This window comes from Tatumella morbirosei (assembly GCF_000757425.2).
Classification (GTDB): domain Bacteria; phylum Pseudomonadota; class Gammaproteobacteria; order Enterobacterales; family Enterobacteriaceae; genus Tatumella; species Tatumella morbirosei.
The window spans coordinates 1,786,961-1,844,631 of record NZ_JPKR02000003.1 but is presented as its reverse complement, the minus strand read 5'-3'; the positions used below and the strand labels follow the sequence as shown (position 1 = coordinate 1,844,631).

The window sequence follows — 57,671 nt, the reverse complement described above, 5'->3', positions numbered from 1 at the left end:
TGCGTATTGTGCCAGGCCTCGGAAAAATTATCTGGCCAGAACAGGACAGCAATCTGCGTCAGGTGATTCAGATGGGGTGCTGGAGTGAGCAGGAAACGCTCGGCGAAAACGGACACTGGCGGGCGCAAAAGCGCAATGCAGATGCTTCTCACTGGGAAGTGCTGTTCGATGGACAGCCGGTGGCTGAGGTGAACTGGTCGCTGGTGGGTGAGCATAATATGCATAATGGGCTGATGGCCATGGCTGCCGCGCGGCATGTGGGTGTCACTCCCCGGGATGCCGCCGCTGCCCTCAATAATTTTATTAATGCCCGTCGTCGTCTGGAATGGCGCGGTAAGTTCAATGACGTTGATGTGTATGATGATTTTGCTCATCACCCGACAGCCATTCTGGCGACATTGTCGGCATTACGCAGCAAACTGGGAGGCAAAGCCCGGATTCTGGCCGTGCTTGAGCCCCGGTCAAACACCATGAAACTGGGCATCAGTAAAAATGATCTGGCACCATCACTGGCCAGGGCGGATCAGGTCTTCCTGTTCCAGCCGCCCCACATTTCATGGCAGGTGTCTGAAGTGGCTGAAGCCTGCATGCAACCGGCACACTGGAGTGCCGATATCGATACTCTGGTTGAAATGATTGCCCGGGAAGCGCAGCCAGGCGATACCATACTGGTGATGAGTAACGGCGGCTTTGAAGGTATTCATCAAAAACTACAACAGCGGCTGGAAAAACTCAGCTGATCCGCCGGCAGGGCGATACTTTCGCCCTGCCGGAACCATTATCAGGCTTCTGCCAGTTCACGCAGGTACTGAAAAATCAGTCGTGCGGATTTTGGTGGCTTATTAGCGGATTTCTCTTTCTGAGCATTACGGATAAAGCTACGCAACTGCTGACGATCAGCCTCCGGATAAAGATTAATGACTTCGGCGATGGCATCATCACCCTGCTCAATTAAACGGTCACGGATGGCTTCCAGTTTATGGAACAGTGCTACCTGCTGGTTATGGCGGTTTTTAAGCTTATCTAACGCCTGACGTAACGGTTCGACGTCACGTGAACGTAATAATTTACCGATGAGTTGTAACTGACGGCGACGGGCTTCTTTTTTGATACGTTGTGCCAGTTCAATAGCATCACGCAATTGCTCATCCAGCGGAATGCGTTCCAGCTCGTTTTTGCTCAGGTCAATCAGTTCGGCACCGAGGCGTTTAAGCTCTTCGGCATCGCGTTTTATCTCACTTTTACTGACCCAGATAATCTCATCATCTTCATCTTCCTGCGGGTCTGGCTCGTTGTCGAGCCACTCTTCTGGCTGTCTGGTCATTATTGGGCTCCTGAAAAAAGAGGCTAATGCTAACAGGTTACAGGGCGACTGCGAAATTGTTCTCTGACTCTGATAGACTGAATATCTTCATACATAAGAGTAGACGGCGGATCGATGAACGTATCAACTCAGGTTGCAGAACAACGTAAACAGCTGGAACAGGCAGTGTCTCATGCACTGGAACTGGCCAAAACCAGTGCGGATGGTGCAGAGGTCGCGGTAAGCAAAACCACCGGCATCAGTGTCAGTACCCGTTATGGCGAAGTGGAAAATGTTGAATTCAACAGTGATGGTGCATTAGGTATCACCGTCTATCTGCAACAGCGTAAAGGCAGTGCCTCTTCAACTGACCTGAGTCCGGAGGCTATCCAGCGTACAGTTCAGGCAGCAGTAGATATTGCCCGCTATACCTCGCCGGACCCTTATGCCGGGGTTGCCGAAAAAGATTTACTGGCCTGGGATGCACCGGAGTTAGATCTTTTCCACCCGCTGGATATCGAAGTCGATCGTGCCATCGAGCTGGCGGCTGAAGCCGAACAGTTTGCCCTGCAGGCAGACAAACGAATTGTAAATACCGAAGGCGGTAGCCTGAACAGCCACGCCAGTATCCGGGTGTTTGGTAACAGTCACGGCCTGCTAAACAGCTATTGCAGCAGTCGGCATGGTATCTCTGCCAGCGTGATTGCTGAGCAGGATGGCCATATGGAACGTAACTACGCTTATACGGCTTCCCGTGATTTTGCTGATCTGCAGTCTGCACAGTGGGTGGGTGAAGAGTGCGCGCGTCGCACACTGGCACGGCTGGCACCGAGAAAGCTTTCCACGAGGGAAGCGCCGGTGATTTTTGCCTCTGAAGTGGCGACCGGACTGTTTGGCCATCTGGTCGGAGCGATCAGTGGCGGAAATGTTTATCGCAAGTCTACTTTTCTGCTGGATTCCCTGGGTAAACAAATTTTTCCTGACTGGCTGACCATTGAAGAGCGGCCGCATCTGCTGAAAGGTGTGGCGTCTACACCGTTCGACAGTGAAGGGGTGCGTACCCTTGACCGGACGATTATCGATCGCGGTGTATTACAGGACTGGTTACTGACCAGTTATTCGGCCCGTAAACTCGGTTTACACAGCACCGGGCATGCCGGGGGTATTCATAACTGGCGGATTGCCGGTCAGGGCAGTTCTTTCAGTGAATTGATGAAACAGATGGGCACCGGACTGGTGGTCACGGAACTGATGGGCCAGGGTGTCAGCGCGATTACCGGTGATTATTCACGCGGAGCGTCAGGGTTCTGGGTCGAAAATGGAGAGATCCAGTATCCGGTCAGCGAGATTACTATCGCCGGGAACCTGAAAGATATGTGGCAGAACATGGTCACTGTCGGGGATGACATCGAAACCCGCAGTAATATTCAGTGCGGTTCGGTGTTGTTATCCGGGATGAAAATTGCCGGCCAGTAGCGCGGTGATACCCTGAGGGCTCCGGTGACAATCATAATTATGCCGGGCCTTGAATATTCACATTAAGGAGTGAGCAATGCATAAATCGTTGAAAACAGCACTCTCTGCTGCGTTACTGCTTTCCTGCGCCACAGCCTATGCCTTACCGCTGGAACAGGATATGGACATTTTAGGTACCGAACTGGCGACGGTACAGAGCACCGGGAGTGCCGCAGAGATGCAACAGGCTTTGCAGAAGATGCACGATGCTGCGGAAGATGCAAAGAAATCGACCCCCTATAAACTGCAGGGTCAGGCCGCTGACAGTGAGGGGATAAAAGAATACCACGCCGGGTTGGATCAGCTGATTGCCCAGATAGCGGTGGTGGATAAACTGGCTGCTGCCAATAAATTACCGGAAGCCAAAGCAGAAGCCAAAAAGCTGGGTGATATCCGTAATCAGAATCACAAAAAGTTTCGCTAGATAATATCCGCCAGCACTATCCTGTCGGGACGGTGCTGGCAGTTATCAGCGCAATTCCGGATCGGGCAGAGAACGGAGTAATGCCTGCCAGTGTTTACGGGTAATCGGGTCGTTACCGTCACGGAAACGGGACGATTGCTGACGAACCTTATCAATCGCGTCCTGCGGCGCCAGTAAAATATTTTCCCGTCCACCGGCCAGGGCGGCTATCTGAATATTACAGGCCCGTTCCAGCATATGTAGATGGCGAAATGCCTGAGCAATGTTTGTACCCGCCGCCAGTAAACCATGATTACGCAGGATCATCACATCACTGTCTCCTAAATCACGGACCAACCGTTGTTGTTCGTCCAGATCGAGAGCAATACCTTCATATTCGTGGTAGGTGATGCGTGAGTAAAAACCCAGCGCATGTTGTGAAATGGGCAGTAAGCCTTCGCGCTGTGCCGATACGGCGACCCCATCGCGGGTATGGGTATGCAGAATGGCTTTCAGATCAGGACGGGCTTCATGAATAGCGCCATGAATAACATAACCCGCTTCATTAATTCCGAGCCCTGTCGGGTCATCGATAATATTGCCGCGCACATCGATTTTAATCAGACTTTCCGGGGTAATCTCTTCAAATAACAGACCGTAGGGGTTAATCAGGAAATGTTCTTCCTTCCCCGGTACCCGCGCCGAAAAGTGGGTGTAAATATGGTCGGTGAGCTTCAGTTGTGCGGCCAGCCGGTAGGCGCGGGATAAATCCAGCCGCACGGCATATTCTTCAGCAGACCAGGGATGTGCCGCAAGGGTGCTGTGACGAGCTAAAGTGTCTGTACTCATAAGGATTCCTGTCGATAAGTTACCAGTCGGTCCCCTGGCCCAGCAGGGCCAGAATTTCCTGACGTTGTTTCACCAGCAAAGGAGCATCACGATGGCGCGGGAAAGGCGCCGGATTATGAAATTCCGCGAGAATACGGGCAGGACGTGGTGAAAACACCACCACCCGATGACTGAGCAGCAAAGCTTCTTCAATATCGTGGGTGACCAGCACGCTGGTATACCCCTGGCTTTGCCACAGGGTGATCAATTCGCTTTGCATCCGGATTCGTGTCAGTGAATCCAGTTTGCCCAGCGGTTCATCCAGTAGCAGCAACCGCGGTTCATTTAGTAAGGCTCTGGCCAGCGCAGCACGCTGTGCCATGCCTCCGGAAAGTTGTGCCGGCCAGGCATGAGCAAACTCCTGTAATCCGATACGGGAAATCAGTTGATCGGCTTTTGGCTGCTGGTCTTTAAGTTTTCTGGCCTGCGGGCCAAGCAGAACGTTCTGTCGGACTGTCAGCCACGGGTAAAGCGTCGGATCCTGAAATACCAGAATCCGGTCAGGGCCTGGCGCGGTCACCGGCTGGTTATCTGCCAGCAACTGTCCTTGTTGTAGTGGTTCCAGGCCAGCCAGCAGGCGTAGCAGGGTAGATTTACCACAGCCTGAAGGACCGAGCAGCGCGACACTCTCGCCTGGTTCAATGTGCAGACTGACATTATCCAGCACCGGCAGTTGTTTATCTTTCAGGGTAAAGCGATGACTGATATTTTGCAGGCGAATACTCAGCCCACGGGAATCGTCTGTTGCCAGTGCGGTATTTACCATTTCATGGTTCCTTTTTGCCAGCGTAACACCCGGTTTCTGACGGCAAACAGCAGGCTAATCAGACCTGAACACAGCAGAGCCATCAGTATTAAGGCCGCATACATATTGGAATAGGCTGCCCAGCCTTGCGCCCATTGCAGATAGAAGCCGATTCCCGATTTCACACCGACCATTTCGGCCACGATTAATACCGAGAACGAGGCACCCAGACCCATAAACAAACCAACAAACACACTGGGTAAGGCCGCAGGAATAGCAACCCGTAAGATCAGAAAGCGCGAGTTTCCGCCCAGGGTACGTGCCACGTCGTACCACGCCTGATCGATACTGGCGACGCCGGACCAGGTGAGTACTGTGACCGGAAACCACGTTGCGAGAGCGATTAAAAACACGCTGGCCTCGTGGCTGGTCGGAAACAGGAAAAAACAGAGTGGCAGCAGGGCTGTTGCCGGCAGAGGCCCCAGTACCCTGAGCAACGGATGCATCCAGTAGCCGACCCGCGGCGACCAGCCGATCGAAAGTCCGGCAATAAAGCCAAATAATGTCCCCAACAGCACCCCACTGAGCAGCAAGGACAGTGAGTGATACAGGCTGTCCAGCAGGCGTGGCCAGTCATCGTGGAACACTTGCAACAATGCCTGAGGTGGTGCGAAAAACGGCACCGGCAGTACCAGCAGTTTAGCGGTCAGGATCTGCCAGCTACTGAGTAGTACCGGCAAGGCTATCAGCCATGCTGCGGCAGTCTTCAGGCGTGGCAGATGGTTGACCCAGTGTCGGAAAGTCAGGGTCAGCACCAGCAAAAACAGGGCGATAGCGGTGTTGATTTCTGCCCACAACTGCGAGTAAGGCCAGTCTCTGGCGCCGTCAGGCCAGTAAAGGGTAATAGCGGCCGAAACCAGCCAGAACAGAGCGGCAATTCCGCCTTTGGTCCAGAGCCTGGATATCCCCGGGCGGGCGGGCGAAGCCAGGTTATCAGGCGAATACATTTGCATAAATACTCTCCGAGAACTGGTGAGGATTTACTGAAGCACTAATGACCTGCACCCGTTGTAAATCGGTTACATAGCGGGTCAGCTCGTTAACAAAGACCTCACCGACCGCGTGATGGTCATGGGATTCACTCATCAGAATGGCTGAAACTTCCTGTGGCGTGGTATTCAGTGCATGAGCCATGAATTCGGTGCCTACTTTTTGCGGGTTTTTTGCCGCAAAGCTGTGGGCATCCAGCAGAGACTGGGTGAGGGCTGCGGCTGCGGCTTTATGCTTACGTGCCAGGGTGCCACTGACTCCGATAACGCAGCAACTGAGGTTGGCATATTCACCGGTCATATTGCTGGCCAGGAGTTTGTATTTACCGGTGTCCAGCATCCGGGTACTGAAGGGTTCACTGCCGCTGATGGCGGCAATTTCACCATTATCCAGCGCCCGGGTCATCAGGTCTGCCGGATAGACCTTCCACTGGACATCGGCAATGGGATCGACGCCATGATTCTTCAGCAGAATGGCAAAAAAGTTCTTATCGGGACCGGCCATGTCCGTGACGCCAATCGACTGGCCTTTCAGGCTGCTCAGTGAAGTAAAGGTTGAATTTGCGGTGGTCAGCAGACTCAGGCATCCTCCATGGGTTCCCGCCGTCAGTTTGACATCGAACCCCTGCTCAAGGGCTTTTAACCAGCGCAGCGCCATCCCGATACCGGCATCGGCTTTGCCGGTAGCAATAGCCTGTAACAGTACATCGGTCGAGTTTCCGAAGTTGACGAACTCGACATCCAGGTTGTACTTGCTGAACAGATTCTGTTGCTGTGCTACTGTGACCGGCGCAATACAGATAGCATTTTGATTAATGGCCAGTTTTAATTTAAATGGCTCCGGTAAACGTAGCGAAGAAGTATCCGCAACCCCGCCTTTGGTATTGTCAGCCGTCTCGATCATTCCTGCCATCCCGGCCATTGAATTGCTGGAGGGCTGTGCAGCCCACAATGATGAAGAAAATCCTCCCAGTAACGGTGTGGCAGCCAACCCGGAACTTAGCGCCAGAAAGCGCCTGCGGGACAATACAGAAGAGCGCATAGAATAATTCCTTGTCATCAGTTCCCTGTGGCGGGAAGAAAGTTATTGCCGGGCGGTATCACCCTAAGCTGAGTCGTGGCACGGAGGTGATTATTCCGTGACCGGTGATATTGTTGTTTTGGTGCTGGTCAACCGCTGGCGGCCTGCCAGAGTCCAGGCACTGTCCCGCTGAGGTGTGTGTACCCTGCCACACAACACATTGCGGTAATGACGTTCCAGGGGGTTCTGGCGGGTCAGACCATGGTTTCCCGACAGTTGCAGGGCCAGATCGACCGCCGCGATGGCATTGTCAGTAATGGTCGCCTTTGCCAGCCCTGCGTCGGACTGACTGAAAGCTTCCCGGGCGGCCAAATCCAGCAGACTACGGTTAGTCAGTAACAGAGCTTCAATCTGTCCGAACTGTTCCTGAACCCTGGGCAGTGAGGCCAGCGGTTTACCTAGTCCGGACGGAATTCGTTGCTGTAGCCAACCGGCTAACCAGTCAATAGCTGTGCGGGCAATGGCGTCATAAATCGCTGCCAGCAGAGCGGTATTCGCGTTAGCAAACCGGGTCAACGCCTCATTATCGGGTGTGACAATCCCGGTAAACGGGGTGACATCGGCGGCATAATTTAACGGGACGGTGACGTTGTTCAGGATGACTTCATGGCTGCCGGTACCGCGCATGCCAAGATGATCCCAGCTTTTGATAATGCTGATCCCCGGGGCTGATTTAGGCACCAGCCAGCTTCCGACCAGCGGCGTCGGGTCATCGCTACGCGCCCAGACCGCCAGCCAGTGCAGGCCTTCAATACCGGTGGTATAAAGCTTGTGGCCATTCAGTACCCAACCAGTCGCCGTACGTTTGGCGACCGTTTGCGGTAAACCACCACGGGCAGGTGAGCCCAGTTCCGGTTCTACCCGCAGGCTGTTAATTAACCCACCTTCACTGACCGCAGATTCTGATACACGACGGAGAAGCTCTGCCGGCCAGCGATTAGGCTGACGGAGACGAAGGTGATGCAGGTAGTGCATGCAGGTTATCAGCGCGGTTGAGGGCTCTCCCCCGGCAATAGCGGCTATTACCTGTTGCAGTGTGGCTAATGAAGCACCATTGCCACCATATTGTTGGGCCGTTGCCAGAGACAGCAGCTGATTTTGCCGCAGCCATTCCAGATTCTGATGTGGGAAATCGCCAGACTGGTCGATCTGTTGCGCGCTTTCTGCCATTTTATGGCGGATATCAGTAAACTGCGGGCCGGCAGGCCAGGGGGATGAACGGTTTTCAGCCTGGATCATTAAAGGTTCCTCTACAGGTATCAGGCGCGTTTGCGTTCAGCCTGCTCACGGGCAGCGACTTTTTCACGGGTGAGTGGCAGTAAGGCTTTGCCATAGTCCACCGCATCATTCAGCGGATCAAAACCACGAATCAGGAAGTTCCGGACGCCGAGGTCGTAATAATCCAGCAGTGCATCAGCCACTTGTTCCGGAGTGCCCACCAGAGAGGTGGAGTTTTGACCACCCCCTACCAGCCGTGCGATACCTGTCCACAGGCGTTTATCAACCACGTCCCCCAGAGCGGCGGTTTCGCGCAGCCTTCTGGCACCGACACTTTGTGGTTTATTGTCTGGTTTCAGCGGTCCTGAGGTTTGTTGACGATGAGTGGCTGTGGCGAGAATCTGCTCCGCTTTTTGCCAGGCGGCCTCTTCGGTGTCTGCAATAATTGGCCGGAAAGAAACACTGAATTCAACTTCGCGGCCATGACGGGCAGCTTCAGCCCTGACGCGCTCAATGGTTTCTTTGGTCTGGGCCAGGGACTCTCCCCACAGCGCATAAACATCAGCATGTTTACCGGCAACACGAATTGCAGCGTCTGAAGAACCACCAAAGAATACCGGGATTGGCTGCTCTGCCGTGGGACGAATCGCGGACACTGCCTGCTCCGCCCGATAGTAGGTGTTACTGAAATCGAACGGTTTGTCCCGGGTCCAGACATCACGCACCACATCGAGGAATGCTTCACTTCTGGCGTAACGTTCATCGTGGCTGAGAAAGTCGCCATCTTTCCGCTGCTCCGCATCACTGCCACCGCTGATGATATGGACCGCCAGGCGGTTATCCAGCAACTGATGCAACGTGGCAAATTTGCGGGCCGCCAGGGTAGGTGAGACAAAACCCGGGCGATGGGCGAGTAAAAACTTAATTTTTTCGGTAGAAAGCCCGGCTAGCGCTGTGACCAGGAAACCGTCAGGCTGGTCAGATGCATGGGCGACCAGCAGGCGGTCAAAGCCGGCATCTTCATGGGCGCGGGCGATACGGGTAATGTAATCTTTATCAAAAACAGGGCCGGAGGCCGCGATGGTTTCTGAACTCAGGCGGTGGCTGATCATACCGATAAACTGAATGCTCATAGTCTTTTCCTGTATACCTAACGGGTTACCGGGGACCTCCGGAGGCCGGAGGAGATTTTTTATACTCTAGGCTGATTGTTAATATGATCAAAATTCATTTTTAAGATTAGTTATTATGCATATCAGATATAACTTCCCTGAGGGAAGATGGCTGCTGCGATGGCGGGCAACCCCCGGTTACAGGAATCCTTTGATGGCATGATCGTTAACGTTAATTTTGTCGGGCAGGATGCCGTAGTGATAAAAGCGGTCTGCGGTTGATTGCAAACTGGTCAGGTCTTCGGTAGTGACACTGCGTGAATCGGTGGCGGCGCGTGAGGTGATCAGTTTTGCGGTGGCCGGTGGCAGATGGCTCAGTTTCGCGTAACTTTCAGCATATTGCTGTGGATGGCTGAGTGCCCATAGCCTGGCCTGACGAACTCTGACGGCAAAATCTTTAATTGCCTGCTGTTTTGCCGGATCAGCCAATGATTGAGTGGTGGCAGTCAGAAATGAGAATGATGAGGTGAGCTTGCTGGCATCGGTGATCAGTCGGCCGCCGTTTTGCTGAGCCACTGCCAGGTAAGGATCAAATACCGCCCACGCCTTAATCTGACCACTGTTGAAGGCCGCGCTGGCATCGACCGGCAGCACAAACCGTATCTTTGCATCCTGACGAGATAGACCCGCCTTTTCCAGTGCCAGATAGAGCAGATTTTGCGAAATACTACCGGCGGCGGAGGATACTACGACTTGTTGTCCGCGCAGATCATTCACGCTGTTAATCGGACTGTTGGCCGGTACTACGATCCCATTCCCTTTTCCGCTGCTGACTTCGGTCAATATAATTTTCAGATTAACCCCGCCTGCCAGGGCCTGTAACACCGGTAAATCCCCCGCATAAGAGGTATCGATCGCGTCTGCTCTCTGGGCTTCAAATAACGGTGCGGCCCCCTGAAAATTAGCCCAGCGGATTTGGTAGGGAATCCCCTGCAACACTCCGGAGGCTTCAAGCAGGCTGCGTAAAATACGTGCCTGATCGCCGATCACCAGAGTGGTCTGGGCCGCACTGGCATTGATCGATGTTCCCAGAATTAACCACAAGCTCAACACTCCGGCGATCATGCGTGTGAAATGACGACCTGCTAAGGAAAAACGCATAAATAATTCCTGGCTGAAATGAAATGTGTTATTACGTTAGCAAAGGGATTTTTATTCCTAAAATGCAATTTTAAGCTAAGCTAATATGCAATAAGTTCATAAGAGAAAAGCATGCGAATAGACGACATTGATGCACTGCTGGCAGTGGTGCAGTTTTCTTCTCTGAGCCAGGCGGCCGAGCATCTGGGGATCACGCAGTCGGCGATTACCCGCCGGCTACAAAGTCTGGAGCAGTCATTAGGGACTCAGTTGCTGGACAGGCAGACTAAACCTTTGCGGCTGACCACGGTCGGTCAGCGGGTGTACCAGCAGTGTCTGACCCTGAAAAGAGAAGCCAGACGGTTGTATGCATTGGCGGATGAAGAAGGGCAGGCGCGTGGCCCACTGCGGCTGGGTCTGCCACAGAGCCTGAGTGAAATCAGCCTGACACAGACGCTGGAGAAATTGCGTGGACAATTTGAGCATGCCGGCGTGACTATCAGTTGCGGGTGGGGAGGACAGTTGCTGAAAAGGCTGGAAAATCTCGATCTGGACGCGATGCTGGCAATCGGTCCGGCGAACCTGGCAGTACCGGAAAATATTCAGTCTGTGAATCTTAAGCCACTGGCTGTGGCTATCATTGCCCGTAAAGGGATATATCCGGAGGATATTCCGCTATGTGAAGCAGCACGGCAGGGATGGGTCCTGAATCCGGAAGGGTGTGGTCTGCGGGCCGGGGTTATCCGTTATCTTGAACAGCAAGGCAGCCGGTTAAAAGTAAATGTGGAAAGTGCTGGCGCACATTTGCAGATGGAGCTGGTGGCCAACGGCGTGGGTATTGGCATCGTGCCACTGGCCGTGCTGGAGATCTGCCCGCTACGGGATCAATTGCAAATAATTGCCGCCAGGGAATACCAGCCGGAAAACTTCCTGTGGCTGTTATCCCCGCCGGAACAGGGCAATCTGATGCCAGCTATCCAGGCTTTTGCCCGTCAGGTGGCTGATCAGTTACCGTAAGCCGGTCATTGGCAGGGGCTGTGAGCTGACAGCAGAAAACAGACCGCAAAAAAACCGCCGCAGCGGGTTTTCACAGAAAAGTTAAAAGCTATAGCGATAATCGATGATCTGGATAACCACCGCTGCTGGCATTGTATTGCTGGTCATCACCGAAACGTTTATCTGAGGCTGATTATTGGTCCAGCAGGTACTGTCGCACATCCCCCCTCGTTGATATCCGCGATCTGTCAGCCAGGCGTCAATTTTGTCTGTATCTGAAGTGCCCTCAAATGTCAGCTTATATATCTGGATGTTGGGGCCTTCAATATTGAAGTATGAAAAACGGTAATTATTAGTGATTTTCGGCATGTGCTTCAGCAGGTCAGGCGTGTAGTAAGCATATTCAGGCCAGTCCTGTTCAGTGTAATGTGCACTCTCTGCGAATGACATTTTGATGAACTGGCCGGCTAAATAAATACTCACGGCACATATCACCGAAACCGCTATCGTTATCTTACGGGATGTTTTCATAATGGCTTAATACCTCTGCCAAACATGATAAACCCGCGATCGCGATCGACAATCCCGACATCTCCGGAGTTCCGGTTATTGTAAGGAGAAACACGCATCATGAAGCCCGGGAGTTGCCCGAGGTAAGGGCTGGCATGAGGATGGTGAGTTGGGTCGGGAAAAAGTAATGGCAGGAATGTCTCATTTTTCCACGAACCTATTTTGCCGTAATGATCCCACCGTTTTAACGCTTCGTCCAGGCTAACCGGCTTTAAAAGGCTGACCGCATTATTCATGCAAAACATTACCCGGTAAAACCCCAACAGATCTGAGACCAGATCTTCTCCACTGAAACCGCTGTCTGTGATCCAGCTAAACGGGAAGGAGCTTTGTAAATGTTCAAACCTTCGGGCCACGGTTATCATCATTGACAGAACAATGCTTTGTTTTTGATAAAAGGGAAGCCCTTTTCTTAGGCGCCAGGTAAGTTGTTTACCTACCTTCAAACGACTACTGAGACCACCCATACCTTGTCTGTATGTGACATCATAGGTGGGGCCGTTACGGGATTCCCCCCTCAGCATTTGCAACCATACGTCTTTTATGTCATCGCCCCGTGCATGACCCAGGTCTATCCAGCCTGCTAATTCCGTATATACCAGCCCTGATCTGGCGGTATCTCCCCCGGAACCGTCAATAATATCGCTCCGTTTACTCATCCCTGATCTCCCTGTATTTACTGCAGTCCTTGATTTGCTAAATGTTCCCTTATACGTCTTAGCAATGGCGGGTATTTTTTCATCAGGTCGGCGTTTAAACAGTGATTTGTGATAAGAAAAGTTAACAATTCTTCGGCTTACTTAACCGGTAAGCCGCGTTCTGTGGGTGAACAGCGTCGTGGACCCGTCCACGACAGGGCAGCGATAGCTATTTTTCAGGGAGCAGAAAGCAAAAAACCCGCCGAAGCGGGTTTTGTACAGAAAAGTTGAAGCTGAGCGGTAAGCCGCGTTCTGTGAGTGAACAGCGTCGTGGACCCGTCCACGACAGGGCAGCGATAGCTATTTTTCAGGGAGCAGAAAGCAAAAAACCCGCCGAAGCGGGTTTTGTACAGAAAAGTTGAAGCTGACCGGTAAGCCGGGTTCTGTCGTGGACAGTCATTCGTCTAGGCCAGCAATCGCTCACTGGCTCAAGCAGCCTACCCGGGTTCAGTACGGGCCGTACCATGTGAACCCCTATTTGGCCTTGCTCCGGGTGGAGTTTACCGTGCCACGAACTGTTGCCAGCCGCGCGGTGCGCTCTTACCGCACCCTTTCACCCTTACCTGATCCCGTAAACGGGCCATCGGCGGTTTGCTCTCTGTTGCACTGGTCGTAGGCTTGCGCCTCCCAGGCGTTACCTGGCACCCTGCCCTGTGGAGCCCGGACTTTCCTCCCCTCCGCCCGTCTCCCCGAAGGGACGACGACGAAGCGGCGACTGTCTGGTCAGCTTCGGCGGCGGATAATAGGGTATTCGGCGCCATTTGTCACGCGTCTTGCTCATTTTCCTGTTGATCTAATGCGTAACGGTACAGTGCATTTTTCTTCACGCCATGAATCTCTGCTGCCAACGCTGCGGCTTTTTTTAGCGGCAATTCCCGTTGTAACAGGCTCAGGGTACGCAAGGCTTCCGGGGGCAGGGCTTCCTCTTCTGCTCGGTAGCCTTCCACAATCAGCACCATTTCGCCCTTACGCCGGTTTTCATCTTCTTTAACCCAACGGAGTAATTCAGCCACCGGAGCGCCATGAATACTCTCCCAGGTTTTGGTGATTTCCCGGGCCAGTACCACATAGCGGGCTTCTCCCAGTTCCTGCACCATATCCTGCAGACAATCCAGCAGGCGATGGGTAGACTCATAAAATATCAGGGTACGAGGCTCAGTGACCAGGGAGCGTAAGGTATCGCAGCGCCCCTTGTTTTTGGCGGGCAGAAACCCTTCGTAACAGAATCGATCTGACGGTAATCCCGAGGCGCTTAATGCTGTTATTGCTGCACAGGCTCCGGGTAATGGCACCACCCGAACCCCTGCCTGACGGCATTTGGTGACCAGATGATAGCCCGGGTCATTAATCAGCGGAGTACCGGCATCAGAAACCAGCGCTATACTTTCACCTGCCTGTAACCGTGTTATCAGTAGATCAGCTTTTTGCTGCTCATTGTGGTCGTGTAGTGCGAACAGGCGCGCATTGATTGCGAAATGTTGTAGTAACATGCCGGTGTGGCGTGTATCTTCTGCGGCAATCAAGTCTGCGTTTGACAGGACATCCAGAGCACGTTGTGTGATATCGCCCAGATTACCTATCGGGGTTGGGACGATGTACAAGGTGCCCGCAGAAATCTCTGTCTGATCGTTTTGTTTCATTGTTTCATCCGAGTTGCCGAATTATTATTAGGCGTTCTGAAAAAAACATAACCGGAAACCGTATGCTTCTTTCAAATGTGAATCGTCGTAAAGCAGGGCGTTTTGTTCCTGTCGTTCTCGCCGGACTTATTCTGGCTGCTTGCTCCACTCAGGGGCCACAGACACCTGCGGTCAATGTGCAGGCTCCGGCCACCGGCACCTCTGCTTATTATCTGCAACAAATGCAGCAAAGCAGTGATGATAGCAAGACCGACTGGCAATTACTCGCCATCCGCGCGTTAATGGCTGAAGGAAAATACCCTGATGCCGGCAAACAGTTGCAGACACTGCCACAAAAAATCACCGCGACACAACAGCAGGAGCTGAATTTACTGAAAGCACAGTATGCGGTTGCCACCCATAATTCTGCCGCGGCCTTACCTTTGCTGAAGTATACTGATGTTTCCGGTTTATCCGCCGATCAGAAAACTCGCTATTATGCGACCACGATTGCTGCGACCAGCAACCAGCCGACGTTGGAAACGGTGCGTGCTTATATTGCCTTACAGCCGTTATTACAGGGCGATGCCGCTCAGAAAAATATTGATGCCACCTGGCAGACACTGCGTAAATTCCCTCAGCAACAGACCAATAACTTCGTGTTCAATGCTAACGAAAATATTTTGCAGGGCTGGCTGGATTTACTGGGTGTCTACTACCACAGCAACGGCGATCAGAATGCACTGAAAGCCGGGGTGAAAGACTGGCAGACCCGCTATCCGGACAATCCGGCGTCGAAACAGCTTCCTGCCGGGTTACTGCAAAGCATGAATATGACGCCGGCTTCAACCAGTACCATTGCCTTGCTGCTGCCATTAACCGGGCCAGCGGCAGTATTTTCTCAGGCAATAGAGAAAGGTTTTGAAGATGCACGTAACGGGGTCATTAATCAGGTGACGACTGCTGCTACGACTGCACCGGCACAATCCGGTAGTACCACGCAGGCTGTCGGGACAGCGTCTGCTAATGGTGCTCAGGGGGCAGTAACTCCGCCAGCGACCACCACTGTGACCGGTAGTGCTAACGCACCGATCAGTGCGACATCGCCGGCAGACCCTAATGTGGTGGTGAGCCCGTCGGCCACATCCGTCCCGGGCAGTACAACCGGGGTGACAGCTGACAGCGCAACACCGGCAACGTCTGCGGCACCAGCACCGGTGCAGGCAGAAACAGCCCAGGCCAGCAGTAACGCACAGATTAAAGTGTATGACACCAATGCTCAGCCGGTGGCACAACTGATTCAGCAGGCTCAGAATGACGGCGCAACGCTGGTGGTTGGGCCTTTGCTGAAAGAAGATGTCAGTACCGTGGCCGGTTTATCTACCCCGCTGAATATTCTGGCACTGAATGAGCCAGGCAGCCTGCAGAACCACCCAAATATGTGTTATTTCGCATTATCACCTGAAAATGAAGCTCGCGATGCGGCTCGTCATATCTGGGAACAAAACAAGCGGATGCCTTTGTTACTGGTCCCGTCGAATAACTACGGAACCCGGGTGGCGAATGCCTTTACTCTGGAGTGGCAAAAACTGGGGGGCTCGGTGGTTGAAGAGCAGACCTTTGGCTCAGTCGCGGACCTGAAGCAACGAATTAACAGTAGTTCTGGTATACCGATGTCCGGAACCCCTGTAGTAGTTCAGGCACCTTCCACCGGGGCATCTGATGCAATATCGGTAGCAGGTCTGACCTTCAATGCGCCACAACAGCCAGCCCCGGTCACCGACACACCGGCATCCGGAAAGGTAGATTCGGTATATATCGTGGCAAGCCAGGCCGAACTGTCACTGATTAAACCGATGATTACTATGAGTACTGGCTCCCGTAGCAATATTGCACTGTATGCGAGTTCACGTAGCTCTCAGGCCGGATCCGGACCTGATTTCCGCCTGGAAATGGATGGATTGCAGTTTAGTGATATTCCGTTACTGTCAGGGGCTAATCCGGCGTTAATGCAGCAGGCAGTGAAAAACTTTAACAATGATTACTCGCTGACACGTCTGTATGCCATGGGTATAGATGCATGGACGCTGGCTAACCATTTTAGTCAGCTCCGCCAGCAACCCGGCTACCAGGTTAACGGTGATACCGGTATTCTGAGTGCCAGCCAGAATTGCGTGATAAACAGGACGTTATCATGGAATCAATATTCTCAGGGACAAATCGTACCGGTGCATTAAGCCGGATTTTCAGCGGAAAGTTACAGGAGCGGCGTGCGCGCCGTTTTCTGCAACGCGCCGGTCTGAAATGGGTGGCGAGTAATGTCAGTTATCGCTCAGGTGAGATTGACCTTATTATGCGCGATGCTCATCAATGGGTATTTGTCGAAGTCCGTTACCGGAAGACGGATAACTATGGCGGCGCGCTGGCCAGTATCACCCGGCAAAAACGACAGCGAATCCTGAAGGCTGCCGCCATATGGCTGGCAGCCAGGCAGCAGAGTTTTGCCACCACAGACTGTCGTTTTGACATCATTGCCGTGACCGGAAGCCGGTGGCAGTGGTTAACAAACGCTTTTAATACCGAAATGTAATCACCAGGTGGTCTTGTGCAGGAAAGAATTAAAGCTTGTTTTACCGAAAGTATCCAGACACAAATAGCAGCGGCTGAAGCCTTACCGGATGCTATCTCACGGGCAGCAATGACTCTGGTTCAGTCATTGCTTAACGGGCATAAAATTCTGAGTTGTGGTAACGGAGCCTCAGCAGCGAATGCGCAGCATTTTACCGCCACCATGATAAATCACTTCGAAAATGAACGTCCCAGCCTGCCCGCAGTCTCATTAAGTGCAGATAATATTATGCTGACGGCTATCGGTAATGACAGGCAGCATGATGAAGTTTATGCCAAACAAGTCAGAGCACTGGGCCAGGCAGGCGATGTGTTACTGGCTATTTCTACCCATGGTAACAGCCGTGATATCGTCAGGGCGGTCGAAGCTGCGGTGACCCGCGATATGACCATTGTGGCTCTGACGGGGTTTGACGGTGGAGAACTGGCCGGCTTGCTCGGGCCTCATGATGTTGAAATTCGCATCCCTTCGCATCGTAATGCGAGGATTCAGGAAATGCATATGCTGACGGTGAATTGTCTGTGTGAACTGATTGATAACACTTTATTTCCCCATCAGGAATAATTGAAGGAGCATTAATGAAACAATTTTCGGTGTTAGCGATTCTGATCTCTGCCCTGATGCTACAGGGTTGTGCCGCCGTGGTGATCGGCAGCGCTGCCGTGGCAACGAAATCGGCAACGGATCCGCGTACCGTCGGCACTCAGGTCGATGATGGTACGTTAGAACTGCGGGTAGCCAATGCCCTGGCAACCGACAAGCAGATTAAAGCTGAAACCCACATTAATGCCACGGCATATCAGGGCAAAGTACTGCTGACCGGTGAGGCACCGTCACAGGAACTGGCTGACCGGGCCAAACAGATAACCGCCGGTGTGGATGGTGCAACGGATGTCTATAATGAGATCCGTATCGGGCCGAACGCTACACTCGGTACCTCTTCCAGTGATACCTGGATTACCACTAAAGTCCGCTCCCAGTTACTGGCCAGTGATAAAGTTAAATCTTCGAATGTGAAGGTGACCACAGAACAGGGAGAAGTATTCTTGTTGGGACTGGTGACTGCGCAGGAAGGGCAGGCAGCCGCAGAGATTGCCAGCCGTGTCAGCGGGGTAAAACACGTGACTACCGCCTTTACTATGCTGAAGTAATCCTCACTTCAGGCAGCCATTCAGGCTGCCTGAAGACTCTCTTTCGAGTCAATAATCAGTAGTTTCCCGTCTGTTGCTGCCGTGATCTGAATTTCTGATTCATCTCTTATCAATGCACCGTCACCACAGGTAAGTGCCAGCGCATCCTCTTTTCCCGCCAGCGTTAACTCTCCGTGGACTGATTGCAGATAGCACCTGCTGCCTTTCAGACGAAACGGCAGTGACTGCCCTTCACGGCAATTAATCTGATACACCCAGACCTGCTGGCGAAGCTGCAGACTACCATTTTCCCCTTCCGGGGAAGCAATCAGAACACATTGTTCATCGCAGGGGAGTGTCCGGTGCTGCATGGCCGGTGCGCTTTGTTGCGGGCAGGCATTCAGCCATAGTTGCAGACGGACTAACGGGCGCATTTTGCAGGGGTTGGATTCCTGACAGATACTGTTGTCACTCGCCGATAACAACAGCGCTTCTCCTTCAGTGGCGCGCGAAATTTGTCCGTCATTGCTGCGGTATTCGGCCTCTCCTTGCAAAATGATGTTCAGGACATCGACTTTCGGAAAACTGCGGGGCTGAAAAGTACTTCCTGCGGCCAAAACTTCCTGATTCAGCACCTGAAGGTATCCGAAACCCATCAGCGCAGGATCAAAATAGTGACCAAAGGAAAAGCTGTAGCGGGCTTTCAGCCAGCCATAATCGGCTGTGCCGCATTTCTCTGCTGACCGGAGCGTTAGCATTTTTCCTCCTGTGGATAATATTCTGCTTTTATCTTAAAGGGCTGGACGGCGCAATGTTAGCCAGTTAATCTGCCTGCTATATTCAAATTTACTGAAAGAGAATCCGATGGTAAGAGAACGAGCATTGACACTTGAATCTCTGCGGGTCATGGATGCGATAGACAGGCGGGGCAGTTTTGCAGCAGCAGCAGATGAACTCGGCCGCGTCCCCTCTGCGCTGAGTTACACCATGCAAAAGCTCGAAGAGGAACTGGACGTTGTGTTGTTTGATCGCTCGGGCCATCGAACGAAATTCACGAATGTCGGGCGTTTGTTACTGGAACGTGGCAGAGTTTTACTGGAAGCGGCAGACAAGCTCACTACGGATGCCGAAGCCCTGGCTCGTGGCTGGGAAACTCACCTGACGATTGTGACCGAAGCGCTGGTGCCCTGTGAACATCTGTTCCCGCTGGTGGATCGCCTGGCAGAGAAAGCCAATACTCAGGTTTCAATCCTGACTGAAGTACTGGCCGGTTCGTGGGAACGACTGGATCAGGGAAAAGCCGATATCGTGATTGCGCCAGCCTTACATTTCCGGACCTCCAGTGAGATTAATACCCGTAAATTATACAATATGACAGGCGTTTACGTTGCAAGCCCGGATCACCCGATTCATCAGGAACCGGAACCTCTCTCTGAAGTGACCCGGGTAAAATATCGGGGCATTGCAGTGGCCGATACTGCGCGGGAACGCCCGGTAATTACCGTACAGTTACTCGACAAGCAGCAGCGTCTCACGGTGAGCTCTTTGGAAGCTAAACGTAAGGCACTACTGGCTGGATTGGGTGTTGCTACCATGCCGTGGCCGTGGGTAGAGAAGGATGTCGAGGAAGGGCGGTTGAAAGTTGTCAGCCCTGAGTATCGCAATGATATCGATATTATTATGGCCTGGCGGCGTGACAGCATGGGCGAAGCTAAAGCCTGGGCATTGCGCGAGATCCCACGGCTGTTAGCCAAATATCAGACATCTTCAGTGTGGTAACAGAGGGCGGTATGCTACCCGCCCTGGTTATCGGGTCAGCGGTTAACCCGTTGGTGTGGAGTCAGCCAGTCATGTTGTGGACCGACAGGGATAATTCCGTACGGATTTATCTGCCGGTGACTGGCGTAATAATGGCAACAGATATGTTGCAGATTGACTGTATCAGCAATCCCAGGCATCTGATAAATCTCGCGCAGGAAGCCATACAAATTAGGATAATCAATAATACGCCGGTGGTTGCATTTGAAATGCGTGACATAAACATCATCGAAACGGATTAAGGTCGTCCATAACCGGATATCGGCTTCTGTCAGACGGTTACCGGTCAGATACCGCCGCTCTGCCAGTAAGGCTTCCGCTTTGTCCAGCCCGGTCATCACACTGCTCACCGCCTCATCATAAGCTTGTTGCGTGGTCGCAAACCCTGCACGGTAGACGCCATTATTGATTAGCGGATAAATCCAGTCATTGAGCTCATCAATTTCCTGCTGCAGATCAGGCGGATAAAAATCACGATCGTTGGCGCCACAGCAAGCAAAAGCACTATTCAGCATCCTCAGTATTTCGGCAGATTCATTACTGACGATGGTTTGACGCTGCTTATCCCACAGCACCGGAACCGTGACACGAGTTGTGGCCTGTGGGTCGGCCTTCAGATAGAGCTGATACAGATAATCCAGCCCGTAGAGTGGGTCACCATCGGCCCCCGGAAAATCATGGTCAAATGTCCAGCCATGTTCCAGCATTAGCGGATGGACGACAGATACTGAAATCACCTCTGTCAGTGCTTTCAACTGGCGCATCACCAGTGTGCGATGTGCCCATGGACAGGCCAGCGATACATACAGATGATACCGGCCTTTTTCGGCAGCAAATCCGCTGTCGCCGGTTGGGCCGGCTTCCCCTTGCGGGGTGACCCAGTGACGCCACTGTGATTGTGTGCGTACAAAGTTACCGCCACTGGCTTTGGTATCGTACCAGACATCCTGCCAGCGACCTTCAGTCAGCATTCCCATAATAATCTCCGGATTAACAGCCAGACAGTGATTTTGCAGGACAGGACGCGCAGAGGAAAGGAGAAATATCTGTGTGAGTCTTTCGGATTCAGAAAAAAATCAGCCAGCCCGAAGACTGGCTGAGATAGCAGGAGTTCATTTTCGTGGCAAGGCTTTACGTATGACCCGCCAGCTGCTCCATAAGCCGAAAGCGCGCTTACCCCAGCGAAGCATGAATTTCGGATGGCGTAGCGACCATACGGCGGCAAGACCGCTACCGATAGCAATATATCGGCGCAACCCAAGGGCGGTATGCCACAGCTCATCATAGCGCCGTGTGGTCTGAAACCAGTCACGCTCGCAGGCTTTTAAGTCCAGACGCTGTTGCTGAACGAGGGCCAGTAGCGCATCGCGTCGGCGTTCAATATCGCGACGGCTCATGACTGGCGCTCCTCAAGCAGCTCCCGATCAGTGGACAACTCCTTACGGGTATGACGCAACAGGGTCGAGCGCCGGGATTTCACCAGTACCCAGACTCCGAGGATCAATGCCAGGGCAAACAACACTCCGGTAGTGATACCAATGGCCATCAGGCGATACTCAGCGCCGACTGCAACGATGATTAATATCATCAGACTCATGAGTCCAAATGCTGTAAAAATCATGGTTAAACCCACCATTAACAGCATTTGAATCAGGTTCGCTTTTTCCTCTTCCAGCTCGACAATTGCCAGACGAACCCTTGTTTCGACAATACTGGCAAGGGTTGTCACCATTCGCTGACCGATAGTAATCAGGCTCTTGCCCGGTCCTTCATTTTGCGGGTGAGTAGCCATAATTAACGGCGCGAAATCAGAATGCCAAACACCACACCGAGAGCGGCAGCGATTCCGACGCCGTGCCACGGTTTTTCATGTACGTAATCGTCGGCCTTCTGCGCCGCCTCACGGGTTGTTTTGGCGATGTTCTGGCCGGATTCACCGAGACTGTCGCGGGTGCTTTGCAGCGTTGCCCTGGCTTTCTTATGCAGCTTATCGACTTCAGCTTTTGATTTTTCGCTCGCGCCACTCAGAACTTCTTCCAGGGTATCCGCCAGAGTCGCCAGTTCAGCACGCAGGTCCTGTGATGATGGAATATTAGCCATTTGAAACTCCTTCTGAAAGTTGTGTTAAACCGCAAACGCGGAGGAAACAGACTCAGTCATGATTCTCATACAGACTCATGAATTATCGTCATGGCACACGTTTGCTGGCTATCCGGTGTCAGTGACTACTTCATGGGTGCTGTTTACGCGATACTTCGTTGTCAGAACAGCTATTTTGCAATTCACTCAGTGCCCGCTTTAACCCATTAATCCTGCGTTGGTTATGGTGTCGCTGCGCAAGAGTAATCTCATGCTCAATGGCAGCCGCCTTTTCCCGGTATTGTGGCGGGCAACGGTTTCCTTTTGCCTCAGCGGTGGCTGATAACATCATCAGAATGTAAATCAGCAGTACCATTATTTTCATCAGGATCAGTGTTATCGCCTAAGAGAATGAGCAAAAAAACAGTACCGGTCATATTTACCTGACTGTTTTCATTTGGTTACCTGAGTATAGATACAGGTGGCGGAAAGTTCAAAGTTATGACGGGTATGTAATATTTAATCCGTGATTTCTGTAAACCCACCATCCCTCAGGCACTGGTGTAGGCGTCAGAAAGTATCTGCTTAAGTATCTTTTGTGCGGTCAGACGCTGTTCTTCGTTTTGCAGGCGGATCACCAGCTTGCCGTCTTCAGGAGTAATACTCTTGATATTCACACCATGAGACGCCAGTTGATGATAAACAAAGAAACCGTCGGGTAGATTAGTGCCTTTGTGGGCAACCCCTATTTGTATCTGTGGCTCCTTTGCCAGCCATCCTGAGGACAGTACGCCCCCGGCGATAACCAACATCGTGCTGATTATGACAACGCCTGCCAGCCGGAAACGAATAGAAAACGCCTGCGAATGCTGCATTAACCGGCATCCCTGTCTTGCCTGGAACGCTTACGCCACAAAATATATAACGAGCCAAACAGGCCAAACACCAGTAAAGCCAATGGCAGCATCATCAGGCAGAACATCAGTTGATCTTCGTACTTACGAAATAATGGAGTTTTGCCGAGCGCATACCCTGCTACAGTCAGTATAACCACCCATAACAAGGCGCTTATCCAGTTAAAGAACTGAAAACGGGCACTTTTCAGACCGGAAATACCGGCGATGGTTGGCAACAGGGTGCGGACAAATGCGATAAACCGGCCAACCAGCAGGGCTGATAACCCGTGACGGTGGAACAAGCTATGGGCACGCTGATGATACTGGGCCGGGAGATGGGCCAGCCATTTCTGCACCAAGGGGGTATTCCCCAACCATCGTCCCTGGATATAGCTGATCCAACAGCCAAGACTTGCGGCAGTGGTCAGAATAAGGATGGTGAGCGGAAAGCCCATGGTGCCTTTGGCAATCAATACCCCAACCAGTATCAGTAAGCTGTCTCCCGGCAAAAATGCGGCAGGGAGTAAACCATTTTCCAGAAACAAAATAATAAATAAAATTCCATAAATCGCCCAGACCAGTGAAGGATCGGCAAGTGTTTCAAAGTCCTGCTGCCATAAGGCGTGGAGTAAGGCTTGTAGGGTATCCATGTTCTGTTCCTGGCCATCATTAACATTCCCGGGAGAAGCCTTAAAGATAATGCACTCCGGGGAATCTGCCGGAATGGATTCAGACTTCTGCTCAGCGACCTTTGGTTTATTTCACTGAAGGGTAAAAAAACGAACTAAGTGTAACAAAAAACATGTGACTTCAATACAGTTAACACTTAGCTGAGGCAGAGTTTTACCCGGTCAGGCATATTGCAAAAGGATATTTACAAGGACTGACATAACAGGGGGGAATTAGCCGGATGAAGGGGCGCTGTGGCGCTTTGGATGGGATGAAAATCAGGATAATTCATGGCTGAGTGGTAAGTTTCTTAATCGGTATCACAGAACATGTGACTATCGCTCTTCAGGGGACACAATCATTACCTGTAGTGATGTGAGTGAGCAGGATAATGGGGGAAATAGTCTTTTCCCCCCTGTGCATAATTACTTCGGTAGATTTTGTTCAGCCAGTGATAATTTCTTCTGCTCTTCGGACTGACAAACGGCGGCAGTAAACAGAATATCGGTGGATGAATTGAGTGCTGTTTCGGCAGAGTCCTGCAACACACTTATCAGGAAGCCAACAGCCACTACCTGCATGGCGGTATCATTCGGAATTCCAAACATATTGCAGGCGACAGGAATCAGCAACAGCGAACCGCCGGCAACACCTGACGCCCCACAGGCACAGAGCGATGCTACCAGGCTCAGCATAATCGCGGTAGGCAGATCGACCGGGATATTCAGAGTATGAACCGCGGCCAGGGTTAGTACGGTAATCGTAATTGCCGCACCAGCCATACTGATATTGGCACCGAGCGGAATAGAGACTGAATAGGTATCTTCATCCAGCCCCAGTCGCTTCGCGATGCCCATATTTACCGGAATATTAGCCGCTGAACTTCGGGTGAAAAAGGCAGTCACGCCACTTTCCCTCAGGCATAAAAAACTAACGGATAAGGATTACGGCGAATTTTCCAGAATACCAGCAGTGGGTTGATGACCAGAGCCATAATCAGCATACAACCCAGCAGTAACGACAACAGCGATGCGTAATCCCAGAGAGTAGAGAAGCCACTACTGGCCAGAATGGATGACACCAGTCCGAAAATTCCCAACGGTGCGCAGCGGATCACTTTACGTACCACCCAGCCAATGGCCGAAGAGATATCATTAAGTACCTGGCGGGTATTGTCACTGCTGTGGCGGAAAGCCAGTCCCAGACCAATCGCCCAGACCAGAATACCGATGTAGTTGGCGTTAATCAGAGCATCAACAGGGTTAACCACCATACTCAGTAACAGGCTATTGAGAATTCCGCTGATGCCCTGTGGTGGAGCGATTCCCTGATGGGCATTAGTCAGCAGCAATTGCTGCGGAAAATGATAGCTGGCAATGACCGCCACCAGTGATGCAAAAAATACACTCAATAGATAGAGGATCACGACAGGTCGAATATTTGACTGCTTACCCTGCTGATGATTCGCAATAGAGGAGGTCACCAGTACCAGAACCAGGATTGGGGCTACCGCTTTCAGCGCATGAACAAACAATTCCCCTAACAGCCCGACAGAACTGGCGGTCTGTTTGGAAACCAGCGCCAGTAAAATACCCGCCAGGAGTCCGACAATAATCTGTCCGACCAGGTTACCTGTACGTAACCAGTTCAAAAAAACATTTTTTTATTAATCATATAATATTTACTTAATTTTCAGGATGTTATCATTTTTTTAACTTTTGTCCGAAGTCGGTAAAATGACGTTTGCCCGCGCAAGTATAAGTAAAAGATCTGCAAGATAAAGGATAAATTCAGGGCAGAGCCTATGGCTGAAGAGATAAGTAAGGTGTATTGGAGAAAATTATGGGGATAAATAACGCTTATTTTCAATATTTCTGTATTTAACAGGGAGGTATTACCTCCCTGTAGGGGATTATATTGTTAGCTGTTTTGCGACATTTGGCGGTTTCTCAGGTGATTAATCAGTAACGTCACCACTAATATAGTCGCAATCACTGCCAGCGAGGCGTAGGTGGGGATATGCCAGATATCGAGTAGCAGCATCTTGATACCGATAAATACCAGAATAATCGCCAGCCCGTATTTCAGTAATGAGAAACGTTCTGCGATACCCGACAGCATGAAGTACATGGCCCGTAATCCGAGGATAGCAAACAGGTTAGAGGTCAGAACGATAAAAGGGTCTGTAGTGACTGCAAAAATCGCAGGGATACTGTCTACCGCAAAGATAACATCACTGAATTCTACCATGATCAGAGCCAACAACAGCGGTGTGGCATAACGTACACCGTTGCGGATAACGAAGAATTTTTCTCCTTCAAGAGTATCGGTCACCCTGATATGTCGGCGTAGCCAGCGAATCATAGGTTTGTCACCGGCATCCTGCGCTGATTCTTTTTCCGGGATCGCCATCTTTATCCCGGTGATCACCAGGAAGGCGCCAAACAGGTAGAGGATCCAACTGAATTCATTGACCAGCCAGCTACCGGCAAATATCATTCCGGTACGCAGGACAATAGCGCCCAGCACACCATAGACCAACACCCGTTGCTGCAACGCAACAGGTACAGAGAAATAGCTGAACAGCATCAGCCAGACAAAGACATTGTCGACCGCCAGCGCTTTTTCCAGCAGATAACCGGTGAGAAACGCTAGTGCCTGAGTGCCGGCGACTTCCGGACCGACCCGGCTATTCAAATACCACCAAAGTGCGGCAGCAAACAGCAGTGAAATGGTGACCCAAACCACCGACCAGAAAGCGGCCTGACGGAATGACATGCCTGCACGGTCACGATGGCCCTGCAGTCGAAGGTCGACCAGCAGCATGATAACAACGATAACTGCGAAACAGCCCCACAGCAGGGGATTACCAATGCTATGCATAATTCTGTCCTGATAAAAAACGGCTGAGATCAGAAGATGTCAGCCGCGAATTTACTGCAAGCAAACCCCACCTTCCGGCAAGGTCTCACTTACAACACAGAATTATTCCGGGTTGCCTGGTGACCGGTTGTTTTCACAACGTAATGACGATCAGCCAGCTTTTAAGTTACTCCCCTTTGCTGTATGTAGCCTGGCAGAAGGTACGGATTATTACAATACACACTGAATAATATTTAGAAACATTCAGACACTTTTCCACGAGCCCTGGCGGTCCATTACTGAATTGCATGCCTGCAACGACAGTTTTATCATGGCAATCTCGCCTCTCTCTGCGCAGGATACTTAGTGAAGGAAGGAAAGTTCGTACTCAGTTGGACAGCATTACTGATAGCGATACCCGTTGGCTGTGCCGGAGCCATGGTTACGCTTGGTTTCCGTCAGGTTATAGAGTGGGTTAACCGTCTGCTATTTGGCCGCAGCGATGATATTACGCTGGCGATGCATGTCTGGCCGTGGTTTTTCTGGCCGGTGATTGTCGGAGGTGGTGGGGTGATAGCCGGCTTTTTCCTGCGCTATGCCGTCGCGCTTGAGAAAAAGCAGGCTGTGGGTACGGATTACCTGGATGTGCTGAATGCACGACTGGATGCGGTACCTACCCGTACTTCACTGTTTCGCGCGCTTTCCTCTGTGGCCAGTATTTCCAGTGGTGCCTCCATCGGTAAGGAAGGGCCGATGGTACAGTTGTCGGCACTGTGCGGCAGCATTATTGGCCGTTTTTTGCCCGGCCGTTTTCATCTGAACAATTCTGATGTGGTGGCGATGGCTGCCGCTGCCGGACTGGCTTCGGTGTACCATGCCCCTCTGGCCTCGGCGATTTTTGTGGCTGAAGTGGCTTTTGGAATCAGTGCATTGCAGCGTCTGATCCCGCTGGTTATTGCTTCCGGAACTTCGGTGATGACGATGTGGTGGCTGGGCGACCGTTCTGCGCTCTATCCACTGGCTGATGTCAGATTTAATGTCAGTATTCACAGTGTGCTAATCGTGATTGTCATCGGCCTGGTGTGTGGGCTGGCGGGGGCGGCATTTATTACTCTGGCGGGATACAGCAAAAAGCAATTTTCACGCATCAGTAGTTTGCCTTTCCGACTGGGGATCGGTGGCGCTGCGGTAGGGATTCTGGCCATTTTTTCTACTGAGATCCTGGGGAATGGTTACGAAGTTATTATCAATATTTTCAGTGGTCAGTATCTGTTATGGGGGTTGGCCGGTCTGCTATTGCTTAAGCTGCTGGCGACCTGTTGTTCTGTCGGCTCTTCCGCGGTGGGAGGGATGTTTACTCCCTCGTTGCTGATTGGTGCGTTAGTCGGTGCTATTTTCAATGTGGTGACGGCTGATACCGGCTTTGCTGCGCAGCCTGGCTGGTTGTATGCAGCTCTGGGGATGGCAGCTGTACTGGCGGCCATTAGTCAGGCACCGCTGATGGCCATGCTGATGGTGACAGAAATGACTCTTAACAGCAGTTTGTTGTTTCCGCTGATGATAGCTTCGGTTCTGGCGACGATGGTGGCTTATCGCCTGAAATCGGCAGTCACCTATCCACTGATCTCTACCCATTTTAATCGTGCTGAAGCGCGTTATGACTTCGATAATACCACGATAGCCGAACTGATTATCCCCGGAGCGGCATTGCTTCCTGACGCCCCGGTGAGCGATGCCCTGGCGATCAGTTCGCTGAAACGTGAGCGCTATGTGTATGTGATTAATGAAAGCGGGCGTTTTTTAGGGGTAGTGTCAATCCATGACATTGCCGCCAGTGTACTATCGCAAAGAATTACACCGGATTCACCAGTCCGGGAGGTAATGGATAATGATTTCCCCTACATCTGCCAGGATAAAAGCCTGCGTGAAGGCTGGGAGGCATTTTCTAAGGTTACCCTGGAACGCCTGCCGGTACTGAGTGATGATAAGCAACGCTATTTTCTGGGTGCGCTGACCAAAACCAGCCTGATCCGTAAGGCCGGAGCCTTTATCTGAACCGGCGGTGACGGAGCCGAAGACAATAGCTTGCTTTACGGTTGGGTTTATCCGGTAAAGCCAGTATACTGCGCCCCTTTTCTGCGTGACCCCCAGACCTGTGCCGGAGATACCATGAGCCAATTCGAACTGAGTGATGTTTCACTTACCCTGCATCGCTTTCCACGTACCGGCGATGATAATGCGTTACAGGCCTGGGATGCGGCTGACGAATATCTGCTCCAGCAGGAACTGCCAGCGGGACCGGTGGCAGTTTATAACGATAATTTTGGGGCGCTGACCTGTGCGCTGGTTCAGGCGGGTCGTCAGGTCTGGCATATCGGTGACTCACTGAACAGCCAGCAGGCCGCTCAGATGAATCTGGCGGAAAATCAGCTCGATTCAGGACAGGTCACTTTCCTCGATAGTTTGAGTCCACTGCCATTTACACCTGCGGTCGTGTTCATTAAGGTGCCAAGAACACTGGCGCTGCTTGAGTATCAACTGACCAGCCTGCGCAGTGTAGTTAATCCTCAGACGCTTATCATCAGTGGTGCCAAAGCGAAGGATATCCATAACTCGACCCTGGCTATCTTTGAAAAAATTATCGGCGAAACCCGTACCTCGCTGGCGAAGAAAAAAGCCCGCCTGATTTTCAGTCAGCTGACTGTGCCGCAACTGGCTGAACGCGATTTGGCCCTGCGCTGGCCGCTGGATGGCACGCCTTACACCATCCATAACCATGCCAATGTATTCTCCCGCCAGTCACTGGATATCGGAGCCCGTTTCTTTATGCGCCATCTGCCGCGCAATATTGAGGGAGATATTATTGACCTCGGTTGCGGTAACGGTGTTATCGGGCTAACAGTACTCACTCATAACCCTGAAGCGACGGTGCATTTTGTGGATGAATCGTGGATGGCGGTGGATTCGGCCAGAATCAATGTTACAGAAAATCTGGCCGATGACCTGCAGCGTTGCCATTTTACTGTCAATAATTCACTGAGTGGTTTTCCGGCCGATAGTTTTTCGGCAGTAGTATGTAATCCTCCGTTCCATCAGCAAAATGCGGTGACTGACCATATCGCCTGGCAGATGTTCCGTGATGCCTTCCGTTGCCTGCGTTATGGTGGCGAATTCCGGGTGGTAGCAAACCGCCATCTCGATCATCAGGGAAAACTGAAAAAACTGTTCGGTAACTGTCAGGTGGTTGCATCAAATACTAAGTTTGTGGTGCTGCGTTCGGTTAAATTACGCTAAATCTGCAATGCCAGTGCAGTCGCGGAGGCAATGGCCTGGCGGGCATCTGTCTGTGCATTCTGACCATCTCCGGCCAGTATATGTACAGGTCGTTGCTCTCCGGCTGACCGCAGTTGCTCTGCCAGTGTGGAACAGGGTTGCTGGCCGGTACAAATAATAATGGTATCAACCGGCAGTAGTTGCGTACTTCCCTGATAATTAATGTGCAGACCCTGATCATCAATACACCGGTAATCCACACCACCCAGCAGGCGCACGCCATTTGCCTGCAGGTTAATGCGTGAGATCCAGCCGGTGGTTTTGCCCGGCCCCCGACCGGGAGTGGCAGCACTGCGTTGCAGGAGCCACACCTCGCGGGGAGATTTCGCCGGCAACGGCCGGATCAGACCGCCACGTTGTTGGCGCTGTGGATCGATTCCCCACTGTCGGTAAAACTGCTGTTGTTCTTCTGCCAGCGCAGTCGCAGTCGCAGTCGCAGGCTCACTGAGATATAACGCGATATCTACCCCAATTCCACCGGCACCGATCACTGCGACCCGTTGACCTAGCGGCACCTTTTCCTGCAATACCTGGATCCAGCTCACGACTGACGGGTGGCCGATGCCGGGTATCGCGGGCATCTTTGGATGTATTCCGGTCGCGAGGATCAATTCATCGAACCCTGACAACAGCGCCGGAGTGACGGTAATACGGGTCCGAATTTCCACACCGCTGGCCGCCAGCTGATAACGAAAATAACGGAGTGTCTCGTTGAACTCATGCTTTCCGGGGATCTGGCTGGCCAGCAGTAGCTGTCCCCCGATGTCAGCACCGGCATCGAACAGAGTGACCTGATGCCCGCGTTGAGCCGCATTCAAAGCAAAGGCCATCCCGGCGGGACCGGCTCCGACTACCGCCAGTTTTTTCGGGTAAGGCGCCGCTAAGACCGGCATTTCGGTTTCATGGCAGGCGCGCGGATTGACCAGGCAGGAGGTGATTTTTCCGGCAAACACGTTATCCAGACAGGCCTGATTACAGGCAATGCAGGTATTGATTTGCTGGAATTGCTGTTGTCGGGTTTTTTCGACGAACCGGGCATCGGCCAGAAAGGGTCTGGCCATGGAGATCATATCGGCATACCCCTTAGCCAGCAGTTGTGCCGCCAGTTGCGGGTCATTAATCCGGTTAGTGGCTATTACCGGGACACTGACGTGGCGGCGCAGTTCTGCGGCCAGCCAGGTAAAGGCTGCCCGGGGAACGACAGCGGCAATGGTCGGAATTTGCGATTCGTGCCAGCCAATCCCAGTGTTGAGCATGGTGACACCATTGCGTTCCAACAGGCGTGCCAACAGCAGGGTTTCTTCCGTCCGGCAGCCTTGTTCCACCAGATCAATCATCGAAATACGAAAGATGATAATAAAGTCATCGCCGGTCGCTTTGCGAACAGCTTTAAGAATGTTAAGGGCGAAACGCATCCTGCCACGGGCTGTTTTCCCAAAGCGATCCTGACGTTGATTGGTCGCCGGAGCCAGAAACTGATTGATCAGGTAACCTTCGGAGCCCATGATTTCCACACCGTCATAACCTGCCTGGCGTGCCAGTTGCGCACAACGGGCATAACTGTTAATCGTACGGGTAATCGCCTCATCACTCATTTCTGCGGGAGTGTAAGGATTAATCGGTGCTTTCAGCGCGGAAGGCGCTACCAGCGAGGGCTGATAACTGTAACGTCCCGCATGCAGGATTTGTAATACAATTTTCCCCCCGTCTGGTGAACCGCAGTGGTGACTGGCTGATGCCAGCGGGCTTCATCTTCATTGGTCAGGCAGGCAGAATGCGGATTAATCCGGCCCTCGGCACAAGGGGCGATGCCCCCGGTGACTATTAAAGCGACGCCAGCCCTGGCGCGCTCTGCATAGAATGCAGCCAGTCGTTGCGCGCCTTGCGGATGCTCTTCCAGACCGGTATGCATGGAGCCCATCAAAAAACGGTTATTAAGCCGGGTAAATCCCAGCTCCAGTGGCTGAAAGAGTAGTGAGACAGCTTCCACCATAATCATCACTCACAGACAAGTGGTCGGATGAGTTAACCATAGTCCGGTTGTCGCAGAATCCTACTACTTCGGCCGTGAGTTGTGAGCAGAATCAAATAACTTCGGTGGATCAGCCCGGGTTGGCCGCAATCCAGGAAAACCTCAGATGGTATCCCTCTCCGGTGTGGGTATTACGCCGGTAGCTGGCCCCACTTTCCGCCATGCAGTAAGTGCAATGCTGCAGGCACTCTATCTGTGTGTCGGGGACTCCTTCGTGGGTAAGCATCTGTCGTGCCAGCCCGGGTAAATCCAGCCACAGGGCAGGGAAAGATTGTGGGGCACAGTCGCGCACAGCGTTCGGGTTTGTGGGGGGCTGCGGGTACCAGGGAATGGCACCGTTCACCCGTGGGTTTTCTTCCATTTCTGCCAGTAACGGCATACCGAGTTGATAGCAGCAGGGGCCGATGGCGGGACCAATGGCAATAAATAAACTGTCAGACGGAGCACCCTGTTGCCTCAACTGATGCAAGGTTTGCTGAAGAACCCCGGCTAACGTTCCCTTGAGTCCGGCATGCACGGCCGCCACCTGACGGGTCAGCGGAGAAGCAATCAGTACCGGCAGGCAATCTGCGGTATATACTGCCACCGGCTGGTGGTCGTAGCTAATCAGCGCATCGGAGACTACCTGTTTCGGCGGAAAGTTTTGTTCCGCGGACAGTACATTCGTCGTATGTCGCTGAATACCATAGGCGGTATTTTCCGGAGGACGAACACCGGCAGGCAGAAACTGGTGGCTGACCCACCCCAGAGAGTCAAGCAATGGGGATCGCAGGCCGTCAGTAGCGGTAAGAGGCATAAGTATTTCCTGTGTCAGAAGTGCATCCGGAGTTGCATTTTCGGTGAAGATACTGCGATAGTCATCACGGGGTCAACTCCTGATAACTTTGGCATAACAAGAGGATATCCGATGCAAAAACGCTGGCTTATGACGTTACCGGCCGTATTCATTCTCGGGCTGACAGGATGTGCTGACAACGCACAACAGCGGCTCAATGATCAAACGGTGACGGCAGTGAACTGGACTCAGCAGTCCGGAGAGTATCAGGCCCTGACCTGGCAGGCATTTAATTTAGCGACAATGGCCTTTGATAACGCGTCCTCTCTGACCGGAAAACCGAAAGCGGTGATAGTCGATCTGGATGAAACCATGCTGGATAACAGCGCTTATTCAGCGTGGCAGGCGAAGAATGGTCAGCCGTTCACCGATGCGACCTGGTCCACCTGGACCCGGGCCCGGCAGGCACTGGCCATACCGGGAGCCGTAGAATTTGCCCGTTATGTGGACAGCCATGGTGGCAAAGTCTTCTATGTCTCTAATCGCGACCAGAAGGATTATCAGGCTACGGTCGATAATCTGAATGCGCTGGGTTTCCCCGGGGTGAACAGCAACACTGTGCGTCTGAGTACCACTACCTCGAACAAACAGGCCCGGTTTGATGAAATCAGACAATCCGGAGAGAATGTGGTGCTGTACATCGGTGATAACCTGAATGACTTTGGGGGCGCGACCTGGCACAAAAATAATGCGCAGCGCCGGGCATTCGTCAGCGCCAACCATGCTCTGTTTGGCACCCGGTTTATTATCCTGCCAAATCCTGAATATGGAGACTGGGAAAGTGGTCTGGCCGATGGATACAATAAACTGAGCGATCAGCAAAAGATTGAGGTACGGGAACAAAATTTACGCGCGTGGAACGGTAAGTAACCCCTGACCCTTCAGCCTGGCACCGCACCAGGTGCCATTAAAATTGTTAATTATTGCTGGTCATTTGCTGTTATTTTGCCAAAATATAGCCAAAAGCAGGAAATTTCTGAGAACCAGAGCTTCTGCTGCATTCCAAATCCCGGGGATCACGGCGATCACAGCTGACGCCGGAACTCTGAAAATGTCATATTTTTTCGGCAGATTCACCAGTGCCGAATCAATATGTGAGCCAGGTGATGCTTTCCTGAATGAATGATTAGTTTCTGCTGCCTGTCCGGTCAGCGGCGATGCCATATCTGAATATCCTCTGCCTTACCTTTTGGGATGGCAGACAGAGGGCAGTGTGAAAGGATCGGCAGCATGGGGTATTAAGTAATGACGTTTCGGCTTTTTAAACAAAACAGAATGATACAGAACGGTATCATTCTGTTGCTTATCTCCGCTCTGTTGTCTGCCTTAGGCAGTCACCTCCGGTTACCGATGGTGTTGTCGCTGTTTTGGATTGTAAACGCAGTGATTGCAGGACTGTTTATCCGTAAACCCTGGTTGCATACGCCGCTGAACTATCTGTTTTGTTATGCCGGTATGGTGGCGAATGATCTACTTTTTTCTGGCTGGGCAAAAGAAGCTTTCACCATTAATTTTGCCAATATCCTGTTTATTATGATTACGGCTGTTCTGCTGAATCGTCTCCCTTCTTTCAATTCCGGGAAGACCAGCATCACCAATGTGATGATTATTTTTCCGGTGTGTCTGCTGGCTGCACTGGTATCAGCCACCTGGGGGGTGATGGCTTCGCCGAATGTGAACAGCGGACTGGCATTTTTTAGTGCGGTGGGCGCGTGGAGCAGTGAACAGTTTTCTACCGGATTATTGCTGCTGCCTTTGATACTGACGATTGGCCGGAAAAATAGTTATCAGTGGCGGTTCACGTCAGTACTGCCGGTGATTGCCGTGGCATTGTTGCTCCTGGCATCGATATCGTTAGGGGGCCCGGGTAGCCTGACGCTGCCACTGCCAGGGCTTATCTGGTGTGCTCTGGTACTGCCGGTGTCTGCGGTATGTCTGATTACCTGCATGATTGGTGTTGTAGAAATCATGCTGATATATCTGAATATTATTACTGTCGGTACCGGGTTTATGCCATCAGAGGTGACGCCATTGATTTCGGTGCGGTTGGGTATTGCCGCGCTGGCACTGACCCCGTACATGGTTGCAGTGAGCATGGATTCAATACGCAGCCTCAACCGTCAGCTGGCTATCCGGGCCAATTATGATTTTCTGACCCAGCTGCTGTCTCGTTCCGGTCTGTTTGACAGCCTGGTGAGTGAGCCGTTCCGGCAGAAAAAGCCCATGGGACTGATTCTGCTGGATATCGATTTCTTCAAATCCATTAACGACAATTTTGGTCATGATGAAGGTGACCATGTGTTACGGGAAATGAGTCGACGTCTGGTCACGCTATTGGGTGAGCAGTGCCGGATCTCACGTTTTGGCGGAGAAGAATTTGCCATTGTACTGTTCGATACCGACGCGGCTGAAATCTACCAGCAAGCTGAGTCCGTACGTAAAGTGGTTTCGGACCAAAATTTTATCATTCAGGGAACAGAGGTTGCGGTTTCGGTGAGTATTGGTACTGCTCTGGAACCGGCGGGAAGTGAAGACAGCAACTGGGTATCAGTGATGAATCGGCTGATCAGTACGGCGGACCGAAACCTGTATGTGTCAAAACGGGGTGGGCGTAATCAGACGTCACCCGCCTGGCTGGACTAGTACCCGCCAGGCGGATACAGACTCAATGGTCGAAAGAATCTGTCATTCTCTGGTCCTGCTGATAGCGTTCCTGCGCCAGTTCAATCAGCCGGGTAATCAGATCACTGTATCCCAGGCCACTGGCTTGCCAGAGTTTTGGATACATACTGATATTGGTGAATCCTGGCAGCGTGTTAATTTCATTGATGATAATCTGTTGGTCGGCGGTCAGGAAAACGTCCACCCGGGCCATGCCGCAACATTCCAGCGCCTGGTATGCCTGTAAGGCTACCTGGCGGATGCGTTCATCGGTTTGCGGATCCAGCTGCGCCGGTACCACGACCTGAGCCCCTTTTTCGTTAATGTATTTGGTCTGGTAAGAATAGAACTCGTCACTAAGAACAATCTCTCCGCAATGGCTGGCCTGGGGTGAGTCATTACCTAATACCGCACACTCAATTTCCCGGCCAACAATCGCCTTTTCGATCAATACTTTGCGATCATAACGGAATGCATCCTGCAGTGCTGGTAACAGTTCTTCCGGGCTACGGACTTTGCTGACACCTACCGATGATCCCTGATTGGCCGGTTTGACAAACAGCGGCAGTCCCAGCTGTTCGATAGCCTGTTCAGGGCTGAATTCTGCCAAACGGGCGCGGGTCAGGCTGATAAATGGTGCGACCAGCAGTCCGGCATCACGCAGCAAGCGCTTGGCGACATCTTTATCCATACTCACGGCTGAACCTAATACCCCGGAACCGACAAACGGCAGATTGGCCATCCGCAGTAATCCCTGCAGGGAGCCGTCTTCACCCAGAGTCCCGTGGACAATAGGGAAAATGATATCGACCTGAGGCACCGGAGATGACTGCTGCCGGTCAACTAATTGTTGTTGCTGTTGGCCCGGGATAAGAGCCAACTGTTGAGCAGAAGGGTTCAGGGCAATATGCTGCGGGTCGTTCGCATTGAGCAGGAAGTCAGACTGCTGATTAATCTGCCAGTGTCCCTGCTTATCAATCCCCAGAAGTACAACTTCAAATTTTGTTTTATCAATAGCATCAATGATGTTTTTGGCTGACTGTAAAGAGACTTCATGTTCAGCCGATTTCCCGCCAAAAATAATTCCTACGCGTTGTTTTGTCATTCTGGTTTGCCTGATAGCCTGGAACAAAGCAACAACATAACATGCTGAGAAAAGTGACAACAGCCTCCGGCAGAATTCCGACGCCGGTTATTTCTGCCTGGCAGCTAAGCGGGGTGGGCTTACTGCCCGCTCCATTCTCTGAGCAGATTATGGTAGAGGTTCAGCAGTGACATAGAAACTTCCTCTGACCGGGGCTGCTGATTCAGTTCCTGAATGTTTTCGTCGAGAGAGATCAGCATGGCTCGTTTTTTGTCATCGCGGATCATCGACTGTATCCACATAAATGAAGCTACCCGTTCTCCCCGGGTCACTGGAGTTACACAATGCAGGCTACTGGAAGGGTATAGGATCATATCCCCGGCAGGAAGTTTGACACTATGCTGGCCATAGGTGTCCTGAATAATCAACTCTCCGCCTTCATAGCTGTCGGGTTCGGTCAGAAACAACGTGGCTGAAATATCTGTTCTCAGCCACTCATTGCCTTCGCGCCTCACCGCACCATCGACATGAAAACCATAGGTCCCACCGTCACTGTAACGGTTAAATAACGGGCTGGAGATGTTCACCGGCAGGGTTGCCGAAAAGAACTGAGGATGACTGTTGAGAATATTCAGCAGATACTGCTGCAGTTCCTGCCACTCTTCGCTTTGGGTATCAACCTGCTGGTTGGCTTTGACCCGGGCACCCTGGGTGCCGGTAGTCGCCCGACCATCCACCCAACGGCATTGTGACAGTTTATCGAGTACCTGCCGAACTTCCTGTTTGCTCAACAGACCCGAAATTTGTTGCATCATAGCGGTAATTCCTGAAAAAACGCCGCAGATCCCTGCGGCGTGAATAGGCTCAGAAGTGGACGTTTGCGGTCAGCATCCAGCTGCGCTCAGCCCCCGGGAAGTAGCGATAGCCACTCTTGTTAATCGATGAAACATAATGCTTGTTGAAAACATTATAGACATTCAGTTGCAGGTCAAGATTGTTATTCACTTTGTAGCCGGCCATAGCATCTGCGACCCAGTAACTGTCTACTTTATTCGGCGTACCTACAGCCCCGTCAGTGCCACGATGCATACTGCCAATGTAACGGGCACCGGCGCCTGCGATCAGATCATTAGTTATCTGGTAAGTGGTCCATGAGGTGAAAGCATGTTTCGGGGTATAGCTCAGAGCACTGGAACCGTCATTGCTGACAGCAGCTCCTTCCTCTACCTTAGCATTCTGCAGGGTATAGCCTAACATTACATGCCAGTCGCGGGTAATATCGCCGCTGGCGGTCAGTTCATAACCCTGAACCCGTTTACGACCGGTCTGAACATATTCAAGGGTCGAGGCGTCCTGGCTGACTTCATTTTTAATATCGGTCCGGAACAGTGCGCCGCTCAGCAGCAGCGTATCATTCAACAGGCTCCATTTAGTCCCCAGTTCTGCGGTTTGCGCTTTCTGTGGCTGGAAGTCCGTACGGTTGGCGCTGTTACCGGTGCCTCCGTCAGCCAACTGGAAGTTACTTCCGCCCGGCGGTTGTTGTGAAACACCGTAGTTAACATAAACGTTGCCCTGACGTGTCAGGTGATACAGCGCGCCGGCTTTCCAGTTAAACAGATTACCATGTTTAGTGGTATCGACAGTTGTCACCGGAGTGCCTTTAGGATCACCGGCAGGGCAGGTGATGGCGCCGCGTCCGGTTCCGCCACAGGCAGTCGATGAGTCATATTCGGTATGATAGCTGTCCAGCCTGATGCCACCGTTCAGCTCGAAATCTGAGGTAATCTGTAGCGTATCGAAGGCATAGATACCGAAAGTATTGGTGGAACCATTGGCATTAGCGCCGTTCGGACTCAATCCCCCAATGGAGACATTACTGTCAGGGGAATAGATGTTAACGGCCGGGGCGGTCAGCGCATTCAGGCCATAGGTGGTCTGGGTTTCACGGGTAAATTCAACCCCTGTACTGATATCATGCCCAACTGAACCGGTATAAAATTTCGATGTCAGGTTCGTCTGGTTGGTCAGTATTTTATTGACTACGTCTTTGGTGTTGATCAGTCGCGACAATGTCCAGTCATCCGGATTATCTGAGGTGCTGGCAGTGACACCCATAAATGCTGACAGTAAATATTTCTGTTTGGTTTCTGACCAGCGGGTGGTATTCCTGATAGTGGTGCTGTCTGATAAGTCATGCTCAAAGCGCAGAGTGGCGGTATCCGTGGTGGCATTGCTGAAGTCAGAATGGGTGCCGTAATAGTTATGCGGGTTCACTTTTCCGCTACTGTTTAATGCTTCGAATCCTGTAGGTGCGGTGTAACCTGGCAGGCCGATGGTCGGAACACCGCCATCCGGTGTACCACGCTGATGAAGGTGGAAGTAATTGAGATACAAACGGGTTGGCGTATCCAGCCCGAACGCCAGTGAAGGAGCAATACCATATTTTTCATGGTTGATGTTATTACGGGTCCGGTCGTTCCCCTTGTCCCCCATCATATTGACGCGAAACGCGCTGTTATCGCTAATCATCTGATTATAGTCGAGAGTGGCACGGCGCTCAGAACCGCTGCCATAACTGACCGAACCATCAAGACTGGTATCCAGCGTCGGTTGTTTAGTGATCATGTTGATCGACCCCGATGGCGCGCTGCGGCCATAATCCGATCCTGAAGGGCCTTTAATCACCTCCACACTCTGCGTATTAAAGGTATCACGGGTGGTGGAACTGATATCACGAATGCCATCGACATAAATACTGTTCGAGGTGTCGACGCCGCGCATATAGATAGCATCCCCGGTCGAGGTACTACCGTTCTCTCCGGCAAAGAAAGCCCCTGCACCGGCGACGTTTTTCAGGGCATCGGTCAGCGTGGTGGCATGCTGTTCCTGAATCACTTTTTCAGGGATCACCGTGACTGTACGTGTGGTATCTGCCAGTGGCCGGGTAAATTTCGGGTCTGACAAACTTTTAGGCAGGTAGAGTGAAGGTAATGCTGCACTGACCACCAGAGTGGGTTCCGATTTTTTGGCAGTGATATTGCGGTTGGTTGCCGCTGCCGTGGTATCTGAAGTTGCTGGTGTAGTGGCGGCGATTACCGGCCCTGAAAGCCCTGCACACAAACCTGCAAATACGCCCAGTTTGCCGACGGCAGGAAATGCCGGAGAGATATTGCGCTTACTTTTCAACGGATTATCCTTATAATGCCCATAAGTAATGAGAATTGTTATCATGTTCATTCGTATTATTGTTTTTTTTCAACATTTGGTAAAGAGTTTGTAAGTAATTATTTTCAGGCAACAGCGGGTGTAAGTTTTATGTGGGATGTTTATCTGGCGATGGCAGAGGAGTTGAGTTTAACAGGTCGGTGAGAATGGCTAAGGAATCAGTATGTTAAAAATTATCGCTGGCTGGGGCGTTAACAGTGGTTTTGTCCGGAGTAAAACAGACGATGGCTGTTTTACTCCGGATAATGTTAAGGTCGTGAAAAGAACATGATTATTTGCGAAGGGGGGCGTTTCTGACCGGGTTATCCCCCGCCACGTAATAACCTGCGGTGCTGCGGGGCAAAGGCTGTTGGCCACGAATGCGGTCCGCCAGTTTTTCCGCGATCATAATGGTGGTCGCATTCAGATTACCGGTGATGATTTCCGGCATAATCGAGGCATCGACCACCCGTAAGCCCTGTAATCCATGAACGCGTCCTTCGGCATCCACCACTGCCATCTCATCAGTACCCATTTTACAGGTACCACAGGGATGATAAGCCGTTTCGGCGTGATTACGCACAAATTCATCCAACTGTTCGTCGCTCTGGCAATCCATACCCGGACTCAGTTCTTTGCCACGGAATTCATCGAGTGCCGGCTGATTAATAATCTCGCGAGTCAGACGAATACAGTCGCGGAATTCCTGCCAATCCTGTTCATGGGACATGTAGTTAAACAGTATTGACGGATGCTGATGCGGATTGCGTGATCTCAGTTGTACTCTGCCACGGCTTGGCGAACGCATCGAACCGACATGGCATTGGAAACCATGTGCTTCAATTGCATTGGTGCCGTTATAATTTATCGCCACCGGTAAAAAGTGATACTGAATATTCGGCCAGTCAAACTCTTTACGGCTACGGATAAAACCGCCCGCTTCAAACTGGTTACTGGCACCAACACCGCTACCTTTCAACAACCACTCTACCCCGATTTTAGGCTGATTTTTCAACTGCAGCGCCGGGTAAAGAGATACGGGTTGCTTACATTCGTATTGCAGATACATTTCCAGATGATCCTGCAAATTTTCTCCGACACCTGGCAGGTCATGCACCAGCGGAATTGAAAATTTCTGCAATAAGGATGCCGGGCCGACGCCTGAGCGCTGCAATATTTGTGGTGATGCAATTGCACCGGCACACAGCAGAACTTCTTTACGGGCAGAGGCCAGCACCGGAGTCGCCTGTTTTCCGCGCAGGTATTCGACAGCGACCGCCCGTTTGCCGTTAAATACTATCCGGTCAGTGGTGGCGTGGGTGACAATGGTCAGATTAGTGCGGGATTTTGCCAGGTCCAGGTAACCGCGTGCGGTGCTGGAACGTCGGCCATGAGGAGTCACGGTTCTGTCCATGGGACCAAAACCCTCCTGCTGGTAACCGTTCAGATCATCGGTGCGTGGATATCCGGCCTGTACTCCGGCTTCTACCATGGCACTGAACAACGGATTATTGCCGTCTTTTGGCGTACTGACACAGACAGGGCCATCTGCACCGTGGTAGTCATTTGCGCCGCTGTCGCGGTTTTCTGCTTTACGATAATAGGGCAGGCAATCCGCGTAACTCCAGTTTTCCAGACCCGGTGCCCGGGACCAGTTATCCAGGTCCATTGCATTACCACGGATATAGCACATGCCGTTGATCAGTGATGATCCGCCCAGTCCTTTGCCGCGGCCACATTCCATCCGGCGGTTATTCATATGGGGTTCCGGGTCGGTTTCGTAAGCCCAGTTATAGCGTTTTCCCTGTAGCGGGTAAGCCAGCGCAGCAGGCATCTGGGTTCTGAAATCGGCACGGTAGTCTGGTCCACCGGCTTCCAGTAACAGTACGCTGACCTCTTTGTCTTCAGTTAGTCGGGTGGCCAGCACGTTGCCGGCGGAGCCGGCACCGATAATGATATAATCAAATTCCATCGATACTCCTCAGGTTAAATGTTTAAAATACGGACTGAAATGTTTCCAGTTCGACCTGAACAGATTTTACCCGGGTGTAACTTTGCAACGTCATCTGGCCATTTTCGCGGCCAATTCCTGAATGTTTGTAGCCACCCACCGGCATCTCTGCAGGTGATTCTCCCCAGGTATTTATCCAGCATATTCCCGCTTCCAGTTGGTGGATTATCCGGTGAGCGAGGTTTATTGAAGGGGTAACGACACCGGCGGCCAGACCAAAATCGGTAGCATTGGCACGACGGATGACCTCCTGTTCGTTGTCATAACTTAAAATCGACATCACAGGGCCAAAGATCTCTTCCCGGACTATCTCCATATCGTCATGGCAGTCAGTAAACACCGTCGGTGCAACCCAGGCGCCATTTTCAAAGTCAGCACCGCTTAATTCATGTCCCCCGGCCAACAGTCTGGCACCCTGGTTGATACCGGAGCGGATATAACGCATGACATTCTCGCGATGAGAGAAACTGACCAGCGGACCAAAGTTGGTATCAGCATCTTCCGGTGATCCTGCACGGATGCGAGCGACCCTGGCGATGATTTTTTCCTCAAAATCGCTCTTCAGTTCCGTGGGAACAAAGACCCGTGTTCCGTTGGTACAGACCTGTCCGGAGCTATAAAAATTAGCCATCATGGCAATATCGGCAGCCAGGTCCAGGCAGGCATCCTCACAAATGATCAGTGGTGATTTCCCTCCCAGTTCCATGGTGACCTCTTTGAGGGTAGAGCCTCCGGCCGTCGCCATGACTTTACGCCCGCTGACCACACCTCCGGTGAAAGAGACTTTGTCGATTCCGGGATGTTCGGTCAGGGCCTGGCCCGTAACCGCGCCGCGGCCTGGCAGGACATTAAATACACCGTCAGGAACTCCGGCTTCGCTATAGATTTCTGCCAGTACCAGAGCAGTCAACGGGGTGACTTCACTGGGTTTAAAAATCATGGCATTACCGGCTGCCAGTGCCGGGGCTGATTTCCACAGGGCTATCTGTATCGGATAGTTCCATGCACCGATACCGGCGACGACCCCAAGCGGTTCGCGACGGGTATAGGCAAATGAACTTTCCCGTAGCGGGATTTGCTGTCCTTCCAGGCTGGTCGCCAGTCCTGCGTAGTACTCCAGCACATCGGCACCGGTGACAATATCCACTGACGTCGTCTCGCTCAGGGGTTTACCGGTATCCAGGGTTTCCAGCAGCGCCAGCTCATCGTTTCTTGCACGCAATAAGTCGACGGCCTTTCGCAGAATACGTGAACGCTCCATTGCTGTCAGAGCTGCCCAGATTTTTTGTCCTTTACGGGCGGATTCAACGGCCAGATCAACATCTTGCTGACCGGCTTCATGGACATCGGCGAGGATTTCACCATTCGCGGGGTTTACCGTCTGAAATGTAAACCCACTCTGTGCGGGCACTCTCGCTCCGTCAATGTACAGAAACTGTTCTGCAAATCGTGACATGGTTTATTCTCCGTCATCTAATTGGGTGTTTGTCAGTTGCTGACAAATGAACCGGGTGGTCAGCGTTTTCGCCAGTCCGGAGTCAAAGGGCTGACCGCTCAGCGCAGCCCGCAGCCACAACCCGTCAATAAGTGCTGATAACCCATAGCCGGCAATTCTTGCCTGGTCGCGGGGCAGTTCGCGGCGAAATTCAGCAATCAGTGTTGAGAGTAGCCGCCGGCTACTGACCACCTGCAACCGGTTAAGCATAGGGTGATGCATACTACTGGCCCAGAAGTCCAGCCAGGCTTTCATGGCTGCGGTGTGCAATTGAGTTTCATCAAAATTCCCGTCAACAATCGCCTCCAGACGCGCCCGTGTCTCAGTCGCGGGCAGCCGTTTCAAACGGCTGAGAATGGCGGTGCGTAACTGCGTGGTAATGTCACGCATTGTTGCTTCCAGCAATCCATTCTTGTCACCAAAATAGTGACTGATGATCCCTGTGGATACCCCCGCACGCTTTGCAATCTGCGCAATCGTGGCGTAATGCAAACCAACTTCATTGATTGTTTCCAGCGTGGCATCAATAAGCTGACGCCGACGAATGGGCTGCATACCTACTTTAGGCATACTGGTGACTCCCCGACACTAAGGTATAAACTATTAAAACTTTTTTGATTGAATGTTCAATATAAAAAAGAGAATTGCTATGCTTGGCATTCCCCGTGCTGGATTTTAGTTCGGGGAATTGATGTGGTTTTACATTAAGTTTTTGTAATAAATAACAAAATCACCATCACCCTCTGTGGGGATGCTTATTCTTATCGGGGGGATACCGGACAGGGAGCTGTCACGGTGTTGTTTTTTTAAAGAACTAATCAGAGGTAATTCATGATTCACCCACCTGCCAGTGAAAAAGACAAAGTCAACCCTGTGGTGTTCTACACCGCCGCGGGGCTGATTTTGTTGTTTTCCCTGATGACTTTCTTTTACAGCGAAACCTCAGCCAGAATCATTCAAAGCGTTATGGACTGGGTATCGGCCACCTTTGGCTGGTATTACATGCTGGCGGCGACGTTGTACATTGTTTTTGTTTTATTCATGGCAGTCTCCCGTTTTGGGGCGATTAAACTGGGGCCGGAACAGTCTAAACCAGAGTTCAGCTTACTCAGTTGGGCGGCTATGTTGTTTGCCGCCGGCATCGGTATTGATTTAATGTTCTTCTCTGTGGCTGAGCCGGTCACTCAATTTATGCAGCCCCCGGAAGGCGCAGGGCAAACAACGGAAGCCGCCCGCCAGGCCATGGTCTGGACACTCTTCCATTACGGAATGACGGGCTGGTCGATGTATGCGCTGATGGGGATTGCCCTGGGGTACTTCAGTTACCGTTATAACCTGCCTCTGACGATACGATCTGCGCTGTATCCGATTTTCGGGAAACGAATTAACGGTCCGATTGGTCATACTGTCGATATTGCTGCGGTCATTGGGACTATCTTTGGTATTGCGACTACGCTGGGAATTGGTGTGGTTCAGCTCAACTATGGTCTGAGTGTGTTGTTCCATATCCCTGACAGTCTCAGCGCCAAAGCGGCACTGATTGTCTTGTCGGTGGTGATTGCTACCATCTCGGTCACCTCGGGGGTGGATAAAGGAATCCGTATGCTGTCTGAACTCAATGTCTTGCTGGCATTGGGGCTGATTATTTTCGTGCTGTTTTTCGGTAATACGGAGTTTCTGCTGAATGCCCTGGTACTGAATGTAGGTGATTACATTAATCGCTTTATGGGGATGACATTAAACACCTTTGCTTTCGACCGCCCGACCGAGTGGATGAATAACTGGACGCTGTTTTTCTGGGCCTGGTGGGTAGCCTGGTCGCCGTTTGTCGGTTTGTTTCTGGCTCGTATTTCCCGTGGCAGAACGATTCGCGAATTTGTATTGGGTACGCTGATTATCCCGTTTGCCTTCACATTGTTATGGCTGTCAGTCTTTGGGAATGCGGCGCTGTATCAGATTATCCATGGCAATGCTGCCTTTGCCGCGGATGTTATGGCTCACCCTGAACGAGGTTTCTATAATCTGCTGGCTCAGTATCCGGCCTTCACCTTCAGCGCTTCTGTCGCCACGATCACAGGTCTGCTTTTTTATGTGACATCTGCGGATTCCGGTGCCCTGGTGCTGGGGAATTTCACCTCACGACTTAAAGATATTAACAGCGATGCCCCGAACTGGATTCGTATCTTCTGGTCGATAGCGATCGGTGTACTGACACTCGGCATGCTGATGACTAACGGTGTGTCGGCACTGCAAAGCACCACAGTGATTATGGGGCTGCCGTTTAGTTTTGTGATGTTCTTCGTGATGGCCGGACTGTATAAATCACTGAAAGTTGAGGATTATCGTCGGGTCAGTGCCAGCCGGGATACGGCACCTTACCTGGCGACAGCCAATGACCGTCTGAGCTGGAAAAAACGTCTTTCACGGCTGATGAACTATCCGGGGACGACCTATACCCGTGCCATGCTGGATAACACCTGTTTTCCTGCGATGCAGGAAGTGGCAAAGGAGCTCGAATATCGTGGAGCTCAGGTGCAACTGGAAAATCTGCCAGCCGAGGCAGACCAGGACCTGGGGCATCTGGCGTTGACGGTCAATCTGGGAGAGGAGCAAAACTTTGTTTATCAGATTTGGCCACAGAAATACTCGATTCCTGGTTTCACATACCGGGCCAGAAGTGGCAAGTCGACCTACTACCGACTGGAAACTTTTTTAGTCGAAGGTAGCCAGGGGAACGATTTGATGGACTACAGTAAAGAGCAGGTGATCATAGATATCCTTGATCAATATGAGCGTCACCTGAACTTTATTCATTTACATCGGGAAGCGCCCGGGAATCATATCAATTTTCCACACCTGTAAGGATGATGGAAGCGCAGGGCAAGGATGCTCTGTATCGGACTGACCAACAGAGCGACTGTTCAGGTCGGTGGTCCTCTGTTCCCGGGCGTTATTCATTCATTCTGTGAATAACTCTCGCGGAGATTTAATGCAAAAAATTTTAAATACCTTTCTGCCTTTGTATACCACCACTCTCCTGATGTTACTGGGTTCAGGCTTACTGACGACTTACGTCTCATTACGGCTGGCCCACGAAAGCGTCAGTGGTACGGTGATTGGATTAATTACTGCGGCTCATTACATCGGGCTGGTGGTGGGGGGTAAAGTCGGGCATAACCTGATAGCCAGGGTAGGGCATATTCGTGCTTACGTTGCCTGCGCGGGGATTATCACTGCATCGGTGATTGGCCATGGGATGAGCGCGTATGTTCCGGTATGGATAGTGCTGCGTTTTATCATCGGGCTGTGCATGATGAGTCAGTATATGGTGCTGGAAAGCTGGCTGAATGATCAGGCAGAGTCTAACCAGCGAGGGGTGATTTTCGGGCTGTACATGGTCGCAACTTATCTCGGATTGTCTGCGGGGCAGATAATCCTCACCCTGCAAAGTGGTTTTGGCATGTTGCCGTTACTGATTGTTGCTCTGTGTTTTGCGCTGTGTCTGGTTCCCATCGCGCTGACCACCCGGACTAAAGTTCATCCTATGTCACCGGCACCGCTTGAACTGAGTTATTTCTTAAAGACCATTCCACGAATTCTGGTGATTACACTGCTGACGGGAATGGTGACCGGGGCTTTTTATGGGATGGCTCCGGTGTATGCCAGTCAGATGGGGTTGACAACTTCCCAGACCGGTATTTTTATGGCAGCCACCATCTTTGCCGGGCTGGTCACTCAGTTTCCCCTGAGCTGGCTGTCAGACCGCTATGACCGACAACGGCTGCTGTTTTTCACGGCGATTATTTTCCTGCTGGCGTCGTTACCGCTGGCAATACTCAAGCATCTGGGTTTTGCTCCGGTCACCGGTATCGCGTTTGTCGCGAGTATGATGCAGTTTGCTTTGTACCCTCTGGCGGTAGCACTGGCCAATGACCGGATACTTGCAGAACGTCGGGTTTCGCTGACAGCCTGTTTGCTGATGTCGTATGGAATCGGTGCCAGTATCGGTCCCTTGCTGACCGGTGCCTTGATGCAACCGCTGGGGGGAAATATGCTGTATGCCTTTTTCGTGGTCTGCTGCGCGGTGATTATCGGGCTGACCCGTCTGCGTTCTTCCCTGCCGGAAGTGACCCAGGAAGATCAGGTTCCGCACGTGCCATTAACCGATGGTCTGGTGAGTTCACCGCTGGCGGTAGCACTGAACCCGGCCATTGATGAAGAAGATATTCAGAATACTATGGTCAATCTGCCGGAAGAGGAAGAGAACGGGAGTGAAGCGGCTGATTCAGCGCAGGAAGGGGAACAGCAAAAGCCTCACTAATCAGGCGATTTCGTTCAGCCACGTTGTCAGTGGCTGAACGAAAGGCGATTATTTATTATTGTGCTGATACCAGGCCTTAAAATATTTCATAAAACTGTAGAGGGTGGCATAGACTCCGGTAGCAAAGCCCACTTTCCCCAGACGCCAACTGCCATTAAGCAGATACCACTTAAAAAAGGCACCAATGGCACTGAACATTCCACGTATCAATGAAGGACGGATACGCTGATGTTTGATCAGCCGAGTGGTATAGCTGTTCATCTTACTGAACATTTCGTGCAGTGAATAAAAAGTATCATGGCGAACATGACCCGGGATGACCGAACTCTGTTTTTCTCCGACAACTTCATCATCCACCGGACGGTCATTGAAACCTGCGACGGTGCGGTTAAACAGCCTCACCGGGTAATCCGGGGACGAGACAGGATAAATGGTTTTTACCTGTTTACCTAAAACATACCAGTAGCGGGAGATACGCCAGGCCTGATCTGTCGCGGGTTGATCTGAGGCAGATTTTAGCTGTTTAATAAAATCCAGTGTCTGTGTATCAAGAATTTCGTCGCTATCCAGGCAAAACACCCAGTCATTTTCGGCCAGCGCAATGGCTTTATTCATCTGTTTGCCATGCATTTCATACGGGCTGTAATGGGCTTCAATGCCATGGTTGCGACAGATTTCCAGAGTCTGATCACTGCTGCCGGAATCCAGCACAATGACCTGGTCTGCGATGGTAAGCACCGGAGGAAGCACGTCGTTCAGGGTACGTGCGGAGTTGAAGGTTAACACGCAGACGGTTATTTTTATCATTGCCTTAAATTCGTTAGCTGTATTATTTACGGGCTCAATTGTAGCTGAATCATAACACTTTTCTGACCTTTTGGTGTGACAATGACCGAAGGCTATCGCGGGTGTTGTTTTCTGAATGGGCTCAGTGGATAAGATGTTATTCTTAAATTGTCATCAACTTCGTTATAAATATTCATTTTAAAACAGTTCCTGAGGGGCGTATGGTAATTCGCATTACCTTTTAACCCGCAGTAAGGATTATTTATGACTGATTATGCCTTGTCTATCAACCCTGCCACCGGTGAAGAACTGGCTCGCTACCCGTTTCAGGGCAGTGATGCTATCGAAAGCAGCCTGCAACGTAGTGCCAGCGCCTTTGCAACCTGGCGCGTCACCCCGATGGAGACCCGTGTTAAGGTGCTGCGGGCGCTGGCGGCACGCCTGCGGGAGCGTAGTGAAGCGTTGGCGAAAATGATGACGCTGGAGATGGGAAAACCTATTGTTCAGGCGCGTGCCGAAGTGAATAAGTGTGCCCAGGTCTGTGAATGGTATGCGGACAATGGTCCGGCAGTACTGGCGGCTCAGCCAACTCAGGTCGAAAATCAGCAGGCCTGGCAGGAATTTCGTCCACTCGGTGCCATTCTGGCTGTTATGCCGTGGAACTTCCCTTACTGGCAAATATTACGTGGGGCCGCCGGAATGTTGCTGGCCGGAAATACTTATATTTTGAAACATGCGCCGAACGTGATGGGATGTGCAACCTTATTACAGGAAGTGATGAATTCCGTGGGGTTCCCTGAAGGTACCTTTGAACTGCTGAACGTGGATAACGCCGGAGTTTCTCAGTTAATTAATGATCCCCGGGTGGCTGCCGTTGCGGTCACCGGCAGTGTCAGAGCGGGTGCGGCTATTGCCACTCAGGCGGGAGCTGCGCTGAAGAAAACGGTTCTTGAGCTGGGCGGTTCTGATCCCTTTATCGTGCTGGCAGATGCTGATCTGGATGAAGCCGTAAAAGCGGCGGTCGCGGGACGTTATCAGAATACCGGACAAGTCTGTATGGCGGCGAAACGCTTTATTATTGAAGCGCCGGTCGCGGCGGAATTTGAGTCTCGTTTCAGTGCCGCGGTACAGGCACTGAAGAGTGGAGATCCGCTTGATGAGGCCACCTATCTGGGGCCAATGGCCCGTTACGATCTGCGTGATGAGTTACATCAGCAGGTACAGGATACCCTGAATCAGGGAGCCAGACTGGTATGTGGCGGAGAAAAAATTGCCGGAGTGGGTAACTACTATGCACCGACGATTCTGGCCGATGTCAGCGAGGAAATGACCGCATTTCGCGAAGAAATTTTTGGACCGGTGGCTGCGCTGACGGTGGCCCGTGATGCAGAGCATGCGCTGGCGCTGGCAAATAACAGTGAATTTGGTCTGAGTGCAACGGTGTGGACTGCTAACGAAGCACTGGCAGACCATTTTGCCGACAGTCTGGAAACCGGCGCCGTGTTTATCAACGGGTATGGCGCTTCAGATCCTCGTGTGACCATTGGCGGGGTGAAGAAAAGTGGTTACGGACGCGAGCTGAATCATTTTGGCCTGCACGAGTTCTGTAATATTCAGACGGTCTGGCGTAACCGCCGTTAACCATTGGAGTGGCCTTGCCATCAGGCCGGGCCATTCTGCTCTTCGTTAGAGAGGGCGGGTCGCTGCCGGCACAGTCCTGCGTTGATCAGACACTGGCGCAACAGATGGAAAGCAGTAAAAATCTGCTGCTCGTTGACACAGGCGTAGCCCAGCAGTAATCCACGTTTTTTCTGGCGTTGCATATAATATTGCGACAGCGGCCGGACACTTACCCCTTTACGCAGTGCTTCCCGTGCGATAGCCACATCATCACTTTTATCCGGCAGCGTCATGACCAGATGTAACCCGGCATCGTGGTTATAACGGGGCATAAAGGCTTCCCCCAGATAACGCTGAATCAGGCTGAGTAAAAATTTTCTGCGCTGATTATACAGCAGCCGCATCCGGCGAATATGGGCGGCATAATGACCCTGACTGATAAATTCGGAAATGGCCCGCTGGATAATCAGGTGCCCTCCCCGGTAAAGTTCAGCCGCTGCGGTACGCAGCTCAGTTTTCAGATTTTTTGGAACCACCAGATAGCCAATACGCAAAGCCGGATAGAGCGTTTTACTGAAGGTTCCCATATAAATCACGGGGGCATCTTCCTCCAGCCCCTGCAACGACGGCCAGGGGCTACCGGAGAAACGAAATTCACTGTCATAATCATCTTCGACAATCCAGAAGCGATGTCGGCGTGCCATATCCAGCAACTGTTTGCGGCGGCTCAGGCTCAGGTGAACCCCTAACGGATACTGATGCGAAGGTGTTACAAACACCATTTTCGGTGCTGGCCTGCGGGCGGTGATTTCCGGCAACATACCTTCTTCATCGACCGGTACTGCATGGACATCCAGACTGTTAATCCGTAATAAATTTCGGGTTCCCCAGTAGCCTGGTTCTTCGATCCATACCGTATCGTTCTGATCGCATAATACCCGTGACACCAAATCTACCGCCTGGTGAATCCCTTCGGTAATGATTATCTGGTCGGCTTCAGCCCGGATTGAACGGGCCACCCGCAGATAATCCGCCAGCGCCTGACGCAGATAAGCACAGCCACCGTCGTTACTGTAGATCAACTGATTAATTTCCGGCTGCTGACTGAGTCTGGCCTGAATTTTACTCAAGGTTTTATGTGGAAACGCTGTGACATCGGGGGCGCCGGGGACAAAGGCCCCCCACTGAAAAGGCGAAGCGGTCGCATGGCCCAGCAACGCGGCTCCGCGCGCTGACAAAATGGGCGGTAATTGTTGCTCCGGAATCTCCGTGGTCTGTTGGCTTTCGCTGTTCAGACAAAACTCCGGCAATGTTTTTGCCACCCGGGTGCCGCTGCCGGTTCGTGAGGTGACATACCCTTCAGCCAGCAAACTGTCGTAGGCATTAAGCACGGTGTTACGTGAAATTCCCAGCTCTTTAGCCAGGTCACGGGTGGCGGGCAGTCTGGTCTCCGGCGGGAAAACGCCATCAATAATCGCCTGTTGTAACACCCGTAGCAAACGCTGGTGCAGCCTGCCGTGTTGTTCGAATTGCAGACGTTCCAGCAGGTGATCGGCATAGAGAGTTCGCAATTGGCACCTTCTTTTTGCACTCAAATGGTTCTGGAAAGTACACCAAATGGCGGGATAAATAAAAGCAGTTTTATAACAAAAAACACGCCAAACTTACGAGGCAGATATAACATGAGTGACTCAAAAAACGCATTAAACCAAAGAAAACAAAACGCTCTGCCGCGTGGTAATGCGGTGATGTGTGACTGGTTTGTCAGTAGCGCCGAAAATGCCACCTTGCGGGATACAGAAGGTCGTGAGGTGATTGATTTTGCAGGGGGGATTGCGGTACTGAATACCGGTCACCGTCACCCGAAAGTGGTGGCTGCAGTCGCTGAACAGTTGCAGAAATTTACCCATACCGCCTTTCAGATTGTGCCTTATGAGAGTTACATCTCGCTGGCAGAACGTATTAACCAACGTGTTCCGGTGGAAGGTCCGGCAAAAACTGCATTTTTCTCCACCGGAGCTGAAGCGGTAGAAAACGCCGTGAAAATCGCCCGCGCTTATACCGGCCGTCACGGGGTCATCACTTTCGGAGGATCATTCCACGGACGCACCATGATGACCATGGCGATGACCGGCAAAGTGGCTCCCTATAAACAAGACTTTGGTCCTATGGTCCCTTCGGTTTACCACGCCCGTTTCCCGGTGGAGAATGAGGTCACTGTCGGCCAGGCACTTAGCAGTCTTGAAGATATTTTCCACTACGACATTGCGCCGCATAACGTTGCTGCCATCGTGCTGGAGCCTGTGCAGGGTGAAGGTGGATTCCGTGTGGCACCAGAGGAGTTTATGACCGCACTGCGTAAACTGGCTGACCAGCACGGTATCCTGTTGATTGCTGACGAAGTTCAGACAGGGTTTGCCCGTACAGGAACACTGTTTGCGATGGAAAACTTCAGCGTGAAGCCGGATATCATTACTATGGCGAAAAGCCTGGCTGGTGGGTTCCCGCTGTCTGCCGTTTCCGGAAGGGCGGAAGTGATGGATGCTCCTAACCCTGGAGGGCTGGGGGGGACATACGCGGGTAACCCGCTGTCGATCGCGGCGGCGCATGCTGTCCTGGATGTGATTGACGAAGAAAAACTTTGCCAGCGTTCACTGCAACTGGGCAGTGAACTGGTGAGTTGTCTGCAGGAACTACAACCACACTGTGCGGCCATCAAAGAAGTTCGCGGACTGGGCTCAATGGTCGCGGCCGAATTCCACGATACGTCGATAGCCCGTCAGGTACAGGCGGCGGCGATGGAACAGGGACTACTGTTGCTGACCTGCGGTCAGAAAGGCAATGTTATTCGCTTCCTTTATCCACTGACCATTCCTGCCGACCAATTCCGTCAGGCACTGGGTATTTTGACCCGTGCATTACAGCAATATGCTGTCTGATTCATAAATTTTCGCAGTACAGGGTGTTCTCCCGGAGACCGTTCCTCTCCGGGAAGTTTATTACCTCTATTCCCGACCAACTTCGGCGTATTCAGCAATCAGGGGTATTCCGACTAATAATATTATGATGAGGGAAATCATGAGCATTACTTCTCCAAACACAGACTCACTCTCTCCGGGACTGAAATCCCGGCATATCCGTATGCTGTCCATTGCCGGTGTCATTGGCGTGGGCCTGTTTGTGGGGTCCGGCCATGCGATTGCCGAAGCCGGTCCGGCAGTATTGATTGCCTATCTGATAGCCGGCGGTCTGGTCGTCTTAATTATGCGTATGCTGGCGGAAATGGCTGTCAGCTCACCGGACTCCGGCTCGTTTTCAACTTATGCCCAGCGGGCGTTAGGCCGTTGGGCGGGATTTACCATTGGCTGGTTGTACTGGTGGTTTTGGGTACTGGTGATTCCACTGGAGGCCAATGCCGCAGCGACCATTCTCAATAGCTGGTTTCCACAGGTGGCTATCTGGCAGTTCACACTGGCTATCACTCTGATTCTGACAATCAGTAACCTGTTCAGTGTTAAACATTATGGTGAATTTGAGTTCTGGCTGGCACTGGTCAAAGTCGCTGCCATCGTGGTTTTCCTGGTGCTGGGATGCGTGGCTATATTTGGTCTGATGCCCGGGAGTCAGGTCAGCGGTATGAGCCATCTGTATGACACCGGCGGGTTTATGCCGCATGGTTTCGGGGCTGTACTGGCGGCAATACTCACCACAATGTTCTCTTTTATGGGTACCGAGATTGTCACCATTGCGGCAGCAGAATCTAAAAACCCGGGCAGTGAAATTTCGAAAGCCACCAATTCGGTGATCTGGCGTATCTCATTATTTTATCTGCTGTCCATTCTGTTTATTGTTTCGCTGGTCCCCTGGAACAACCCTTCGCTTGCCAGTAAAGGTTCTTATCAGACGGTGCTGGAGATGATGAACATCCCGCATGCACGGCTGATTGTGGATATCGTGGTACTGACGGCGGTGTGTAGCTGTCTTAACTCGGCACTGTATACCTCTTCACGAATGCTCTATTCGTTGGCTACCCGCCGCGATGCTCCGGCGGCAGCGGCGAAAACCAGTGCAGCGGGTACCCCCTGGGTTGCGGTTCTGCTCTCTACCGCCGCCGCCTTCCTGGCGGTATTCGCCAACTATGTCGCCCCGGCAGAGGTGTTTAATTTCCTGCTGGCAAGTTCCGGTGCTATTGCCCTGCTGGTGTATCTGGTAATCGCCTGCTCTCAGTTGGTGATGCGTAAACGGATGGAATCCCGCGGAGAACTTCCTTCCTTTAAGATGTGGTTGTTTCCCGGCCTGACCTGGTGTGTCATTGTTGTGATTATCGGCATCTTGTGTTCAATGCTGTTTATGCCCGCCCATCGCATCGAAATTATAGCGACCGGGATACTGGCAGTGCTGGTAGTCATCGCCGGAATGGTCCTGAACTCTCGTCAGCGTAACCGCCAGCGATTACCCGACGGGCAGCGCAGCGGTATATAACCCCGGTGAAACAGAAAAAAAAGTAAACTGTCATACCGCAGACCGAAGAGCTGCGGTATTTTTATCGGGCACTCACCCTATTGTTAAGATGATTCGCCGATTTTTTTATCGTTAACCTCAGTTTTCTATAAAAGGATAAAGAATGCATTTTACTCAGGTCATCACCCGACTCCCTGCTTTAAATTGTGCCCGTGGGGAAACCACTGCCTCGGAAGGATTGCCTGACAGCACCAGAACCCGTCAGCAATTCTTTCGTTATATTGAAGTCATGCTGGAACAAGGGCTGCGTGTCACATTATTACCTGCCGAGCCGGACTACCCTGATGCGCATTTTGTTGAAGACCCTGCGGTCATTATCCCTGAACTGGCGATTATGACTCACCCGGGAGCGATCAGCCGTCAGGGGGAAGAAGAGTTGCTGGCCGCCGAGCTGGCAAAATACCGGCCGCTGTACCGGATGAGCCGCGATGGGCATCTGGAGGGCGGGGATGTGATGTTGGTGGGCAAACGGTTCTTTATCGGTCTGACGCAACGTACAGACCAGGTCGCTATTGATGAATTCACCTCGGTGGTGGCTCCGTTGGGGTATCAGGTCACGGCGGTAAAAACCGTCAGCGGGCTGCACCTGAAAAGTGTGGTGAACTATATCGGCAATAATACCTTGTTACTCACCGCTGAATACGCAGAACTTCCGGTCTTTGCAGGATTTCAGCGTATTGTTATTCCTGATGAGGAAGCCTATGCCGGTAATACGCTGCTGATTAATGGTGCTTTGATCACCCCGGCCGGATATCCTGTCACACTAAAAAAGCTCACGGCGTTAGGGCTGCCGGTCGTGACAATCGATACCAGTGAATTTAAAAAAATGGATGGCAGCCTGTCCTGTCTGTCATTACGTTTCTGAATAGCAGGCGGCATCAAAGCCGCTTTTTTCTACAGGAAGTCCCCTGATTGTGCCTCTCTGACTGTTTTACTCGTTGATCCTGTCGCGAGGTTGGCTGAAGGTATTCTGTTTTGCCAGTGTGCCCCGGTCTCTGTAAAAAAATCTGATAAGTATTTAACTGGGCAATCGCTATAAAAAAAATAATTTCTCTGTTGTTCCGCTCTGGCGATGATGGTAGTCAGGAAATTACCGGGAACGGCATCAGCGAATCGTCAGACAGACGGTGAGCAACCACTGAGGTCACCTGGTATCAAGCCGGATCAATTTTCTGCCGCTCCCCGTGGCATGCCCGCAGGGATGAGCGATTATTCCGGTAACCACCGGAAACTGACCGATGACTCAAAGAGAGAGAACATGATGAGTAAGCCAACCCATACCCGTATTCGTATGTTTAACACCAAAGAAACTTACCCGAACCAGTCGCTGAATAATGATCTTTGCCAGGCGGTGCGGGCCGGAAACACGGTCTATGTTCGCGGGCAGGTCGGTACTGATTTTGAAGGTAATCTGGTCGGGTTAGGTGATGCCCGTGCTCAGGCAGAGCAGGCCATGAAAAACGTGAAACAGTTGCTGGAAGAAGCTGGCAGTGATTTATCTCACATTGTTAAAACGACGACTTACCTGATCGACCCTCGTTATCGTGAACCCGTCTACCAGGAAGTCGGTAAATGGCTGAAAGGCGTGTTTCCGATTTCGACCGGGCTGGTCGTTTCTGCACTGGGGCAGCCACAGTGGCTGATGGAAATTGATGTTATTGCGGTGATCCCTGACGACCAACTGCCTGAATAAACTGAGGAGCGACCATGACATTCTCTATTGCTGCACGTTGCGCCGAAACCGGCCAGTTAGGCATTGCCATTAGTTCATCAAGCATTGCCGTTGGCGCACGCTGTCCATGGCTTCAGGCCGGAGTCGGGGCGGTTTCCAGCCAGAATATAACTCTGCCGGCACTCGGGCCACAGATTCTTGATCAGCTCGAAAAAGGAAAACAGCCACAACAGGCGATAGATGACGTTCTTTCCAGTCAGGGTTACAGCCAGTACCGGCAGGTGACGGCGATTGATGCTGAAGGCAACACTGCGTTCTTCAGTGGGAGTAAGGCCCTCGGAACATATCATGCGCTGGCCGGTAAAGATTGTGTGGTCGCCGGTAACATGCTGGCCGGAAAACAGGTGATCGAGGCCATGGCAGAAGCTTTTGAACAGAGTAGTGGCCAGTTGCCGGAGCGGCTGATCATTGCCATGCAGGCCGGTATAGCGGCAGGCGGAGAAGCCGGTCCGGTGCATTCTGCGGCCGTAAAAGTTGTCGGTGACCTGGTATGGCCGATTGTTGATCTGCGTGTTGACTGGGCGGAAGAGGACCCGATTGGTCAACTGGCAGGTTTATGGCATAGCTACCAGCCGCAGATGGAGGATTATATCACCCGGGCTATCGATCCTACCCGCGCCCCGAGCTATGGAGTACCCGGAGATGAGTGATGCCACCCGTGACTGGCTGGCACGCTTGTTATCCTTTGATACCACCAGCCGTGAATCTAATCTGCGTTTAATCGAGGCCATCGCTGGTTATCTGACTGAGCTGGGCATTGAATATCAGCTGATTTATAACGATGAACGCAGTAAAGCCAATCTGCATGCCAGGCTGGGGCCGGCTGAAGATGGCGGGGTGATGCTTTCCGGACATACCGATGTGGTGCCGGTCGACGGTCAAAACTGGACGACAGACCCCTTCAATCTCACTGAGCGTGAAGGGCGCTATTACGGTCGTGGCAGTGCCGATATGAAAGGCTTTATCGCCTGTGTGTTGGCCTCTTTACCGGATTTTCTGGCGCGGCCACTGCGGTTGCCGTTGCATCTGGCCTTTTCCTATGATGAGGAAGTAGGCTGTCTCGGGGTCAGAAGCCTGATTGAGATGCTCAACAGCAGCCCGCAAAAACCGGGTCTATGCATTGTCGGTGAGCCTACCGAAATGCAACCGGTATTTGGCCATAAGGGGAAGATTGCCATGCGTTGCCATGTTCAGGGCCATGCCTGCCATTCTGCCTATGCGCCTGACGGGGTCAATGCCATTGAATATGCATCGAAAATTATTCACCGGATGGGTGAGGTGGCAAAACAACTCACCCTGCACCAGGACACACGTTTTTCTCCGGCGTTCAGTACGCTTCAGACCGGGGTGATTCGTGGCGGCAATGCGTTAAATATCGTCCCCCGTGAGTGTCAGTTTGATTTTGAACTGCGCCATTTGCCTGACCAGCCGGGCGAACAGACCATCCGTAGTATTACGGATTATGCAGAGCAACAATTGTTGCCGCAGATGCGGGCGGTATCGGAAGAATGTGATATCACCTTTACTCCGCTCAGCCAGTATCCCGGCCTGTGTACCGATCCTCAGTCGGATATTGCCCGCTGGGTGACCGAATGGTGCGGACACCGTGGGCTAAC

At 51.9% G+C, this 57,671-nt stretch carries 51 protein-coding genes, 1 other RNA gene and 2 pseudogenes (2 of these 54 running past the window's edge); 22 read left to right on the top strand and 32 right to left on the bottom strand.

Annotated elements, in window-relative coordinates; genetic code table 11:
- Nucleotides 1–740 carry the 3' portion of a UDP-N-acetylmuramate:L-alanyl-gamma-D-glutamyl-meso-diaminopimelate ligase gene (gene mpl / locus HA49_RS11275; protein WP_038023484.1) on the top strand. It extends 622 nt beyond the left edge of the window, so the window shows 740 of its 1,362 coding nt (coding positions 623–1,362); the start codon falls outside the window, past its left edge; the stop codon is at nt 738–740.
- Between the two features lie 41 nt (nt 741–781).
- Here mpl and yjgA read toward each other — a convergent pair whose 3' ends face one another.
- Nucleotides 782–1,324: a ribosome biogenesis factor YjgA gene (yjgA, locus tag HA49_RS11270; RefSeq protein WP_038023400.1), complete on the bottom strand. Its 543-nt coding sequence runs from the start codon at nt 1,322–1,324 to the stop codon at nt 782–784.
- A 114-nt stretch (nt 1,325–1,438) separates the two neighbouring features.
- On the opposite strand from yjgA, the gene pmbA reads away from it, so the two are divergent.
- Both pmbA and cybC read left to right on the top strand, forming a co-directional pair.
- Nucleotides 1,439–2,779 carry a metalloprotease PmbA gene (gene pmbA, locus HA49_RS11265; RefSeq protein ID WP_038023399.1) on the top strand — a complete coding sequence of 447 codons (1,341 nt, stop codon included), beginning with the start codon at nt 1,439–1,441 and terminating at the stop codon, nt 2,777–2,779.
- Between the two features lie 76 nt (nt 2,780–2,855).
- On the top strand, nt 2,856–3,242 hold the full coding sequence (cybC, locus tag HA49_RS11260; RefSeq protein ID WP_038023397.1) for a cytochrome b562: 387 nt from the start codon (nt 2,856–2,858) through the stop codon (nt 3,240–3,242).
- 45 nt (nt 3,243–3,287) lie between these two features.
- Here the strand turns inward: cybC and HA49_RS11255 are convergent, their stop codons facing one another.
- From HA49_RS11255 to HA49_RS11225, 7 genes are all read right to left on the bottom strand, one after another.
- Nucleotides 3,288–4,070, bottom strand: coding sequence for a class II aldolase/adducin family protein (locus HA49_RS11255; protein WP_038023395.1), 783 nt, complete (start codon nt 4,068–4,070; stop codon nt 3,288–3,290).
- A gap of 19 nt (nt 4,071–4,089) precedes the next feature.
- A complete protein-coding gene (locus tag HA49_RS11250; protein WP_038023393.1) occupies nt 4,090–4,875 on the bottom strand; it encodes an ABC transporter ATP-binding protein in 786 nt (261 codons plus the stop codon).
- A complete protein-coding gene (locus HA49_RS11245) occupies nt 4,869–5,867 on the bottom strand; it encodes an ABC transporter permease (protein WP_038023392.1) in 999 nt (332 codons plus the stop codon). Before HA49_RS11245 ends, HA49_RS11250 begins: the two co-directional genes overlap by 7 nt.
- Nucleotides 5,848–6,945: an ABC transporter substrate-binding protein gene (locus HA49_RS11240; RefSeq protein ID WP_038023390.1), complete on the bottom strand. Its 1,098-nt coding sequence runs from the start codon at nt 6,943–6,945 to the stop codon at nt 5,848–5,850. The genes HA49_RS11245 and HA49_RS11240 overlap by 20 nt, the downstream gene beginning before the upstream one ends.
- Before the next feature lie 90 nt (nt 6,946–7,035).
- Nucleotides 7,036–8,223: an acyl-CoA dehydrogenase family protein gene (locus tag HA49_RS11235; RefSeq protein ID WP_046791747.1), complete on the bottom strand. Its 1,188-nt coding sequence runs from the start codon at nt 8,221–8,223 to the stop codon at nt 7,036–7,038.
- Nucleotides 8,224–8,243: 20 nt separating this feature from the next.
- Nucleotides 8,244–9,335, bottom strand: a complete 1,092-nt coding sequence (locus HA49_RS11230; RefSeq protein ID WP_038023388.1) for an LLM class flavin-dependent oxidoreductase — start codon at nt 9,333–9,335, stop codon at nt 8,244–8,246.
- 177 nt (nt 9,336–9,512) lie between these two features.
- Entirely contained in the window at nt 9,513–10,475 is a 963-nt protein-coding gene (locus HA49_RS11225) for an ABC transporter substrate-binding protein (RefSeq protein WP_038023385.1), read from the bottom strand.
- Nucleotides 10,476–10,586: 111 nt separating this feature from the next.
- Here HA49_RS11225 and HA49_RS11220 point away from each other — a divergent pair, with 111 nt between their 5' ends.
- Nucleotides 10,587–11,471, top strand: a complete 885-nt coding sequence (locus HA49_RS11220) for a LysR family transcriptional regulator (protein WP_038023384.1) — start codon at nt 10,587–10,589, stop codon at nt 11,469–11,471.
- An 81-nt stretch (nt 11,472–11,552) separates the two neighbouring features.
- Here HA49_RS11220 and HA49_RS11215 read toward each other — a convergent pair whose 3' ends face one another.
- The 4 genes from HA49_RS11215 to rsmI form a co-directional block, all read right to left on the bottom strand.
- On the bottom strand, nt 11,553–11,981 hold the full coding sequence (locus HA49_RS11215; RefSeq protein ID WP_038023382.1) for a hypothetical protein: 429 nt from the start codon (nt 11,979–11,981) through the stop codon (nt 11,553–11,555).
- Nucleotides 11,978–12,679 carry a hypothetical protein gene (locus HA49_RS11210; protein ID WP_038023379.1) on the bottom strand — a complete coding sequence of 234 codons (702 nt, stop codon included), beginning with the start codon at nt 12,677–12,679 and terminating at the stop codon, nt 11,978–11,980. The genes HA49_RS11215 and HA49_RS11210 overlap by 4 nt, the downstream gene beginning before the upstream one ends.
- Nucleotides 12,680–13,074: 395 nt before the next feature.
- An RNA gene (rnpB, locus tag HA49_RS20595) (RNase P RNA component class A) lies at nt 13,075–13,449 on the bottom strand.
- A 33-nt stretch (nt 13,450–13,482) separates the two neighbouring features.
- Nucleotides 13,483–14,358 carry a 16S rRNA (cytidine(1402)-2'-O)-methyltransferase gene (gene rsmI / locus HA49_RS11200; RefSeq protein WP_038023377.1) on the bottom strand — a complete coding sequence of 292 codons (876 nt, stop codon included), beginning with the start codon at nt 14,356–14,358 and terminating at the stop codon, nt 13,483–13,485.
- Nucleotides 14,359–14,420: 62 nt separating this feature from the next.
- On the opposite strand from rsmI, the gene HA49_RS11195 reads away from it, so the two are divergent.
- From HA49_RS11195 to dolP, 4 genes are read left to right on the top strand one after another with little or no spacing between them, the layout of a single operon-like run.
- The gene (locus HA49_RS11195; RefSeq protein WP_038023376.1) at nt 14,421–16,574 is read left to right on the top strand and encodes a penicillin-binding protein activator; all 2,154 of its coding nucleotides are present in this window, start codon (nt 14,421–14,423) and stop codon (nt 16,572–16,574) included.
- Nucleotides 16,532–16,927: a YraN family protein gene (locus HA49_RS11190; RefSeq protein ID WP_038023374.1), complete on the top strand. Its 396-nt coding sequence runs from the start codon at nt 16,532–16,534 to the stop codon at nt 16,925–16,927. Before HA49_RS11195 ends, HA49_RS11190 begins: the two co-directional genes overlap by 43 nt.
- 15 nt (nt 16,928–16,942) lie before the next feature.
- Nucleotides 16,943–17,530, top strand: coding sequence for a DnaA initiator-associating protein DiaA (gene diaA / locus HA49_RS11185; RefSeq protein WP_038023371.1), 588 nt, complete (start codon nt 16,943–16,945; stop codon nt 17,528–17,530).
- 14 nt (nt 17,531–17,544) lie between these two features.
- The gene (gene dolP / locus HA49_RS11180) at nt 17,545–18,117 is read left to right on the top strand and encodes a division/outer membrane stress-associated lipid-binding lipoprotein (RefSeq protein ID WP_038023368.1); all 573 of its coding nucleotides are present in this window, start codon (nt 17,545–17,547) and stop codon (nt 18,115–18,117) included.
- 20 nt (nt 18,118–18,137) lie between these two features.
- Here the strand turns inward: dolP and HA49_RS11175 are convergent, their stop codons facing one another.
- Nucleotides 18,138–18,854 (bottom strand): pirin family protein, encoded by a 717-nt coding sequence (locus HA49_RS11175; protein WP_038023366.1) that lies wholly within the window; start codon nt 18,852–18,854, stop codon nt 18,138–18,140.
- Nucleotides 18,855–18,960: 106 nt separating this feature from the next.
- Here HA49_RS11175 and HA49_RS11170 point away from each other — a divergent pair, with 106 nt between their 5' ends.
- Nucleotides 18,961–19,875, top strand: a complete 915-nt coding sequence (locus tag HA49_RS11170) for a LysR family transcriptional regulator (protein ID WP_038023364.1) — start codon at nt 18,961–18,963, stop codon at nt 19,873–19,875.
- Between the two features lie 35 nt (nt 19,876–19,910).
- Here the strand turns inward: HA49_RS11170 and HA49_RS11165 are convergent, their stop codons facing one another.
- The 9 genes and pseudogenes from HA49_RS11165 to HA49_RS11125 form a co-directional block, all read right to left on the bottom strand.
- Nucleotides 19,911–20,891 (bottom strand): glutathione S-transferase family protein, encoded by a 981-nt coding sequence (locus HA49_RS11165; protein WP_038023362.1) that lies wholly within the window; start codon nt 20,889–20,891, stop codon nt 19,911–19,913.
- Nucleotides 20,892–21,026: 135 nt separating this feature from the next.
- Nucleotides 21,027–21,311 carry a YqjK-like family protein gene (locus HA49_RS11160; RefSeq protein WP_038023358.1) on the bottom strand — a complete coding sequence of 95 codons (285 nt, stop codon included), beginning with the start codon at nt 21,309–21,311 and terminating at the stop codon, nt 21,027–21,029.
- A complete protein-coding gene (locus HA49_RS11155) occupies nt 21,308–21,706 on the bottom strand; it encodes a phage holin family protein (protein WP_038023356.1) in 399 nt (132 codons plus the stop codon). Before HA49_RS11155 ends, HA49_RS11160 begins: the two co-directional genes overlap by 4 nt.
- Before the next feature lie 2 nt (nt 21,707–21,708).
- Nucleotides 21,709–22,014 (bottom strand): ElaB/YgaM/YqjD family protein, encoded by a 306-nt coding sequence (locus HA49_RS11150; RefSeq protein ID WP_038023354.1) that lies wholly within the window; start codon nt 22,012–22,014, stop codon nt 21,709–21,711.
- Nucleotides 22,015–22,144: 130 nt separating this feature from the next.
- Nucleotides 22,145–22,378 (bottom strand): DUF1090 family protein, encoded by a 234-nt coding sequence (locus tag HA49_RS11145; protein WP_084706399.1) that lies wholly within the window; start codon nt 22,376–22,378, stop codon nt 22,145–22,147.
- A 166-nt stretch (nt 22,379–22,544) separates the two neighbouring features.
- Complete coding sequence (mzrA, locus tag HA49_RS11140; protein WP_052752470.1) at nt 22,545–22,868, bottom strand: EnvZ/OmpR regulon moderator MzrA; 324 nt, start codon at nt 22,866–22,868, stop codon at nt 22,545–22,547.
- On the bottom strand, nt 22,868–23,539 hold the full coding sequence (locus tag HA49_RS11135; RefSeq protein WP_038023352.1) for a DedA family protein: 672 nt from the start codon (nt 23,537–23,539) through the stop codon (nt 22,868–22,870). The genes mzrA and HA49_RS11135 overlap by 1 nt, the downstream gene beginning before the upstream one ends.
- Before the next feature lie 444 nt (nt 23,540–23,983).
- Nucleotides 23,984–25,209: pseudogene (sstT, locus tag HA49_RS11130) on the bottom strand (serine/threonine transporter SstT).
- 269 nt (nt 25,210–25,478) lie between these two features.
- Nucleotides 25,479–26,441, bottom strand: coding sequence for a TerC family protein (locus tag HA49_RS11125; protein WP_038023351.1), 963 nt, complete (start codon nt 26,439–26,441; stop codon nt 25,479–25,481).
- A gap of 345 nt (nt 26,442–26,786) precedes the next feature.
- On the opposite strand from HA49_RS11125, the gene HA49_RS11120 reads away from it, so the two are divergent.
- Together HA49_RS11120 and rlmG are read left to right on the top strand one after the other, a co-directional pair.
- Nucleotides 26,787–28,475, top strand: coding sequence for a chloride channel protein (locus HA49_RS11120; RefSeq protein ID WP_038023349.1), 1,689 nt, complete (start codon nt 26,787–26,789; stop codon nt 28,473–28,475).
- A gap of 114 nt (nt 28,476–28,589) precedes the next feature.
- The gene (gene rlmG / locus HA49_RS11115) at nt 28,590–29,714 is read left to right on the top strand and encodes a 23S rRNA (guanine(1835)-N(2))-methyltransferase RlmG (RefSeq protein ID WP_038023347.1); all 1,125 of its coding nucleotides are present in this window, start codon (nt 28,590–28,592) and stop codon (nt 29,712–29,714) included.
- On the opposite strand, the pseudogene HA49_RS11110 reads toward rlmG, so the two are convergent.
- Together HA49_RS11110 and HA49_RS11105 are read right to left on the bottom strand one after the other, a co-directional pair.
- Nucleotides 29,711–31,746 (bottom strand): annotated as a pseudogene (locus HA49_RS11110) (oxidoreductase). The gene rlmG and the pseudogene HA49_RS11110 sit on opposite strands and share 4 nt — an antisense overlap.
- A gap of 109 nt (nt 31,747–31,855) precedes the next feature.
- Nucleotides 31,856–32,581: a purine nucleoside phosphorylase YfiH/LACC1 family protein gene (locus HA49_RS11105; protein ID WP_038023344.1), complete on the bottom strand. Its 726-nt coding sequence runs from the start codon at nt 32,579–32,581 to the stop codon at nt 31,856–31,858.
- 111 nt (nt 32,582–32,692) lie between these two features.
- Here HA49_RS11105 and HA49_RS11100 point away from each other — a divergent pair, with 111 nt between their 5' ends.
- Together HA49_RS11100 and HA49_RS11090 are read left to right on the top strand one after the other, a co-directional pair.
- Nucleotides 32,693–33,490, top strand: coding sequence for a 5'-nucleotidase, lipoprotein e(P4) family (locus HA49_RS11100; protein ID WP_038023341.1), 798 nt, complete (start codon nt 32,693–32,695; stop codon nt 33,488–33,490).
- Between the two features lie 375 nt (nt 33,491–33,865).
- Nucleotides 33,866–35,263, top strand: a complete 1,398-nt coding sequence (locus HA49_RS11090) for a GGDEF domain-containing protein (RefSeq protein WP_038023337.1) — start codon at nt 33,866–33,868, stop codon at nt 35,261–35,263.
- Between the two features lie 22 nt (nt 35,264–35,285).
- On the opposite strand, the gene ddlA is transcribed toward HA49_RS11090, so the two are convergent.
- The 6 genes from ddlA to betI form a co-directional block, all read right to left on the bottom strand.
- Entirely contained in the window at nt 35,286–36,386 is a 1,101-nt protein-coding gene (gene ddlA / locus HA49_RS11085) for a D-alanine--D-alanine ligase (protein WP_038023336.1), read from the bottom strand.
- A 119-nt stretch (nt 36,387–36,505) separates the two neighbouring features.
- Nucleotides 36,506–37,180, bottom strand: coding sequence for a Fe2+-dependent dioxygenase (locus tag HA49_RS11080; RefSeq protein ID WP_038023332.1), 675 nt, complete (start codon nt 37,178–37,180; stop codon nt 36,506–36,508).
- Nucleotides 37,181–37,229: 49 nt separating this feature from the next.
- On the bottom strand, nt 37,230–39,551 hold the full coding sequence (locus HA49_RS11075; RefSeq protein WP_038023329.1) for a catecholate siderophore receptor Fiu: 2,322 nt from the start codon (nt 39,549–39,551) through the stop codon (nt 37,230–37,232).
- 310 nt (nt 39,552–39,861) lie between these two features.
- A complete protein-coding gene (gene betA, locus HA49_RS11070) occupies nt 39,862–41,541 on the bottom strand; it encodes a choline dehydrogenase (protein WP_038023326.1) in 1,680 nt (559 codons plus the stop codon).
- 22 nt (nt 41,542–41,563) lie between these two features.
- A complete protein-coding gene (gene betB / locus HA49_RS11065; RefSeq protein WP_038023323.1) occupies nt 41,564–43,036 on the bottom strand; it encodes a betaine-aldehyde dehydrogenase in 1,473 nt (490 codons plus the stop codon).
- A 3-nt stretch (nt 43,037–43,039) separates the two neighbouring features.
- Nucleotides 43,040–43,645, bottom strand: a complete 606-nt coding sequence (betI, locus tag HA49_RS11060; RefSeq protein ID WP_038023320.1) for a transcriptional regulator BetI — start codon at nt 43,643–43,645, stop codon at nt 43,040–43,042.
- 261 nt (nt 43,646–43,906) lie between these two features.
- Between betI and HA49_RS11055 the strand changes: the two genes are divergently transcribed.
- Together HA49_RS11055 and HA49_RS11050 are read left to right on the top strand one after the other, a co-directional pair.
- Nucleotides 43,907–45,937: a choline transporter gene (locus tag HA49_RS11055; protein WP_038023318.1), complete on the top strand. Its 2,031-nt coding sequence runs from the start codon at nt 43,907–43,909 to the stop codon at nt 45,935–45,937.
- Nucleotides 45,938–46,064: 127 nt separating this feature from the next.
- Entirely contained in the window at nt 46,065–47,396 is a 1,332-nt protein-coding gene (locus HA49_RS11050; RefSeq protein WP_038023316.1) for an MFS transporter, read from the top strand.
- A 48-nt stretch (nt 47,397–47,444) separates the two neighbouring features.
- On the opposite strand, the gene HA49_RS11045 is transcribed toward HA49_RS11050, so the two are convergent.
- Nucleotides 47,445–48,203, bottom strand: coding sequence for a glycosyltransferase family 2 protein (locus HA49_RS11045; protein WP_038023473.1), 759 nt, complete (start codon nt 48,201–48,203; stop codon nt 47,445–47,447).
- Nucleotides 48,204–48,446: 243 nt separating this feature from the next.
- Between HA49_RS11045 and HA49_RS11040 the strand changes: the two genes are divergently transcribed.
- Nucleotides 48,447–49,823 carry an aldehyde dehydrogenase family protein gene (locus HA49_RS11040; protein ID WP_038023314.1) on the top strand — a complete coding sequence of 459 codons (1,377 nt, stop codon included), beginning with the start codon at nt 48,447–48,449 and terminating at the stop codon, nt 49,821–49,823.
- A 20-nt stretch (nt 49,824–49,843) separates the two neighbouring features.
- On the opposite strand, the gene pdxR is transcribed toward HA49_RS11040, so the two are convergent.
- The gene (pdxR, locus tag HA49_RS11035) at nt 49,844–51,373 is read right to left on the bottom strand and encodes a MocR-like pyridoxine biosynthesis transcription factor PdxR (protein ID WP_038023311.1); all 1,530 of its coding nucleotides are present in this window, start codon (nt 51,371–51,373) and stop codon (nt 49,844–49,846) included.
- Nucleotides 51,374–51,484: 111 nt separating this feature from the next.
- On the opposite strand from pdxR, the gene gabT reads away from it, so the two are divergent.
- The 6 genes from gabT to argE all read left to right on the top strand — a co-directional run.
- Complete coding sequence (gabT, locus tag HA49_RS11030) at nt 51,485–52,741, top strand: 4-aminobutyrate--2-oxoglutarate transaminase (protein WP_038023309.1); 1,257 nt, start codon at nt 51,485–51,487, stop codon at nt 52,739–52,741.
- A 139-nt stretch (nt 52,742–52,880) separates the two neighbouring features.
- Entirely contained in the window at nt 52,881–54,284 is a 1,404-nt protein-coding gene (gene gabP / locus HA49_RS11025; protein WP_038023306.1) for a GABA permease, read from the top strand.
- Between the two features lie 142 nt (nt 54,285–54,426).
- Nucleotides 54,427–55,188 (top strand): dimethylarginine dimethylaminohydrolase family protein, encoded by a 762-nt coding sequence (locus HA49_RS11020; RefSeq protein WP_038023304.1) that lies wholly within the window; start codon nt 54,427–54,429, stop codon nt 55,186–55,188.
- Nucleotides 55,189–55,584: 396 nt separating this feature from the next.
- Entirely contained in the window at nt 55,585–56,016 is a 432-nt protein-coding gene (locus tag HA49_RS11015; protein WP_038023470.1) for a RidA family protein, read from the top strand.
- 14 nt (nt 56,017–56,030) lie between these two features.
- Nucleotides 56,031–56,705 carry a DUF1028 domain-containing protein gene (locus tag HA49_RS11010; RefSeq protein ID WP_038023302.1) on the top strand — a complete coding sequence of 225 codons (675 nt, stop codon included), beginning with the start codon at nt 56,031–56,033 and terminating at the stop codon, nt 56,703–56,705.
- On the top strand, nt 56,698–57,671 hold the 5' portion of the coding sequence (argE, locus tag HA49_RS11005) for an acetylornithine deacetylase (RefSeq protein ID WP_038023299.1). It continues 181 nt past the right edge of the window; the window shows 974 of its 1,155 coding nt (coding positions 1–974); it begins with the start codon at nt 56,698–56,700; its stop codon lies beyond the right edge, outside the window. The genes HA49_RS11010 and argE overlap by 8 nt, the downstream gene beginning before the upstream one ends.

What these genes read in the sequence shown, in the direction of transcription:
- HA49_RS11160 (WP_038023358.1), bottom strand. Translation starts at nt 21,311, where the DNA reads ATGAGCCGTCGCGATATTGAACGCCGACGCGATGCGCTACTGGCCCTC.
- HA49_RS11195 (WP_038023376.1), top strand. Translation starts at nt 14,421, where the DNA reads ATGCTTCTTTCAAATGTGAATCGTCGTAAAGCAGGGCGTTTTGTTCCT.
- HA49_RS11235 (WP_046791747.1), bottom strand. Translation starts at nt 8,223, where the DNA reads ATGATCCAGGCTGAAAACCGTTCATCCCCCTGGCCTGCCGGCCCGCAG.
- gabT (WP_038023309.1), top strand. Translation starts at nt 51,485, where the DNA reads ATGAGTGACTCAAAAAACGCATTAAACCAAAGAAAACAAAACGCTCTG.
- HA49_RS11225 (WP_038023385.1), bottom strand. Translation starts at nt 10,475, where the DNA reads ATGCGTTTTTCCTTAGCAGGTCGTCATTTCACACGCATGATCGCCGGA.
- HA49_RS11015 (WP_038023470.1), top strand. Translation starts at nt 55,585, where the DNA reads ATGAGTAAGCCAACCCATACCCGTATTCGTATGTTTAACACCAAAGAA.
- HA49_RS11170 (WP_038023364.1), top strand. Translation starts at nt 18,961, where the DNA reads ATGGTAAGAGAACGAGCATTGACACTTGAATCTCTGCGGGTCATGGAT.
- HA49_RS11210 (WP_038023379.1), bottom strand. Translation starts at nt 12,679, where the DNA reads ATGAGTAAACGGAGCGATATTATTGACGGTTCCGGGGGAGATACCGCC.
- pmbA (WP_038023399.1), top strand. Translation starts at nt 1,439, where the DNA reads ATGAACGTATCAACTCAGGTTGCAGAACAACGTAAACAGCTGGAACAG.
- HA49_RS11020 (WP_038023304.1), top strand. Translation starts at nt 54,427, where the DNA reads ATGCATTTTACTCAGGTCATCACCCGACTCCCTGCTTTAAATTGTGCC.
- betI (WP_038023320.1), bottom strand. Translation starts at nt 43,645, where the DNA reads ATGCCTAAAGTAGGTATGCAGCCCATTCGTCGGCGTCAGCTTATTGAT.
- HA49_RS11155 (WP_038023356.1), bottom strand. Translation starts at nt 21,706, where the DNA reads ATGGCTACTCACCCGCAAAATGAAGGACCGGGCAAGAGCCTGATTACT.
- HA49_RS11125 (WP_038023351.1), bottom strand. Translation starts at nt 26,441, where the DNA reads ATGCATAGCATTGGTAATCCCCTGCTGTGGGGCTGTTTCGCAGTTATC.
- HA49_RS11165 (WP_038023362.1), bottom strand. Translation starts at nt 20,891, where the DNA reads ATGGGAATGCTGACTGAAGGTCGCTGGCAGGATGTCTGGTACGATACC.
- HA49_RS11105 (WP_038023344.1), bottom strand. Translation starts at nt 32,581, where the DNA reads ATGCCTCTTACCGCTACTGACGGCCTGCGATCCCCATTGCTTGACTCT.
- betB (WP_038023323.1), bottom strand. Translation starts at nt 43,036, where the DNA reads ATGTCACGATTTGCAGAACAGTTTCTGTACATTGACGGAGCGAGAGTG.
- HA49_RS11190 (WP_038023374.1), top strand. Translation starts at nt 16,532, where the DNA reads ATGGAATCAATATTCTCAGGGACAAATCGTACCGGTGCATTAAGCCGG.
- mzrA (WP_052752470.1), bottom strand. Translation starts at nt 22,868, where the DNA reads ATGCAGCATTCGCAGGCGTTTTCTATTCGTTTCCGGCTGGCAGGCGTT.
- HA49_RS11090 (WP_038023337.1), top strand. Translation starts at nt 33,866, where the DNA reads ATGACGTTTCGGCTTTTTAAACAAAACAGAATGATACAGAACGGTATC.
- HA49_RS11215 (WP_038023382.1), bottom strand. Translation starts at nt 11,981, where the DNA reads ATGAAAACATCCCGTAAGATAACGATAGCGGTTTCGGTGATATGTGCC.
- rsmI (WP_038023377.1), bottom strand. Translation starts at nt 14,358, where the DNA reads ATGAAACAAAACGATCAGACAGAGATTTCTGCGGGCACCTTGTACATC.
- HA49_RS11100 (WP_038023341.1), top strand. Translation starts at nt 32,693, where the DNA reads ATGCAAAAACGCTGGCTTATGACGTTACCGGCCGTATTCATTCTCGGG.
- gabP (WP_038023306.1), top strand. Translation starts at nt 52,881, where the DNA reads ATGAGCATTACTTCTCCAAACACAGACTCACTCTCTCCGGGACTGAAA.
- HA49_RS11220 (WP_038023384.1), top strand. Translation starts at nt 10,587, where the DNA reads ATGCGAATAGACGACATTGATGCACTGCTGGCAGTGGTGCAGTTTTCT.
- betA (WP_038023326.1), bottom strand. Translation starts at nt 41,541, where the DNA reads ATGGAATTTGATTATATCATTATCGGTGCCGGCTCCGCCGGCAACGTG.
- HA49_RS11040 (WP_038023314.1), top strand. Translation starts at nt 48,447, where the DNA reads ATGACTGATTATGCCTTGTCTATCAACCCTGCCACCGGTGAAGAACTG.
- HA49_RS11135 (WP_038023352.1), bottom strand. Translation starts at nt 23,539, where the DNA reads ATGGATACCCTACAAGCCTTACTCCACGCCTTATGGCAGCAGGACTTT.
- HA49_RS11245 (WP_038023392.1), bottom strand. Translation starts at nt 5,867, where the DNA reads ATGCAAATGTATTCGCCTGATAACCTGGCTTCGCCCGCCCGCCCGGGG.
- ddlA (WP_038023336.1), bottom strand. Translation starts at nt 36,386, where the DNA reads ATGACAAAACAACGCGTAGGAATTATTTTTGGCGGGAAATCGGCTGAA.
- HA49_RS11250 (WP_038023393.1), bottom strand. Translation starts at nt 4,875, where the DNA reads ATGGTAAATACCGCACTGGCAACAGACGATTCCCGTGGGCTGAGTATT.
- HA49_RS11175 (WP_038023366.1), bottom strand. Translation starts at nt 18,854, where the DNA reads ATGCTAACGCTCCGGTCAGCAGAGAAATGCGGCACAGCCGATTATGGC.
- dolP (WP_038023368.1), top strand. Translation starts at nt 17,545, where the DNA reads ATGAAACAATTTTCGGTGTTAGCGATTCTGATCTCTGCCCTGATGCTA.
- HA49_RS11255 (WP_038023395.1), bottom strand. Translation starts at nt 4,070, where the DNA reads ATGAGTACAGACACTTTAGCTCGTCACAGCACCCTTGCGGCACATCCC.
- HA49_RS11145 (WP_084706399.1), bottom strand. Translation starts at nt 22,378, where the DNA reads ATGAAAATAATGGTACTGCTGATTTACATTCTGATGATGTTATCAGCC.
- yjgA (WP_038023400.1), bottom strand. Translation starts at nt 1,324, where the DNA reads ATGACCAGACAGCCAGAAGAGTGGCTCGACAACGAGCCAGACCCGCAG.
- HA49_RS11230 (WP_038023388.1), bottom strand. Translation starts at nt 9,335, where the DNA reads ATGAGCATTCAGTTTATCGGTATGATCAGCCACCGCCTGAGTTCAGAA.
- HA49_RS11240 (WP_038023390.1), bottom strand. Translation starts at nt 6,945, where the DNA reads ATGCGCTCTTCTGTATTGTCCCGCAGGCGCTTTCTGGCGCTAAGTTCC.
- HA49_RS11080 (WP_038023332.1), bottom strand. Translation starts at nt 37,180, where the DNA reads ATGATGCAACAAATTTCGGGTCTGTTGAGCAAACAGGAAGTTCGGCAG.
- HA49_RS11010 (WP_038023302.1), top strand. Translation starts at nt 56,031, where the DNA reads ATGACATTCTCTATTGCTGCACGTTGCGCCGAAACCGGCCAGTTAGGC.
- HA49_RS11050 (WP_038023316.1), top strand. Translation starts at nt 46,065, where the DNA reads ATGCAAAAAATTTTAAATACCTTTCTGCCTTTGTATACCACCACTCTC.
- rlmG (WP_038023347.1), top strand. Translation starts at nt 28,590, where the DNA reads ATGAGCCAATTCGAACTGAGTGATGTTTCACTTACCCTGCATCGCTTT.
- HA49_RS11045 (WP_038023473.1), bottom strand. Translation starts at nt 48,203, where the DNA reads ATGATAAAAATAACCGTCTGCGTGTTAACCTTCAACTCCGCACGTACC.
- HA49_RS11150 (WP_038023354.1), bottom strand. Translation starts at nt 22,014, where the DNA reads ATGGCTAATATTCCATCATCACAGGACCTGCGTGCTGAACTGGCGACT.
- HA49_RS11055 (WP_038023318.1), top strand. Translation starts at nt 43,907, where the DNA reads ATGATTCACCCACCTGCCAGTGAAAAAGACAAAGTCAACCCTGTGGTG.
- cybC (WP_038023397.1), top strand. Translation starts at nt 2,856, where the DNA reads ATGCATAAATCGTTGAAAACAGCACTCTCTGCTGCGTTACTGCTTTCC.